The sequence below is a fragment of the Pantoea sp. BR_17 genome (assembly GCF_041955125.1).
GTDB lineage: Bacteria > Pseudomonadota > Gammaproteobacteria > Enterobacterales > Enterobacteriaceae > Pantoea > Pantoea stewartii.
In genome coordinates this window covers 56,639-114,309 of the sequence record NZ_JAVAXT010000012.1, presented here as the reverse complement: position 1 = coordinate 114,309, position 57,671 = coordinate 56,639, and the positions used below count along the sequence as shown (strand labels likewise).

General features: G+C 53.9%; 55 protein-coding genes (2 of these 55 running past the window's edge). 22 read left to right on the top strand and 33 right to left on the bottom strand.

Annotation, left to right across the window (positions count from 1 at the left end; all coding sequences use genetic code 11):
• Positions 1–527, bottom strand: the 5' portion of a protein-coding gene (locus RAC60_RS17790) for a transketolase family protein (protein ID WP_006119709.1). 418 nt of this gene lie to the left of the window's left edge; only the first 527 of its 945 coding nucleotides appear in the window; it begins with the start codon at positions 525–527; its stop codon lies off the left edge, out of view.
• The gene (locus RAC60_RS17785) at positions 520–1,350 is read right to left on the bottom strand and encodes a transketolase (protein ID WP_006119710.1); all 831 of its coding nucleotides are present in this window, start codon (positions 1,348–1,350) and stop codon (positions 520–522) included. Before RAC60_RS17785 ends, RAC60_RS17790 begins: the two co-directional genes overlap by 8 nt.
• Before the next feature lie 310 nt (positions 1,351–1,660).
• Between RAC60_RS17785 and RAC60_RS17780 the strand changes: the two genes are divergently transcribed.
• Positions 1,661–2,608: a sugar-binding transcriptional regulator gene (locus RAC60_RS17780; protein ID WP_324028564.1), complete on the top strand. Its 948-nt coding sequence runs from the start codon at positions 1,661–1,663 to the stop codon at positions 2,606–2,608.
• A gap of 45 nt (positions 2,609–2,653) precedes the next feature.
• Here the strand turns inward: RAC60_RS17780 and emtA are convergent, their stop codons facing one another.
• The gene (emtA, locus tag RAC60_RS17775) at positions 2,654–3,286 is read right to left on the bottom strand and encodes a membrane-bound lytic murein transglycosylase EmtA (protein WP_006119712.1); all 633 of its coding nucleotides are present in this window, start codon (positions 3,284–3,286) and stop codon (positions 2,654–2,656) included.
• Positions 3,287–3,441: 155 nt separating this feature from the next.
• Here emtA and ldcA point away from each other — a divergent pair, with 155 nt between their 5' ends.
• Positions 3,442–4,365 (top strand): muramoyltetrapeptide carboxypeptidase, encoded by a 924-nt coding sequence (gene ldcA, locus RAC60_RS17770; protein WP_006119713.1) that lies wholly within the window; start codon positions 3,442–3,444, stop codon positions 4,363–4,365.
• A gap of 22 nt (positions 4,366–4,387) precedes the next feature.
• Entirely contained in the window at positions 4,388–5,053 is a 666-nt protein-coding gene (locus RAC60_RS17765) for an MBL fold metallo-hydrolase (protein ID WP_033737520.1), read from the top strand.
• Here RAC60_RS17765 and RAC60_RS17760 read toward each other — a convergent pair.
• From RAC60_RS17760 to RAC60_RS17750, 3 genes are all read right to left on the bottom strand, one after another.
• Positions 5,045–5,461 carry a GNAT family N-acetyltransferase gene (locus RAC60_RS17760; protein WP_205956322.1) on the bottom strand — a complete coding sequence of 139 codons (417 nt, stop codon included), beginning with the start codon at positions 5,459–5,461 and terminating at the stop codon, positions 5,045–5,047. The genes RAC60_RS17765 and RAC60_RS17760 overlap by 9 nt on opposite strands.
• Positions 5,462–5,483: 22 nt before the next feature.
• Complete coding sequence (locus tag RAC60_RS17755) at positions 5,484–5,867, bottom strand: hypothetical protein (RefSeq protein WP_033737521.1); 384 nt, start codon at positions 5,865–5,867, stop codon at positions 5,484–5,486.
• A gap of 194 nt (positions 5,868–6,061) precedes the next feature.
• Entirely contained in the window at positions 6,062–6,241 is a 180-nt protein-coding gene (locus RAC60_RS17750; protein WP_006119718.1) for a hypothetical protein, read from the bottom strand.
• Between the two features lie 208 nt (positions 6,242–6,449).
• Between RAC60_RS17750 and RAC60_RS17745 the strand changes: the two genes are divergently transcribed.
• From RAC60_RS17745 to RAC60_RS17735, 3 genes are all read left to right on the top strand, one after another.
• Positions 6,450–6,779: a hypothetical protein gene (locus tag RAC60_RS17745; protein ID WP_033737760.1), complete on the top strand. Its 330-nt coding sequence runs from the start codon at positions 6,450–6,452 to the stop codon at positions 6,777–6,779.
• 65 nt (positions 6,780–6,844) lie between these two features.
• Complete coding sequence (locus RAC60_RS17740) at positions 6,845–7,411, top strand: hypothetical protein (protein WP_324028565.1); 567 nt, start codon at positions 6,845–6,847, stop codon at positions 7,409–7,411.
• Between the two features lie 228 nt (positions 7,412–7,639).
• The gene (locus RAC60_RS17735; RefSeq protein WP_006119721.1) at positions 7,640–7,888 is read left to right on the top strand and encodes a DUF883 family protein; all 249 of its coding nucleotides are present in this window, start codon (positions 7,640–7,642) and stop codon (positions 7,886–7,888) included.
• A 34-nt stretch (positions 7,889–7,922) separates the two neighbouring features.
• Here the strand turns inward: RAC60_RS17735 and RAC60_RS17730 are convergent, their stop codons facing one another.
• The 3 genes from RAC60_RS17730 to RAC60_RS17720 form a co-directional block, all read right to left on the bottom strand.
• Positions 7,923–9,203 (bottom strand): MFS transporter, encoded by a 1,281-nt coding sequence (locus RAC60_RS17730; protein ID WP_205950026.1) that lies wholly within the window; start codon positions 9,201–9,203, stop codon positions 7,923–7,925.
• Between the two features lie 546 nt (positions 9,204–9,749).
• Complete coding sequence (locus tag RAC60_RS17725; protein WP_162287051.1) at positions 9,750–10,949, bottom strand: FAD-dependent oxidoreductase; 1,200 nt, start codon at positions 10,947–10,949, stop codon at positions 9,750–9,752.
• Positions 10,950–11,063: 114 nt separating this feature from the next.
• The gene (locus tag RAC60_RS17720; RefSeq protein ID WP_033737525.1) at positions 11,064–11,330 is read right to left on the bottom strand and encodes a hypothetical protein; all 267 of its coding nucleotides are present in this window, start codon (positions 11,328–11,330) and stop codon (positions 11,064–11,066) included.
• Between the two features lie 908 nt (positions 11,331–12,238).
• Here RAC60_RS17720 and RAC60_RS17715 point away from each other — a divergent pair.
• From RAC60_RS17715 to RAC60_RS17690, 6 genes are read left to right on the top strand one after another with little or no spacing between them, the layout of a single operon-like run.
• Positions 12,239–12,715, top strand: coding sequence for a hypothetical protein (locus RAC60_RS17715; RefSeq protein WP_226374480.1), 477 nt, complete (start codon positions 12,239–12,241; stop codon positions 12,713–12,715).
• Positions 12,716–12,738: 23 nt separating this feature from the next.
• A complete protein-coding gene (locus RAC60_RS17710; RefSeq protein ID WP_039341028.1) occupies positions 12,739–13,278 on the top strand; it encodes a fimbrial protein in 540 nt (179 codons plus the stop codon).
• A 59-nt stretch (positions 13,279–13,337) separates the two neighbouring features.
• A complete protein-coding gene (locus RAC60_RS17705) occupies positions 13,338–14,096 on the top strand; it encodes a fimbria/pilus periplasmic chaperone (protein WP_205955406.1) in 759 nt (252 codons plus the stop codon).
• Positions 14,047–16,626 (top strand): fimbrial outer membrane usher protein, encoded by a 2,580-nt coding sequence (locus RAC60_RS17700; RefSeq protein ID WP_375094085.1) that lies wholly within the window; start codon positions 14,047–14,049, stop codon positions 16,624–16,626. The genes RAC60_RS17705 and RAC60_RS17700 overlap by 50 nt, the downstream gene beginning before the upstream one ends.
• 3 nt (positions 16,627–16,629) lie before the next feature.
• Positions 16,630–17,961: a fimbrial usher protein StbD gene (gene stbD / locus RAC60_RS17695; RefSeq protein ID WP_324028568.1), complete on the top strand. Its 1,332-nt coding sequence runs from the start codon at positions 16,630–16,632 to the stop codon at positions 17,959–17,961.
• Positions 17,927–18,655, top strand: a complete 729-nt coding sequence (locus RAC60_RS17690) for a fimbrial assembly chaperone (protein ID WP_324028569.1) — start codon at positions 17,927–17,929, stop codon at positions 18,653–18,655. The genes stbD and RAC60_RS17690 overlap by 35 nt, the downstream gene beginning before the upstream one ends.
• A 112-nt stretch (positions 18,656–18,767) precedes the next feature.
• On the opposite strand, the gene RAC60_RS17685 is transcribed toward RAC60_RS17690, so the two are convergent.
• The 3 genes from RAC60_RS17685 to icd form a co-directional block, all read right to left on the bottom strand.
• Complete coding sequence (locus RAC60_RS17685; RefSeq protein WP_172912352.1) at positions 18,768–19,271, bottom strand: hypothetical protein; 504 nt, start codon at positions 19,269–19,271, stop codon at positions 18,768–18,770.
• Between the two features lie 983 nt (positions 19,272–20,254).
• Positions 20,255–21,337 (bottom strand): glycosyltransferase family 9 protein, encoded by a 1,083-nt coding sequence (locus RAC60_RS17680; protein WP_324028570.1) that lies wholly within the window; start codon positions 21,335–21,337, stop codon positions 20,255–20,257.
• A 268-nt stretch (positions 21,338–21,605) separates the two neighbouring features.
• Positions 21,606–22,856 (bottom strand): NADP-dependent isocitrate dehydrogenase, encoded by a 1,251-nt coding sequence (icd, locus tag RAC60_RS17675; RefSeq protein ID WP_033737532.1) that lies wholly within the window; start codon positions 22,854–22,856, stop codon positions 21,606–21,608.
• A gap of 110 nt (positions 22,857–22,966) precedes the next feature.
• Here icd and rluE point away from each other — a divergent pair, with 110 nt between their 5' ends.
• From rluE to RAC60_RS17635, 8 genes are all read left to right on the top strand, one after another.
• Positions 22,967–23,626, top strand: a complete 660-nt coding sequence (gene rluE, locus RAC60_RS17670; protein ID WP_324028629.1) for a 23S rRNA pseudouridine(2457) synthase RluE — start codon at positions 22,967–22,969, stop codon at positions 23,624–23,626.
• A 48-nt stretch (positions 23,627–23,674) separates the two neighbouring features.
• The gene (locus RAC60_RS17665) at positions 23,675–24,148 is read left to right on the top strand and encodes an NUDIX domain-containing protein (protein WP_033737534.1); all 474 of its coding nucleotides are present in this window, start codon (positions 23,675–23,677) and stop codon (positions 24,146–24,148) included.
• A gap of 39 nt (positions 24,149–24,187) precedes the next feature.
• Complete coding sequence (gene mnmA / locus RAC60_RS17660; RefSeq protein WP_039341044.1) at positions 24,188–25,300, top strand: tRNA 2-thiouridine(34) synthase MnmA; 1,113 nt, start codon at positions 24,188–24,190, stop codon at positions 25,298–25,300.
• A 34-nt stretch (positions 25,301–25,334) separates the two neighbouring features.
• Positions 25,335–25,976 carry a high frequency lysogenization protein HflD gene (gene hflD / locus RAC60_RS17655; RefSeq protein WP_205956313.1) on the top strand — a complete coding sequence of 214 codons (642 nt, stop codon included), beginning with the start codon at positions 25,335–25,337 and terminating at the stop codon, positions 25,974–25,976.
• Between the two features lie 43 nt (positions 25,977–26,019).
• Positions 26,020–27,390 carry an adenylosuccinate lyase gene (purB, locus tag RAC60_RS17650; protein WP_324028630.1) on the top strand — a complete coding sequence of 457 codons (1,371 nt, stop codon included), beginning with the start codon at positions 26,020–26,022 and terminating at the stop codon, positions 27,388–27,390.
• 106 nt (positions 27,391–27,496) lie between these two features.
• On the top strand, positions 27,497–28,165 hold the full coding sequence (phoP, locus tag RAC60_RS17645) for a two-component system response regulator PhoP (RefSeq protein WP_033737538.1): 669 nt from the start codon (positions 27,497–27,499) through the stop codon (positions 28,163–28,165).
• Positions 28,166–28,167: 2 nt separating this feature from the next.
• A complete protein-coding gene (gene phoQ / locus RAC60_RS17640; protein WP_033737764.1) occupies positions 28,168–29,637 on the top strand; it encodes a two-component system sensor histidine kinase PhoQ in 1,470 nt (489 codons plus the stop codon).
• Between the two features lie 57 nt (positions 29,638–29,694).
• Positions 29,695–30,819 carry a cupin domain-containing protein gene (locus tag RAC60_RS17635; RefSeq protein WP_006118859.1) on the top strand — a complete coding sequence of 375 codons (1,125 nt, stop codon included), beginning with the start codon at positions 29,695–29,697 and terminating at the stop codon, positions 30,817–30,819.
• A 71-nt stretch (positions 30,820–30,890) separates the two neighbouring features.
• On the opposite strand, the gene pepT is transcribed toward RAC60_RS17635, so the two are convergent.
• From pepT to lolC, 5 genes are all read right to left on the bottom strand, one after another.
• Positions 30,891–32,120, bottom strand: a complete 1,230-nt coding sequence (pepT, locus tag RAC60_RS17630) for a peptidase T (RefSeq protein WP_039341051.1) — start codon at positions 32,118–32,120, stop codon at positions 30,891–30,893.
• 582 nt (positions 32,121–32,702) lie between these two features.
• Entirely contained in the window at positions 32,703–33,536 is an 834-nt protein-coding gene (gene cobB, locus RAC60_RS17625) for a Sir2 family NAD+-dependent deacetylase (protein ID WP_033737540.1), read from the bottom strand.
• Between the two features lie 121 nt (positions 33,537–33,657).
• The gene (gene lolE / locus RAC60_RS17620; protein ID WP_033737541.1) at positions 33,658–34,902 is read right to left on the bottom strand and encodes a lipoprotein-releasing ABC transporter permease subunit LolE; all 1,245 of its coding nucleotides are present in this window, start codon (positions 34,900–34,902) and stop codon (positions 33,658–33,660) included.
• Positions 34,902–35,606: a lipoprotein-releasing ABC transporter ATP-binding protein LolD gene (gene lolD / locus RAC60_RS17615; RefSeq protein ID WP_033737542.1), complete on the bottom strand. Its 705-nt coding sequence runs from the start codon at positions 35,604–35,606 to the stop codon at positions 34,902–34,904. The genes lolE and lolD overlap by 1 nt, the downstream gene beginning before the upstream one ends.
• Entirely contained in the window at positions 35,599–36,798 is a 1,200-nt protein-coding gene (gene lolC, locus RAC60_RS17610; RefSeq protein ID WP_033737765.1) for a lipoprotein-releasing ABC transporter permease subunit LolC, read from the bottom strand. The genes lolD and lolC overlap by 8 nt, the downstream gene beginning before the upstream one ends.
• A gap of 408 nt (positions 36,799–37,206) precedes the next feature.
• On the opposite strand from lolC, the gene mfd reads away from it, so the two are divergent.
• Positions 37,207–40,656: a transcription-repair coupling factor gene (mfd, locus tag RAC60_RS17605; RefSeq protein WP_058701382.1), complete on the top strand. Its 3,450-nt coding sequence runs from the start codon at positions 37,207–37,209 to the stop codon at positions 40,654–40,656.
• 139 nt (positions 40,657–40,795) lie between these two features.
• Here mfd and RAC60_RS17600 read toward each other — a convergent pair whose 3' ends face one another.
• From RAC60_RS17600 to hinT, 9 genes are all read right to left on the bottom strand, one after another.
• Positions 40,796–42,100 (bottom strand): MFS transporter, encoded by a 1,305-nt coding sequence (locus RAC60_RS17600; protein WP_058708492.1) that lies wholly within the window; start codon positions 42,098–42,100, stop codon positions 40,796–40,798.
• Positions 42,101–42,525: 425 nt separating this feature from the next.
• Positions 42,526–43,068: a glycine zipper 2TM domain-containing protein gene (locus RAC60_RS17595; protein ID WP_033737545.1), complete on the bottom strand. Its 543-nt coding sequence runs from the start codon at positions 43,066–43,068 to the stop codon at positions 42,526–42,528.
• A 276-nt stretch (positions 43,069–43,344) separates the two neighbouring features.
• Positions 43,345–44,649, bottom strand: coding sequence for an NAD(P)/FAD-dependent oxidoreductase (locus RAC60_RS17590; protein WP_072209544.1), 1,305 nt, complete (start codon positions 44,647–44,649; stop codon positions 43,345–43,347).
• A gap of 202 nt (positions 44,650–44,851) precedes the next feature.
• Positions 44,852–45,394 (bottom strand): alpha/beta hydrolase YcfP, encoded by a 543-nt coding sequence (gene ycfP, locus RAC60_RS17585; protein WP_006118847.1) that lies wholly within the window; start codon positions 45,392–45,394, stop codon positions 44,852–44,854.
• Positions 45,395–45,433: 39 nt separating this feature from the next.
• Positions 45,434–46,474 carry a beta-N-acetylhexosaminidase gene (gene nagZ / locus RAC60_RS17580; protein WP_039341068.1) on the bottom strand — a complete coding sequence of 347 codons (1,041 nt, stop codon included), beginning with the start codon at positions 46,472–46,474 and terminating at the stop codon, positions 45,434–45,436.
• A 39-nt stretch (positions 46,475–46,513) separates the two neighbouring features.
• Positions 46,514–47,326 (bottom strand): thiamine kinase, encoded by an 813-nt coding sequence (gene thiK, locus RAC60_RS17575; protein ID WP_324028635.1) that lies wholly within the window; start codon positions 47,324–47,326, stop codon positions 46,514–46,516.
• Positions 47,310–47,912 carry a penicillin-binding protein activator LpoB gene (lpoB, locus tag RAC60_RS17570; protein ID WP_324028636.1) on the bottom strand — a complete coding sequence of 201 codons (603 nt, stop codon included), beginning with the start codon at positions 47,910–47,912 and terminating at the stop codon, positions 47,310–47,312. Before lpoB ends, thiK begins: the two co-directional genes overlap by 17 nt.
• Positions 47,913–47,922: 10 nt before the next feature.
• Complete coding sequence (locus tag RAC60_RS17565; protein ID WP_033737550.1) at positions 47,923–48,291, bottom strand: YcfL family protein; 369 nt, start codon at positions 48,289–48,291, stop codon at positions 47,923–47,925.
• Between the two features lie 20 nt (positions 48,292–48,311).
• Positions 48,312–48,662, bottom strand: a complete 351-nt coding sequence (gene hinT, locus RAC60_RS17560) for a purine nucleoside phosphoramidase (RefSeq protein WP_006118842.1) — start codon at positions 48,660–48,662, stop codon at positions 48,312–48,314.
• Between the two features lie 616 nt (positions 48,663–49,278).
• On the opposite strand from hinT, the gene RAC60_RS17555 reads away from it, so the two are divergent.
• Positions 49,279–50,853, top strand: a complete 1,575-nt coding sequence (locus RAC60_RS17555) for a methyl-accepting chemotaxis protein (RefSeq protein ID WP_324028637.1) — start codon at positions 49,279–49,281, stop codon at positions 50,851–50,853.
• 114 nt (positions 50,854–50,967) lie between these two features.
• Here the strand turns inward: RAC60_RS17555 and ptsG are convergent, their stop codons facing one another.
• The 7 genes from ptsG to fabF form a co-directional block, all read right to left on the bottom strand.
• Complete coding sequence (gene ptsG / locus RAC60_RS17550; protein ID WP_006118840.1) at positions 50,968–52,404, bottom strand: PTS glucose transporter subunit IIBC; 1,437 nt, start codon at positions 52,402–52,404, stop codon at positions 50,968–50,970.
• A gap of 290 nt (positions 52,405–52,694) precedes the next feature.
• Complete coding sequence (locus RAC60_RS17545; RefSeq protein ID WP_039341084.1) at positions 52,695–53,486, bottom strand: metal-dependent hydrolase; 792 nt, start codon at positions 53,484–53,486, stop codon at positions 52,695–52,697.
• A gap of 11 nt (positions 53,487–53,497) precedes the next feature.
• On the bottom strand, positions 53,498–54,487 hold the full coding sequence (gene holB, locus RAC60_RS17540) for a DNA polymerase III subunit delta' (protein WP_324028638.1): 990 nt from the start codon (positions 54,485–54,487) through the stop codon (positions 53,498–53,500).
• Positions 54,484–55,119, bottom strand: a complete 636-nt coding sequence (tmk, locus tag RAC60_RS17535) for a dTMP kinase (RefSeq protein ID WP_039341090.1) — start codon at positions 55,117–55,119, stop codon at positions 54,484–54,486. Before tmk ends, holB begins: the two co-directional genes overlap by 4 nt.
• A complete protein-coding gene (yceG, locus tag RAC60_RS17530; protein ID WP_006118836.1) occupies positions 55,109–56,128 on the bottom strand; it encodes a cell division protein YceG in 1,020 nt (339 codons plus the stop codon). Before yceG ends, tmk begins: the two co-directional genes overlap by 11 nt.
• Positions 56,125–56,940 carry an aminodeoxychorismate lyase gene (gene pabC / locus RAC60_RS17525; protein WP_039341093.1) on the bottom strand — a complete coding sequence of 272 codons (816 nt, stop codon included), beginning with the start codon at positions 56,938–56,940 and terminating at the stop codon, positions 56,125–56,127. Before pabC ends, yceG begins: the two co-directional genes overlap by 4 nt.
• 121 nt (positions 56,941–57,061) lie before the next feature.
• Positions 57,062–57,671, bottom strand: partial view of a beta-ketoacyl-ACP synthase II gene (gene fabF, locus RAC60_RS17520; RefSeq protein ID WP_033737555.1) — the 3' portion only. 632 nt of this gene lie beyond the right edge of the window; 610 of the gene's 1,242 nt are visible here — the last part of the coding sequence; the start codon falls outside the window, past its right edge; the stop codon is at positions 57,062–57,064.

Below are 57,671 nucleotides of genomic sequence, written 5' to 3'. Positions count from 1 at the left end.
TAATTTTCGTCGTGCAATGACGGCAGCGCTTTGCCGTCCAGCCGGATATAAACCGGCCCCCTGTGGTCAAGCGCATAATCGATAATTTGGCGGCACTCGACTGGACAGGCGGGCGCATAAATTTCGATATTGCCGAATCCACGCATGACGGCGATGTCATCGATGCTGTGATGGGTGCTGGCAAGCGGACCATAGCTGGCTCCGGCATTCAGTCCAAACAGCTTTACGTTAGTATTGTTGTAGCAGACATCGATTTTGATCTGCTCATTGGCGCGCGAAATCAGAAAGGGCGCGGCGTTACAGGTCACAGCGATTTTGCCGCCCAGCGCCAGGCCAGCGGCTGTGCTGACCAGCGCCTGTTCTGCAATACCGACGTTAACCAGACGACCGGGAAAGGCGTCAATAAAGGGCGCAATCTTCGCGGTGGAGGTCGAATCCGCCACGACCGGCACCACATCGATGCCGCGATGTACGGCATCTGTTAACGCGTCGACCATGACGTTGGCCAGGTGTTGTGCATTACTCATCGTTTAATTCCTCCAGTGCCCGCGCAATCTCGTCCCCTTTCGGCACCCGATGGTGCCATTCGGCTTGTCCCTGAATAAACGAGATGCCAAAGCCCTTTTCGGTGTGCGCGATAATGACCTGTGGCTTACCGTTCACAGGCAGGTTTTCCAGCGTATTCACCACTGCGGCCATGTCATTGCCGTTGCATTCCCTGACCTCCAGACCAAAGGCGCGCCATTTTTCTGCCAGTGGATCGGTATTGAGAATGTCACGCGTTGCACCCGCCAGTTGCAGCTTGTTCTTGTCGTTTATGATGATGAGGTTATCCAGGCCATAGTGCGCGGCTACCAGCGCGGCTTCCCAGTTGCTGCCTTCTGCCAGCTCACCGTCGCCGGTCACCACAAACACACGGCGCGGGCTGTGGCTCTTTTTCGCCGCCAGCGCAATGCCCACCGCCACGGGCAATCCGTGACCCAGCGCACCGGTGTTGAGTTCAACGCCCGGAGTTTTCTGCCGTACCGGATGGCCCGGCAACGCAGAATCGGCATGTTGATAAGTAGGCAGCCAGTCCAGCGGGAAATAGCCGGCTTCCGCCAGCACGCAATAGTATCCTCCCACAGCATGACCTTTTGACTGGATATAGATATCACGTTGATCGTCTTCCGTTCGATCCGGTGCACAATTCAGAATGCGAAAATAGAGCGCGGTCAGAATCTCAACCTGTGACAGATCGGCACCGGTATGCCCGCCTGCCGGACTGCCCGCGTTAAGCTGGATGATGCGGCGGCGTACGGCCCGGGCCTTTTTTTCGAGCGCATCCACAGAAAGCGTAAATGGATTCATATTTCACCTTTGAATTTTAAGTCGAACTTGAATATATATTCAGAGAGAGTACAACTCTCCCTTCTTTCGCCGTGATGACAGCAATAACCTACCCTTTCATCGCCTGCTATTACGCGCAGAAACACAACAGCCTTAACAGCTATGAATATATATTCAATAATGATTTTATATTCACAAGTACTATGCGCCCGACGAACGACGGCGTCTATGCACGAAGTGATAAAAAGCGAAAACGATCACAAATTGCCCTGGATTGTGCTTTTCACGTCAGTGGTTAACAATGGCGGGCAGAACACGAGAGGAAAAACAGATGGCGAAGCAGGACGAACAGCGGCTCATGGTGAAAATTGCCACGCTCTACTATGTCGAAGGCAGGAAGCAATCCGATATTGCGCAGTTACTTAAGCTGTCCCAGTCGTTTGTTTCACGCATCCTGACCCGCAGTGTGAAAGAAGGCGTGGTGAAAATTAGCGTGGTTCCCCCCGCCAACGTTTTTCCTGAACTGGAAAAAGCGATCGAGCAAACCTATCAGTTACCTCAGGCCATCGTAGTGGATGTGGCAGAACAGGCTTCTGTCAGCGAAATTAAACAGGCGATTGGATCGGCGGCGGCTCACTATCTGGAGACGCGACTGCGCCCCGATGAGCTGATCGGCATCTCTTCCTGGAGCGGCACCATTCGCTGTATGGTCGATGCGTTGCATCCGCTGAATGCCTCATGCAAAGGGGTGATTCAGCTCCTGGGCGGCGTGGGGGCGAACGGCAACGTGCAGGCGACTATCCTGACGCAAAACCTGGCCGCGCTGCTGAACTGTCCGGCCTGGCTGCTGCCTTCGCAGTCGATTGAACATTCGGTGAGCGACCGTCAGCGGCTGGCGGCCAATCCGGAGGTGGCCGAGGTGCTGAATAAGTTCGGCGAAGTAGACCTGGCGATTGTCGGCATCGGCGACCTGGAGCCGTCCGCCCTGTTGCGCAACTCCGGTAACTATTACGATGCAACCATGTTGCGCACGCTGGCAGCGCGCGGCGCGGTCGGCGATATCTGTCTGCATTATTTTGACGAACAGGGCCAGCCCGTGCTGCAGGCCGACGAAGATCCGGTGATTGGTATGGAACTGGAACAGGTCAGACAGTGTCAGCAGGTGGTGGCGCTGGCGGGTGGCAAAGAGAAGGCCCAGGCGATTCGCGGAGCCCTGCGCGGCGGTTATGTCAATGTGCTGATCGTCGATTATCCGACGGCCCGGCTGCTGGTGGGTTAAGTGTTTTCTCCTCACCTTCTGTCAGGTGAGGAGAAAAAACGCGACTCAGCTGATAGCCCGGTAGGCCGTGGTGACTTTCCATAAGTAACGCGGTGCCTGAGCAGCCGGATGCTTGTTCTGCACGTGCTGGTAGAATTCGTCCGGCGTCATGGCGTTAATCATGGCAATCGCGCGGTCACGATCGCGCGAGAACGTGCGAAGCAATGCCCCGGCACCGTTAGCGTAAGAAACAATCGTGGCATAACGCAGCGTGAGTGGATCGCGGATGCCGGACAGCGCAGACTGCTGGAGGATTTTGATATAGGCGGTGCCGATCTCAATATTCCTGGCGGGATCGCGTAACTCAGCGGTGGTCGGTTGACCCCGGCGCCCCTGGGTACGGTACACTTCACGTCCGGCCGTTGCCGCTTTGATTTGCATCAACCCGACAGCATTCGAACGGCTGACCACGCCCGGATTTCCTCCGGATTCCACATTAATAATCGCGCTAATCAGTTTCTCATCCACCCCGTACTGGCTGGCCGCGCTTTCGGTAAAGAGTGACCATGTGCCCGAAATACGCGACGGCGGTGCCTGCGTCAGCGGTGTATTCTTCTCTTTAACATACGTATGCGGCGGTTCACTGGCACAGCCTGTCAGCAATAATGCTGAAATGACAAAGTAGCGAATTTTAAGCAATTTTTTATCTCGTCGCAGAAGTGGCGGAAGCTATCATACCTGGCAGGGTAAATTGCAAAATTACCGTTTATCCTAATTACAGTAGTCGGATGACTTATTGGCACTTTTTCGTCATTATCGTGACGTCTGTCACTGACTAATTTCAGGAATTTACTATGACGTCACGTTCAATCCGTCTTATCGCCCCTTCAGGTTATTGCCACAATCAGCCTGCAGCCCATCTGGGGGTTGAACGCCTGCGCGCAGCGGGGCACCAGGTTGAAAATACGGGGGCAATCGCACGGCGCTTTCAACGTTTTGCCGGTACGGATTCGGAACGCTTAGACGATATCAATGCGCTGGCCGATCTGGCGACCTTACCTGATATTGTGCTGGCAGTGCGCGGCGGCTACGGTGCCACGCGCCTGCTGCCCTCAATCAACTATGCCGCGTTACAGCGCCGCTTAGCGGACCAGCCGCTGGCACTATGTGGCCACAGCGACTTCACCGTGATTCAACTGGCCTTACTGCAACACGCCGGAATAATCAGCTTCAGTGGGCCGATGCTGGCGGGCAACTTTGGCGCTGCGGTTTTATCCGAATTTACCCTGCAGCACTTTTGGCAGGCGCTGACATCACCTACAGTCAGTGTGAACTGGAAAAGTGACACGCCCGATAACGGCACCTGGCACGGTACGTTATGGGGAGGAAACCTGGCGATGATCAGCTCGCTTATCGGTACGCCGTGGATGCCGGCCATCACAGACGGCATTCTGGTGATTGAGGATGTGAATGAGCATCCGTTCCGGATTGAACGTATGCTGCTGCAGCTCCACCAGTGTGGGATTCTGGCGCAGCAACGGGCGATTATCACCGGCAGTTTCACCAGCACCGCCTTGTCCGACTACGATAACGGGTTTGACTTCGCCACGGTCTGGCAGTACCTCCGCGATCTGAGCGGTCTGCCCGTTATCAGCGATCTGGATTTCGGTCACGGCCCTGACACCGTGACCCTGCCGTTGGGTGCCAGGGCGACCTTAGCGGTACATCAGGGACAGGTCAGTTTACAGGCAAGCGGGCATCCCGTATTGCGCACATAACTGGAGTTGCAGGAGATCGACATTGAAGCCGCTGTATGACGATTTGTGGATCTCTACGCCGGAGTTTCCGGAAGACGATGCCGTCGATATCATGATGCATGGGTTTTTACTGCGCCATCCGCGCGGTAATTTACTGATTGGCCGGGTGGAAAATCCGCTCGATCATGAAGTGCTGGCCGATGAGAACGGCGTGATTCGCCATTATCTGACTCACTGGCATGAGTCTGCACCGGGCGCAGCGGTAATCCAGAAGCGTTTTAGCAGCGCGCTGTACTGTCACAGCCGCTCGCTCGGGCAAATCAGCCGCTTTGTGGAGCCGGACGATACTTTTACCCAGCAGGAAACCCATTTCGGTGATTTTCATCTGTTGCCCACGCCCGGCCATACACCCGGCAGCTGCAGCTACCTCTACCATTCGCCGCAGGGGCCGACCTATTTATTTGTCGGGGATACGCTGACGCGTGATCATGACCGCTGGGTAACCGTGTTGGTACCCGACAGCAATCCTGCCGAACTGGCGGCGTCGCTGGAGCTTTACCGTAGCCTGCGTCCCGATGTGGTGCTGATGAGCACCACGCGTGGTCATCTGTCCTGGCAAAAGGTTACACTGCCCTGCTGGCTGGCCGCGATTGATGAGGCTGAGCAGCACCCGCTGGATTTGCGGCAGCAGGCGCTGCCCTCAGCATAGCGTTTTCGTCAGATAGTGACGCTGATGATGCATAATGTACTCGCCCAGCGTCAGCCGGACACGGTAACCCAGCTTTTCGTAAAACGGCTTTGCCTGAAAGCTGCCGGTATCCACCTGTGCAAAACGGCAGCCGCGCTGGCGGGCTTCCTGCTCAGCCGCCAGCACCAACTGGCGACCGGTGCCTTGCCCACGCAGCGCCTGTGCGACCCAGAGTAAATCAATGCGTAGCCAGTTGCCGGTGGTCGTGCCGGTCAATCCGGCCAGTTTCCTGCCCTGCGCATCGCAGATGAACAGCCCAAGGGGTTTAATCAGGTCAGCATCGTAAAACTGATTGTTCCAGGCATTCAGGCCCAGCCGGATTTCATCCAGATCCTTACTGCTCACCGTGTCAGTCAGGGTAATCTGCATTTATCTTCCTTATCGCTGCGGGTCAGGAGTCGTTGCGCTGGCGATCATCATAGCGCTCAAGGCTCAGCGCATCGACCTCACGCGTCGTGGTACGGCGGCACGGGATCAGATCGTCGCTGTCATGGTAGACAAAGAAGGTGTCGAGATTGCTTTTGTTCACAATCAACTGATCGCCGTTGCGAAAGCGTGTAATCGCGACCTTGTCGCCGTTATCCGTGCGGGTTTGCAGCTGGCCTGCGGCAATCTGGAAATGCTGTTTCGGCCAGTAGAGCGTGCTGAGCCCATATTGCGCCCGCGAGACGGTCATAACGGGACGTCCGGGACACTGGATCTGAAACTCACTTTCGCTCCATGCGGATGCGCTGAAACCGGCGATCAGGCACAGGGCAAGACGGGCTGCTTTCATCTGATTCCTCCACTGAAAATAAGGGCGGCCACATGTCAGGTGGCGCTAAGACGCTGTAAGCAGGGGTAAAGCATCGCGCGGTGAGCGCGACCGCGCAATAAAAAACGGCACATCAGGCCGTAAGAGACGCGTGACTGGCTGCCGCCAGCGGGATGACACTCGCGCATGCGGATACCAGGCGCGACGGATGAAACTTACTCTGCCGCAACCTCCGCCGCGACCAGCATCAAGGCCAGACCGGCAGGTTCGTTGTCGAAACTGCTCATGACATCGCGGATTTCTGCCGCACAGGCAATCACCTGCTGCCTTTTCTCTGCGTCCAGCGCATCGATGGCATGGCGAATAATCATTAGACTGGCTTCTTCTTCTTTCATCTTTTATCCCTGAATTTGCTTAAGCGACGCGCAAAGATGGCAAGAATAACGTTTATTTGCACCGAAAGTCATCTTTTACATTCCCACTGCTTAACGATTGAACAAACGGCAAATCAACCCGGCGCGCGTAAACGCTATGATCATGTTATTTGTCGCGTTTCAGGCTAAAATCGATCATTCATTCTATGGACCGGGGCAGGAGCAGGCTATGTTGCGACCAGGATTTTTCATTTTTATGGCACTGCTCTCAGGCTGTTCCTCTTCGCCGAAAGGTGTGGAGTGTCCAGGCGACGTCAGCACAATTTACGGTCAGTCACTGGGGCAAACGCAGGGAACGGTATTCGATCTGGTCACCGCGTTCAGCGTCAGTCGGGATGGCGTAAACGTGCAGAGCGGGCCGCTTCAGTCGCTGGATCGCTTTCAGTATGTCCCCTCTGCGGTGACGTCTGAAGGTTACTACGCGCAACGCCTGTCCGATAAACAGTTTCGTCTGATCAACCCTTATCAGGACACCATGATTACCTGGACCTGTCCGTAAAGCAGGCAATCCTGACACTGCGTGATATAGTGTCAGGAAACGTCAAGCGACAGGTCAGGCTCATCATGGAAAAACGGCTGGATAACAACGGTTATATTGATTTCCCGTTCCCTGCTACCCGCAATGCAGATGGCTCCGTTAATCCCTGCGGTATCGACCTGACCCTGGAGACAGAACGGCTGGACGAGATCGCCGTGATTCGTCACTCCCCTAACCTGCAACGTTTACTGGAAGAGGTGAATCTGCAGGAAGGCCTGTTTATGACCCTGGCCTGCGACTGGCAGCAGCAGGAAAACGCGGTGTGCGGATTCATTGATATCGCCTTTCGGCCCGAACTCCTTCACTGTTCTCACAAGGAGGCACTCCAGCTAGAAGCCGCCTTTTATGACTATCTGAAGGAACAAGAGCAGCAGCACACGCTGGCAGCCGACACGCTGGTGAACTTTGCCCGTTGTGTACTTGACTGGGGCTGGTCACCGCTACAGCAACGCCAGCGCCATTATGAAAAAATCACGATTCAGTATTACTGCCAGCAGGCCGGGGATGCCGAGTGGTGCTTTGACCATCTGCGGCATTTTCTGGTGAGCTGGTATCCCAACACGCGATCCCATCCACGTCATCCCGTCAGGTGAAACAGCTGGTAATAATTTTCCTCGCCCGGCCCTTCGCGTGGTGTCGTTAACGCACGCTGCCCGCTTCATGCCCGTCTCTCCGCGCCTTCCGCCAGTCCGATGGCCATCAGCAGGCGGAGTTTTCATCTGGTCAATTCCTCCCTGACAGACGATTAATGCGTCTAAACGCAGCACAGTGGCGAAGGTTTGCTACGCTTTAAATGACTGTGATAACCAAGGAGATGAAGCATGTCAGGAAAAATTGAAGATGCCGTAAAAGAAGTCGCCGGTGCCGCAGAGCAACAATGGGGTGAAGTCACCGATTCGCCGCGTCACCGCGCCCGTGGTGCAGCCCGCCGCTACACCAATCAGGCATCCTATGCCGCACGCGATGCCGCCGATTGCATCAAAGATCAGATGCAGTCTAACCCGTTTGCGGGTCTGGCGGTCGCGGCCGGTGTGGGCGTCGTACTGGGCTTCCTGCTCGGTCGTAAGTAAGTTCAAAACGGGGGCGTTTGCTCCCGTTTTTCCTTTATGTCAGCTCCCGCGTGTGGTCGTCTTTATTGAGTGTCATCAGGGCCGGGATGGAAACCAGTGCCGTTGCCATCATATACCATGCCGGAATATCCAGATTGCCCGTCTGCTTAATCAACCCTGTAATAATTAAACCCGCACTGCCGGAAAACACCGCATTGGATAACGCATAGGCGACGCCCAGCCCGGTATAACGTACCGTTGTTGGAAACATTTCCGCCAGCATCGCAGGCCCCGGCCCGGCGAGCAAACCAACCAGTCCCCCCGCTATCAGCACCACCAGCGCTTTTAGCAGCAAACTCACGCCATCCGCCTGCACTATTTTCAATAGCGGCATCGCCATAAGTAGCAGGAGTACGCTGGCGCTAACCATGACACGACGCCGACCAACGCGATCACTGACGATGCCCGCCGGGATAATTGTCAATGCGAAGCCCACATTAGCGATCACGGCAATCAGCAGCGCCTGATTCATACCGGTATGTAGCGCCGACTGCAAATAGCCGGGCATGATCACCAGACAGGTATAGCCTGCGGAGGACCACAGCATGACGCGCGCGATCGCCAGGAAAATAATTTTTATCGTCTGGCGCGGTGCAGCCCTGACGCGCTGCTGTTGCTGGCGTACAAAGTCCGGCGTTTCTGTGATTGCCAGACGCAACCATAGCGCAACCAGGCCCAGCGGTAACGCCAGCCCAAACGGAATGCGCCAGCCCCATGCCAGCATCGCCTGCGGGCTGAGCAGCCAGGACAGCAGCGCCACCAGCCCCACGCCGGCCAACAGGCCAAACGCCACGGTCAGCGACTGCCAGGCACCATAGCGTCCACGTTGACCGCGCGGCGCAAATTCGGTCATCAGCGCCACCGCCCCGCCATATTCACCGCCGGCAAATAGCCCTTGCAGGATACGCAGTGCCGTAAGCAGCACGGGCGCGAGAATGCCCGCCGTCGCATAGGTGGGAATTAACCCGATAGCGGTAGTCGCCAGCGTCATCAATATCAGGACGGTAATCAGGACAGGCTTGCGGCCCAGGCGGTCGCCCAGTCGGCCAAACACCAGGGCGCCAAGGGGGCGAAAAAAGAACGCAATGGCAAAGGACGCCCAGGTCAGGATCAGGCCACTCAGCGCTGACTCGCCCTGAAGCTGAAAAAAATTGTGCGCAATAATTGTGGCGAGGAAACCGTAGATGGCAAATTCATACCATTCGATAAAGTTGCCTACCGCACCCGCGATCAGTGCGCGTTTTGAGTGTTTTACGGGTGAAAGAGGCGTTTCCATTCAGGGTTCCTCCGGGATTTATGCAAAATCAGTACGGCGTTGACAGTGAGAGTATAGAATTTCAGCCGATACGATTTTGTCTCCCGGACGAAAATAATCACATCACACCCTGGCGCCCTGCCCTGCGCGCAGTGCCGACAGCAATATACCGCTGAACATTGTACGTAAAGAGCTGCTGCGTCATCAGGACATTCGGCCAGCCGGGCATGAAGTTTCTTACCCGTTGAATATTTTACGCATCACAGTACGTAAAGCGATGAATGCCTGACAGGACGGGAGCATTCGCGAGGCTGAGGCACGTACACTGGAATAGTCGCTAAACGCGCCGCAGGGCTTTACGCAGCAGGTCGTGTCAGGGGGGAAAACCGGATACCGCGTGGCAGCAAAACGCCGGATGCAAAAACCCACCAGACAGCAGACACAGCCTTGCTGTCTGTTATAGCCTGGGGCTATGGCTCGCGGGTATAACGTTGCGCATCTTCCGCCATGCTGCCCGACGGCTCAGCCTTTAGCGCCGACTGTTCACGTCAGGCAGACAGCGAGCTGTCAACGGCATTCCCTCGGCCTTTCCGTTCTGAATCCTAAACCAATAAGCCGGCCAAACACGAAGCGCAGAAACGGGAATTTACGCATCATGGCGGGCATCTTACTTTGCCCGCTGGCACGTGGCTTGTTGCTGCTCATTTTAATTTGCAGGAACTGGGTCGCCACGGTAGGAAACTGACGGCGTTTCTGGACCTTATGGAGATCGCTTAACTTCAGCGTTCCCCTGCGCAGTGGTCGCGTTAACAGGTTCGCCGCCGCCACCGCATCCTGAATCGCCAGGTTAACCCCAACCCCGCCGATCGGTGACATAGCATGCGCCGCATCGCCAATGCACAGCACGCCCGGTTTTGCCCATTGGTCCAGACGGTCTATCCGGATAGACAACAGTTTGAGTTTTTCCCAACTGTCGACCTCCGCCAGACGTGAAGCGGCAAAGGGCGAAACCGCCGCAATAGTGTCTTTAAGCGCATCCAGCCCCTGCGCCTGTAAGGCCTCAAACTGGCCTTTGGGAATGGTAAGACCACACTGCCAGTAATCCCCCCGATCAATGACGATAAAATTGTTGCGCGGGCCGGTATGGCCCATGCCGGTCAGCGGATCGTCGGGCTGTTTATTGAGGTGGAACCAGAGAACGTCGCGCGGCGCGCCGAAATGCTGGCTGCTGAGCCCGGCCTGGGCACGAATAACGGAATCCCGTCCGTCCGCTCCCACCACCAGACGGGCGCGAATTTCCATTGGCTGGCCTGCCTGCTCCGCCAGTACGCCGCACACCTGACCATTCTCGGTGATCAACTCACGACACACGGTCGATTTAAGCAGTGTAAAACCTGAAAACTGCGCGCTTTTCTCCGCCAGAAAATTCAGAAAGTCCCACTGCGGCATAAAGGCAATAAAGCGGCAACGCACCGGCAGGCGGGAGAAGTCGGCCATCGTGACCTCTTCACCGCCCATTTCTGCCTGCAGTTTTTCGACGCGCTGATGCGGCAGCGTGAGCAGCGCATCAAGTAAGCCCAGATGGTGCATGATTTGAAGGGTGGAGGGATGAATGGTATCGCCACGAAAGTCGCGCAGAAAATCAGCGTGCTTCTCCAGCACTACCACCTGCAACCCTGCGCGGGCCAGGAGATAAGCCAGCATTAACCCTGCCGGACCGCCGCCAATGATACAACAGTCGGCGCTGTCGTGTTTTGAAGATGACATAGTGACTCCCTCATACTGTATCTGGTGAGTCTAAGCCAGTATCGACGATATTCGTACCGAAGGAATGTGGGGCTATTCAGATCGCCGTCGGAAAAAGCTGCATACGCTGGCCGATCAGGTTTCAGGTTCTGACTGTTTTATCTCAACCAGCACCAGCGGGCATTTTTTGACCTGACAGGCATGATGGTAAGCCAGCGAACAAACCGCACAGTAATCGGCCGAGTCGGAAGAGTATTCGTACTCCTGAAAGTAACGGAATCCGCCTCTGTCATCATTGGCACGCGCACTATAGAACGCGTGGTCGGCAAGCTGCGCATCCAGTTGTCTGAATGTCAGCGCGTTAGGATTGTGGTAACCCACTTTAATACGATATGTCGTCATGCAGACATCATCATCGCCAGCGCACCTTCCCGCAAATTGTTATCGTTGTTGATTGTGATAGATGGAGGTTATCGAAACAGCGCCTGCAAACGATACGGTACTGCGGTGTTTACACCGCTTGCGTTTCACAAAACAGGGAGAACAGTTGCTCTCCCGATTAACGGACTGGATTGACAGGCAGCTATACACTAAATGCAACTTTCCATTCACATCCCACCCTTAACTTCATAATAAAAAAGTCAAGACATCATTACATTGTCAAGCTTAATAAATAAATGCCATCTGTCTGTAAGTAGACACAACATGACAAAAAAATCCTGACTAATTCGTGCATTATTGCGCAAATATTAAATACAACAACAAAAAGCTATCATTTTAAAAACAACAAACACAGAGCCTTATCATATCCATATTGCTTTTTTATAAAATTAAAATCACAGCAAACTACGTGTAGAGTGAGATAAAAGTCATACGCACCACATTTTTATCTTAAAGTGCGATAGTTTTTTTGATCGCGCCGGTGGAATTAACCGAAAATTCCTGGAGAAAACAAAATCGTCTTAACTTGCTACAAGTCACGTGCTTCTTTAGTTCAAAATAAATTGCACAACTGTGGGAGGAATCGCGTTTTTGTAGACACAGAAATGAAAGAGCCCATCTTCGGAATATTCCCTACATAAAACGCGAGTCATCTGGCCAACACATTGAATCAGAAGATTTAATGATGATATGGTTATCACACCTTCCTAAACGAGCAGCAGGACCGGCTTATGCGAAGGATTACGCGAGAAAGCATTTATTGCTTTAGTTGTCGATACCGATGTTAATTGGCCAGCGAGCTAACAGAAGAAATTAAACGTTGCCCGATCCAGAAAGTGTCCATTTGGCCCGCAAAGAATTACTTCTTAATGAATGGCGTTTTATCCCTGGTGGCGGGACGATATGAAAGTTTATTTATTAAAGGCTGCATGTTTGTTGATTTTTCATCACATAACATCCGTTTTTTCACCAACCATAACTGGCTGGACTATTTAAAATCACCGGGGTTAATCATCATCCTGGTTTGCGATCGCCGACTGGCGTCCCTCGCAGCCTTCTGGAAAAAACAGGACAAAAGCATCAATACGGTGATCTATCCGGGAACGGGGATTACCGAGATGAAAAAATCAATAAACGCATGTTATTACGGTTTAAAAGGAGGTGAAAAAAAAGGTGTTAATCCGTTAACCAGCGATGAGGTTAATTTTCTGGAACTGGTGAGTCATGGATTATCTCTGGGTGAAATTTCAGAAAAAATGCGCCTTGGCGTAAAAAAGATTTATTGCATAAAAGATTCAGTGCGCCGCAAGACGGGAACCAGCCTGAATCAGTTGTTCTCCAGTTAATAATGTAAAAGGAAAATACAATCATGTTAAATACTAAGGCTATGATCTTACCTCTGTTAATCAGCACGGCTCTGGTATCAGGACAGGCACTGGCAAATTCTGCTAACACTATTAACTTTCAGGGCGAAGTGAGCGATGAAACCTGTTCAGTAAGTGTGAATGGTAATGAAAGCGCCCCGCTTGTACTCATGCCAACCGTGGCCGTGAATGAATTAGATACGAGCGGAAAAGTTGCCGGTAAGACGGACTTCTCCGTGTCGATCAGCGGCTGTACCGGGTCCACAAATTCCACCCGTGTATCCACCGTGTTTGTGGGTAACAATGTGAGTGCTGCCGGTAACCTGAAAAACAGTGGTAATGCCGAAAACGTCGAAATCCAGTTGCTGGATCCGGCAGGTAAAGAAATTAATTTAACCAGCACCTATACCGGTGACGGTGATTTGACCCTGAGCTCAGGCGAAACCGAAAAATCAGCGACCTATTCTGCCCAGTATCTGGCTACTGATGTGGCCACTGCGGGTACCATCAGCGCTTCACTTCAGTATGCCGTGACTTATCAGTAATCCTTACCCGGTGCACTCCCATAAAGCGGAGTGCACAATAAATGATTGAGAACCTGTCTATGTTTATTCGCCAACACTTATTTGCTTTAAAAGTTTCGCTGGCATTAGTTCCGGCATTATTACTTCCCATTTGTGCTAATGCCAGCGTGACGATTATGGGCAGTAGGATTATTTATCCTGAACAGGCGCGCTCAGTAGATGTGCAGTTTAAAAATAATGATGCTATTCCTTATGTTATTCAGAGCTGGTTTGATAACGGCAATAAAGATTCTCAGCCGGATGGCCAGGTAAACACGCCTTTTATCATAACGCCGCCGGTATTTCGCATTCAGCCTAAAGCCGGACAAATTGCCAAGATAATATTAAAAAATGCCGTCTCACAAGCCCAGGATCGTGAATCCGTTTACTGGTTCAATACACTTCAGATTCCGCCTTCTAATATCGCCAAAGATAACGCGCAAAATGCAATGTTGGTGGTATTACGTAACCGCATGAAGGTGTTTTATCGCCCTAAAAGCATTGGCGCGCCTAAAAATATCCTTAAAGGTATAAAGGTCACATCCTTCTATCAGGCGAATAAGGGTATGGGTATTGAAATTGATAACCCCCAACCCTGGCACGCTTCATTAGTAGACGTTGTATTAAAAGTGGGTAATCAGTCTTTAAAGCGAGATGCGGATATGGTTTCGCCCTTTTCCCGGCAAACTTACTGGTTCAATAACAGTAAACGCCTTAAGGGCTCAGGGGTGATTACAGTCTCGGCAGTTAATGATCAGGGAGCTAAAATCAGTGAAAACTTTACGGTTGAAGTTAATTAGTCCGAAACTCATAGCTTTTACCGTGTCGGCCTGTTTCTCTTACGGTGTATGCAGCGAAGAATATTATTTTGACTCCTCGCTTTTTCAAGGGGCGACATTTGGGAAAAACCTCGAACAATTCAATCAAAATGAAATTGCGCAGGGAAATTACCTGGTTGATATTTACCTCAATAGTAAAATGATTAAATCTGGGGTAAAAATAAACTTCAGGAAATTTAACGACCAGGGCGGAGTAGAACCTTGTCTGTCTGAAGAAATCGTAACGCTATTGCAAATAAAAACCCTGCGCACCGGACAACCGACAGCATCTTGTCGGCCTTTATCCGGCTGGACAGAAGCGGGCAGCTGGCGTTTCGATCAGGCATCGCTTCGTTTGCACTTTACATTACCTATGGCAAGCCTGAACCGGACTCCGCGTGGCTACATCCCCGTATCGGAATGGGATGAGGGCGTTACGGCATTATTTTTGCGCCACAACACCAATTTCACCTGGTCAGAAAATCGCTCGTCAAATTACCGATATGAATATTTGTGGAGCGGAATAACGGCAGGCACCAATCTGGAAAAATGGCAGTTCCGTCATCAGGGCAATATGCGCTATTTGCGTAACAGCAGAACCGGAAGCCGTTACCAGTACAACCAGGTCAGAAGCTGGGTCCAGCGGCCTTTAGAGGGGATAAACAGTCAGCTTGCTTTAGGTGATAACTACACCAGTAACTCCCTCTTCGGTAGCCTTGCATTCAACGGTATCAAACTCGCCTCTGATGAACGCATGTGGCCACAGGGCAAACGGGGTTATGCACCAGAAGTTCAGGGTGTTGCCACTTCCGATGCCCGCGTTATCGTGCGTCAGCTTAATAACGTGATCTATGAGACAAGCGTTCCCCCCGGCCCTTTTGTCATCGACGACCTGTATAACACCAGCGGTCAGGGAGACCTTGAGGTTGAGGTCATCGAAGCTAACGGTAAGCGTTCCACCTTTACGGTGCCCTACTCTTCTGTACCGGATTCTGTTCGTCCAGGAAACTGGACATACGGTCTGGCGCTGGGACGTGTACGTCAGTATTACAGCGTAGAAAACACGTTTTTTGAAGGGGTTTTACAGCGCGGCATCAGTAACCGCTTCACGGCGGCGGCCGGTTCACGCCTCGCAAAAGATTATCAGGCATGGCTGGCAGGCGGTGTATGGGGTTCACCGGTCGGTGCTGTAGGTATGAACACCATTTTTTCACAAGCACGCGTTGAGCAAAACAAAAAAACGACCGGCTGGCGTGCCGAACTGAGCTACAGCAAAACCTTTGAAACCGGGACAAATCTGGTTTTAGCCGCTTACCGTTATTCCACCAGCGGTTTTCGCGATCTGCAGGACGTTTTGGGCGTCAGAAGGCAGAATGACACAGGTATCAGCTACTACTCCGATTCGATGAACCAGCGTAACCGGTTATCCGCAACCCTGGGGCAGTCATTTGATGACGTCGGTATGTTTACCCTGAGCGCCAGCACAGCCGATTACTACAACAATAAATCCCGCATCACTCAGTTGCAGCTTGGCTATAACAACAACTGGAAAAAGATCAGTTACGGCTTCAACGTCGCACGTCAGCGCACGACCTGGAATACAACGCGATCCGATCTGGATCTCTTCAATCGCCAGGACGACACTCGCGCGCAACGTTATACCGAAAACACCTTTTCCTTTAATATCTCAATGCCTCTTGCCTGGAACAACACCTCTTCTGTTTCCTATTACTATAACCAGTCAAAACAAACACGTAGCTCATCGCTGTCCCTGTCAGGATCGGCGGGTGACAACAATGATATTTCTTATTCTGTCTATGGCGGCAGTGAACATTATCGCAATGGCAATAGTGGACAGGCACTGAACTTCGGCGGAAACGTTCAGCAAAATACGCGTCTGGGCGCTGTTCGCGCCAACTATGGTCAGGGCGAAAACTATCGTCAGGCTGGGCTGGGGGCATCCGGCACCGTGGTGCTTCACCGGGGCGGCATTACACTTGGCCCATACAGCAGTGAGACATTCGCCCTGGTTCAGGCCGATGGCGCACAGGGCGCGCTGGTACGAAATGGTCAGGGAGCTGTCATCGATCGCTTTGGCTATGCCATTTTGCCCTCACTCAGTGCCTATCGCGAAAATAACATCAGTCTGGACACGCTGGACATGAATGCCGATGCCGAACTGAGCGGCGGTAGTCAACGTGTGGTCCCCTATGCGGGGGCTGTTGTACGGATAAATTTCGCCACCATCAAAGGCAAAGCTGTCTTGATCTCGCTCACCAGTAATGCGGGGGAAACGCCCCCTATGGGCGCTGAAGTTCGTGATGCCAACAACACGGTTATTGGTGTCGTCGGTCAGGGTGGTCAGCTTTATGCACGTGTCCCCCACGACTCCGGCACACTTAAAGTCAGTTGGGATAACGATGGTCAACAAACCTGCCTGGTGAATTATCAAATTACCGGAAAGCAAGACGATCACCTGATCCAGCTTACCGGCTTATGTAATAAGGAGTAGCGCGTGTTCACAAGAATCCTGCTTTTGTTAATCACTACCCTACTGGTACCGCTTCCACTTCTGGCGAATTGCACAAAGGTCACGAGTCAGGGCCAGCTTTCCCAGGCCGCTAAAGATGCCGGCTATACCGCAAAGGGATGGGAAGGTGCCTGTGATGAGTGCACAGGGCGGCTGGCATTGCCTGCAATCATCAATATCAATTCGGGCAAGCTGTTTCAGCCCTCGGGGACGTTGCTGGCCAGTGCGGTCGGCCATCCGCTCAACAACCCGATGAGGGATGCGTTTACGCCGAATCAGATTCTGTACCGCTGCGACATGGGTGATGCGGATAAACTCTTTGAAATGTATTCCACGAATGGCGACAGAGAAGAAGCCGGTAAATATGCCACCAGCGAGGTTGAAGGCGCTTATTTTGATAAGTTCAAAAATGTGGCGGTCAGACTGACCAACCTTACCACGGGTGAATATTACAGCCGCTACTGGAAAGCACGGCAGCTTAGTGCCAGCGACTGGTATACCGATGGGCAAAAAATATACATCCCGGCCAGTATATTTAGCAGTGTGCTCTACGAAATATTTAAAATCGATGAAGGTAAACATTACGTCAATAGTGACAACTATTATTTTGAGACAAACAATCAACCCCGCGGATATATTGCATTTAAAGGTCCTGGACTGGAAAGTAATAATCTTTATCCCGGTGCGGATCATTCCACGGTGTGGAATGGCTGGCACTATGACTGGCCTGTTGGCTGGAGTTCGTGGAAGACAGTCACCTATGTTCGCGGCGCAGCCTGCGAGGTGTACGATTACCCCGCGGTCGTCTCTCTGCCATTAACCAGCGTGGGTGTTTTAGCCGCTGGAGGCAACAGCCAGGCGCCTTTTTCCATTACCCTCCGCTGCGAGACCGGGGCAACGTCCGGGATCAAGAATTCCACTGTGACATCAGCCAACGTCGCAATGGGTTTTCTGGTAAATCAGCCTCAGGCTGTGGCCATGGCTCAGACGCTGGGTCTCACCACCAGTAGCGGTGGATTAACCTGGCTGCTTGACACAAATTATGGGGAAAGCAACGGCAGTTCAGCCTCTGGCGTAGGGATAAAAATCTACAATAGTGCCGGTACTCCTCTCAACCTGTTGCCCGATATAAGCAGTACCGGCACAGGCAATACGCGTGGATGGTATGCCTATAAAGATTTAACCACACTTACGTCATCAGACAACGGTGAGATCTACAGCGGCGATTTTACTGCCTCCCTTGAGGCTATTCCCGGACAAGTTATCACTTCAGGAACCGTTAATGCACAGTTACAAGTGGTGGTCAGTTTTCAGTAGCAGCCTGTATTTACTCACGGCGTTATTGTCAACGCAGGCAGTTGCCGTTGTAAACATTGATAAAACCCGCATTATTTTCAACGCCAACGAGATTGCGCAATCCGTCAATCTGGTCAACAGTGAAAACAGCCCTGCCGTTTTACAAATCTGGACAGATGACGGCGATCTCTATGCCCCGCCAGAGAAGAGCAAAACACCAGTCATGGCTATGCCGCCGGTCTTGAAAATGCAGCCCGGCGAATTACGCTCTATAAAGCTGATGCTCACCTCACGCGCTGGTTTGCCCCCCGGGAAAGAAACCCTGTACTGGCTGAATATCTACCAGATACCGGCGCTCAAAAAATCTGACAACCAGCGCGATAAAAAAGTCGTTCTGCCGCTGCGTCTTCGCCTGAAGGTTTTTGTACGTCCGACAGGGCTGGGTGCACCCCGGCCGGAAGATGCACAAAAACTACGCTTTACCCGACAAAACCAGCAAATCATGATTTCTAACCCTACGCCCTGGTATATGAGCCTGAACGCGAAAGTGGAAAAAGCGGTATTGAGAAATATTATGGTCGCACCGCTGTCTGATATTGTGGTTCCCGTCACCACTTCCGTTAATCCCGGCGCAAACGTCGAATATGAAGTGATTGATCAGAACGGTAACGTTGAGAAACATCGCAGCACGCTTCGCGCGACAGTTGGGAAGTAGCTGAATTACCTATTTTTGGCACAAAGAGAGATGATATGGAACGCTGATGAGGCACTGAAACGCAGTGCCTCTGACAAGGTTCTTTCTTCAATGAAGCGCAGTTTTTATCTTTTTAATTTTTCGTAAGCGGGCAAAACACGGCATTCAACTGGAAACTTCCATATTCGATATTATCTCTCTCATCTTCTTCGTTTTCATACACCATAATTTCCATAATTGCCTCGGTAAACAGATAGCCATTAATGGGCAAAATAAACATGTTTTCATTAATTATACCGTCCTCGACAAGATTATGGTAAATTTTAACATTCTCCTTTTGATACTCCAGGAAGTCGCCGACAGTGTCGAACCTGTCAGCCGTAGTTCCATAAGGAAAAATATTTCGCGTACCGTTGTAGTTAATGAATACGTATCCAGGGCTGACAAATGGACCACCGGACCAGTGTATTATGCCGGTATCGCATCCGACCCGATAAAGGCGCATCGCTACCTTGTATTTTTTTTGCGCCTCCGTAACGTCCGGATTGATTTCTACTGCCCCCATAGAAAGAACATCTCCGGGCTGATGACCGTTCAGACTCCATGGGATCATTTTTGCATTTCTGAAAAACCACATATATCGCTCCTTTATGTTATTTTAAATTCACTCTGAAAAATTTAACGGCCATAACTGTGAATGTCTTTTGATTTGCTAATCATGATTAAAATCAGACAGCGCACAAGCAATACTCCACGGTCAAACCGTTGAGTTATCAATTCTTGATTTAAAAGTGGCACCTGCTGTGACATATCAGCCATTCACTTTGAATGCCATTAATCCATGTATATCATCGCTGATTAAGTTTCTCTGTCGTTGAATAAGTTTGGGAAAGGGGTAAAAACTTCACCCAATCAATCTACATCATCATCTTATGCGTTTATTGTTCAAAATCAGTAAAACTGTCGGCCAGTCGAAATTAAACCTTAATATTTCAATGAAAAACCCATGAAGCAAAACCATTATAAGTCAGTTACCCATCTAAGCATTTATTTAGAAAATGGCTTTACTAAAAATAGCAAAATAGCCATATCGGATAGCTTACAGCCCATGCATGAAGTGCAGTTTTATTTAAATATATATCCGTTTAAATTTCCGAAAAAAAATAACAGCGACCTATTTAAACTGAGGATGAACTGACATTACAGCAGCCTTGAAATGCAATACAAGGTCAATATGAAAGAGGTAAAGATGACAGAGAAGAGATGAGGATTTTATGCCTGCCCGATTACAGTATGACCGGCGCATCACGTTATTGCCCTCGAGGGGACTATTTCGTAAAAAATGGATGAAAAAATTAATCGCCACGCGTCATTAGTTGCAATCGCTAAATGGATAGATGAGACGGAGCGTCGAAATAGGCGATGAAGATCTAATGGTCGTATCGCGAGCGTTCATGTCTGTTTCATTCCCGTTATTTCTTCCGGCGATACGCTGCGTAGAACGCGATTCATATCTACGGTAATGCGGACGCGATAGAGACTCACACAGCGTTGTAACACTGTGTGGTCCGGCTACGGCGATAAACGTACAGACCGTGCCGGGCCCCCGAGACAGGATGACTACGCTGAAAGATTACGTTCAACAGCGGCTAAAACGTCATCACAACGAATCGCACGTAGCCCCGCATGTGATTCTGCAGGGCGCAATACCTGATGCATTGTGCTGTCCTGAACAGGCGCAGCGCCATCAATCGCATTCTGATCACTGAACAACGCCACGGTCGGCGTTTGCACGGCTACAGCCAGATGTAAGGGGCCGGTATCGCCCACCACCAGCGTTTTAAAGCCGCTGATCTTTTCCGCCAGTTGAATGAGGTTTGTGGTGCCCGCCACATTTTTGACCCGCTCACTGGGCACTTTCATGCCGTCAATGATGCGTTTGTTCAGGGCCTTTTCGCCCGGAGCACCTACAAGTTCAATGGTCAGATCATCATGTCGGGAAATTAAGGTATCGATGAGCTGTGAATAATAGTTGTCAGGCCAGCATCGCTCCATACTGGATGCGCCAGCATGAATACCAATGACCGGCGCGTGATTAACCTGACGCTTGAAAGGCGCCGGAATAAACATGGCTTCTGAGGGCATCGGAATACCGACAGCACTCAACAGGTCTTTTTTCTGACGGATAAGATGAATATTGCCGTGCTTTCGGTTGTCATGAAACGCGGACAAACAATTTTCCAGAATAAATTTTTCTTTGCCCTGGTAGTCCGCGTAATAAACGTCTTTCAGTATGTAGTCAGACCCGGCCAGCGAGGCGGCAACAATGTCATAGGGTGCGCGCGAATGCAGGATAAAGGTCGCTTCAACCTGCTCTTTACGCAGCGATTTGACCAGTTGCATCATACCGCCGATTTTTCCGTCCCAGTATAATATCTTGTCAATCAGGGGGCTTCCTTCCACCAGCGCAAGATTACGTGGCTGAATCACCATGATGATTTTGGCATCGGGCCAGCGATCTTTTATCGCGCCAATAGCGGGCGTGTTAAACATGAAATCGCCAAGTGCCGTGTTCGAAATAATTGCGATGCTTTTGAGATCATGGTGCTCAGAAAAGCGGTCAATTTTTTTGACGCGATAACCCGTCAACCTCCATAGCGACAGGAACAATCTGGCGGCTTTTTGCTTTGCGATTTTACTCATAAGTGGTCCTGACTGACGCCTCATTATCCTTACTGTGCCCCCGGCCCCTTTTCCGTGTGGTCAAGGCAAGAAGCGCATGTTTCTTAGTCACGCAGACTGGCGGAAAACTGCGGGCGCAGTATATAGCATAAAACGTGAAGGGCGAAGCCAGCGTTCCCCTCGGACGGCGTTTTATCGGCAACGCCACATGCAGCCGTTCATCCAACCTCGCTTTCAATAAAAAACGGGAACCAACCGGCTCCCGTTCTCGTTTAACCCAAATTCTGGATTACATATTCGCGATAATCGCGTCACCAAACTCTGAACATTTCAGCAGTTTAGCGCCATCCATCAGACGTTCGAAGTCATAGGTCACGGTCTTGGCAGCGATTGCGCCTTCCATGCCTTTAACAATCAGGTCTGCGGCTTCGAACCATTCCATATGACGCAACATCATTTCAGCGGACAGAATCACGGAACCTGGGTTCACTTTATCCTGACCTGCGTACTTCGGTGCCGTACCGTGGGTGGCTTCGAACAGCGCACATTCGTCACCGATGTTTGCGCCTGGTGCAATACCGATACCGCCCACCTGCGCCGCCAGGGCGTCAGAGATGTAGTCACCGTTCAGGTTCATACAGGCGATAACGTCATATTCTGCCGGACGCAGCAGGATTTGCTGCAGGAAGGCATCGGCGATCACGTCTTTTACGATGATCTCTTTACCGGTGTTTGGATTTTTGAATTTCATCCATGGGCCGCCATCGATCAGCTCACCGCCGAACTCGTCTTTCACTAACTGGTAACCCCAGTCTTTGAAGGAGCCTTCGGTGAACTTCATGATGTTGCCTTTGTGTACCAGCGTCAGTGAATCACGATCGTTAGTGATGGTGTATTCCACTGCTGCACGGACCAGGCGCTTGGTGCCCTCTTCCGAACACGGTTTAACACCGATACCGCAGTTTTCTGGGAAGCGAATTTTCTTCACGCCCATTTCTTCACGCAGGAATTTGATGACTTTATCCGCTTCTGGCGTGCCCGCTTTCCATTCGATACCGGCATAGATATCTTCGGAGTTTTCGCGGAAGATCACCATATCCGTGTCTTCAGGGCGTTTTACCGGGCTTGGTGTACCGGTGTAGTAGCGCACCGGACGCAGGCAAACGTACAGATCCAGTTCCTGACGCAGCGCAACGTTCAGAGAACGGATGCCACCGCCAACTGGCGTGGTCAGTGGGCCTTTGATCGCTACGCGGTATTCTTTGATTAAATCGAGGGTTTCTTGCGGCAGCCAGACATCCTGACCGTAGAGTTCAACCGATTTTTCACCGGTATAAATCTCCATCCAGGAGATTTTACGCTCGCCGTTGTAGGCTTTTTTCACAGCGGCATCAACCACTTTCAGCATCACTGGTGACACATCAACGCCGATACCATCCCCTTCGATGTAAGGGATAACCGGGTTATTTGGGACAACCAGTTTACCTTGATTCAGGGTGATTTTCTGACCTTCCGCCGGAACAACTACTTTGCTTTCCATTAACCTCTCCTTCGAGCGATTTTTTGTTAATGATTTGTAAGATGCGCGTCAATACTACTTGAATATTCACGCCACGCCAATCACCGCAATTTCGCGTTATAATGCGCTGAATGTTCCAGACTGCAAAGCGTATGCGAAAAACTAATCAGACTTCTCATCCAAATAAACGATTCAGCCGACAAACACGTCCTGTGCATCGCAAGGCGTCATCGCCGCCTGCCGTCCGCCGCGTGCTTCTGTTCAACAAACCCTTTGATGTTCTGCCGCAATTTACCGATGAAGCTGGCCGCCGCACCCTCAAAGATTTTATCGACGTGAGTGACGTTTACGCGGCGGGCCGACTCGATCGCGACAGCGAAGGACTGATGGTCCTGACTAACGATGGCCCGCTACAGGCGGCGCTGACGCAGCCCGGCAAGCGCACCGGCAAGATTTACTATGTGCAGGTGGAAGGCGCGCCTGAGGAAAGCGATCTACAACCTTTGCGCGATGGCGTTAATCTGAAAGATGGCCCGACGTTACCGGCTGGCGTCGAAAAAGTGGCTGAGCCCGACTGGTTGTGGCCGCGCCAGCCGCCGATTCGCGAGCGCAAAGCCATTCCAACACAGTGGCTGAAAATAACGCTTTTTGAAGGTCGTAACCGTCAGGTCAGACGTATGACGGCCCATATTGGCTTTCCAACCCTGCGTCTGGTGCGCTATGCCATGGGCGAGTTTACTCTGGGCAATTTGGCTCCGGGTGCCTGGCGCGATATCAGCGCACAAGACTGACTGCCATTATCATTTCCATAACTTTAAGTTAACAATTCAGGAGGATCGATGTTTAAACCGCATGTCACCGTCGCGTGCCTGGTTCAGGCTCGGGGTGCATTACTGGTCGTTGAAGAACGCGTCAACGGCATCGCCACCTGGAATCAGCCTGCCGGTCATCTTGAAGCCGATGAAACGCTGCATGAAGCCGCATCACGGGAATTGTTTGAAGAGACCGGCATTCGGGCCGAAATGCAGTATTTTATCGGCATAAACCAGTGGATCGCCCCGGATAATACGCCTTTTGTGCGGTTTCTGTTTGGCGTGGATCTGGACGATATCCAGCCAACGGCTCCGCAGGACAGCGACATTGATTGCTGCTGGTGGGTCGCGCCAGAGCAGATTCTGTCGGCCTCTAACCTGCGTTCGCCCCTGGTTGCCGAAAGCGTACGCCGCTGGCAACAGGGCGTACGCTATCCGCTCGACCTGATCAGCCCGTTCAACTGGCCGTTTCATGAAGGTGCGCACCCGCGTTCAGCGTGATAGAATGCGCCGCCTGTTTTACTGTTTTGCGAGCTTGTGATGTCTGATAACTGCCAGAAAAAAGTGATCGTCGGAATGTCCGGCGGCGTCGATTCTTCCGTTTCCGCCTGGTTACTGCAACAGCAGGGCTATCAGGTTGAAGGCCTGTTCATGAAGAACTGGGAGGAAGACGATGGCGAGGAATACTGTACCGCCGCTGACGATCTGGCGGATGCGCAAGCCGTGTGCGACAAGTTAGGTATTAAACTGCACAAAGTGAACTTTGCGGCAGAGTACTGGGACAATGTCTTTGAACACTTCCTGGAAGAGTACAAAGCGGGCCGCACTCCCAATCCCGATATCCTGTGTAATAAAGAAATCAAATTCAAGGCGTTTCTGGAGTTTGCCGCAGAGGATCTGGGTGCAGACTTCATCGCCACCGGGCACTATGTCCGCCGTCAGGATATCGATGGCCGCAGCCACCTGCTGCGCGGTCTGGATGGTAACAAAGACCAGAGTTATTTCCTTTACACACTCAGCCACCAGCAAATCGCGCAGAGCCTGTTCCCGGTCGGCGAGCTGGAAAAGCCTGAAGTGCGTCGCATCGCTGAACAACTTGAGCTGGTGACGGCGAAGAAAAAAGACTCCACCGGCATTTGCTTCATCGGTGAACGCAAGTTTACCGAATTCCTCGCGCGCTACCTCCCTGCCCAGCCGGGTGAAATTGAAACCGTCGACGGACAGGTTGTGGGTGAGCACCAGGGCCTGATGTATCACACGCTCGGCCAGCGTAAAGGGCTGGGCATTGGCGGTCTTAAAGAAAGCAAAGACGATCCCTGGTACGTCGTTGATAAAGATGTGGCGCGCAACCGCCTGATCGTGGCGCAGGGCGGCGACCATCCCCGACTGATGTCAGTGGGTCTGATTGCCCAGCAGTTACACTGGGTTGATCGTCAGCCGCTAACCGCACCGCTGCGTTGTACGGTGAAAACCCGCTACCGTCAGACCGATATCCCCTGCGAAATTATCCCGCACGGCGAGGATAAAATTGAAGTCCGGTTTGATGAGCCCGTTGCTGCGGTCACGCCGGGTCAGTCTGCGGTGTTCTACCTTGATGAAGTCTGCCTGGGTGGCGGTATCATCGAAGAACGTTTGCCTTGGGTTGCCGCATAATACCGGTGGGAATAACGCGTAAACAGGAGTAACCGTGGCAAAAAACTATCAGGACATTACCTTTGCACTGGCGGGCATTTGCCAGGCGGCCCATCTGGTGCAGCAGTTAGCCAATCAGGGACATTGTCAGCCGGAGGCGCTGGCGGTGTCACTGCGCAGCGTACTGGACCTGAATCCTCCCTCGACCCTGGCGGTATTTGGTAACAACGAAGCCAACCTGCGCCTGGGGCTGGAAACCCTGATGGCCGTGCTGAACAGCACGCAACGTCAGGGCGCTGGTGCCGAACTGACCCGTTACACGTTGAGCCTGATGGTACTGGAGCGCAAGCTCAATGCGAACAAGCAGGCTATGAACACCCTGGCCCAGCGTATCAGCCAGCTCGATCGTCAGCTGGCGCATTACACGTTGGAATCCGACACTATTCTGAGCGCCATGGCGGGCATTTATGTCGATGTGATTAGCCCGCTCGGCCCACGTATTCAGGTAACCGGATCGCCGGCAGTGCTACAGAATTCCCTGCTACAGAGTAAAGTTCGCGCCACGCTGCTGGCCGGCATTCGTGCCGCCGTGTTGTGGCAACAGGTTGGCGGAGGCCGACTGCAGCTGATGTTTTCGCGCCAGCGTTTACTGCGCGAAGCCAAATCGATTTTATCCCGCCTGCCACTGACTTACTGAGTCAGTGAGGCAAACACCGTTAAATGAATCAGGAGTTGCACTGATGGAATTATCCTCTCTGACCGCCGTCTCACCTGTCGATGGTCGTTACGGCGATAAAGTCAGCCCGCTGCGCGCAATTTTCAGCGAATTTGGTTTGCTGAAGTTCCGCGTTGAGGTTGAAGTTCGCTGGTTACAAAAACTGGCTGCGACCGCAGAGATCAAGGAAGTTCCTGCATTTGATGCTGACGCAAACGCTTTCCTTGACGAGATCGTCGCCCGTTTCAGCGAAGCAGACGCCGCACGCATCAAAACCATTGAGCGCACCACCAACCATGACGTGAAAGCGGTTGAGTATTTCCTGAAAGAAAAAGTGGCGGATGTGCCCGCCCTGCATGCAGTGTCGGAATTTATTCATTTTGCCTGCACCTCTGAAGACATTAATAACCTGTCCCATGCGTTGATGCTGGAAACAGCACGCCGCGATGTCATTCTGCCTTACTGGCAGCAGCTGATCGCCGCCATAAAAGGCCTGGCGCAGGAATACCGTGATATTCCCCTGCTGTCTCGCACGCACGGCCAGCCCGCTACGCCATCGACTATGGGTAAAGAGATGGCCAACGTCGCCTACCGCATGGAACGTCAACTGCTTCAGCTGTCGCAGATTGAAGTGCTGGGCAAAATCAACGGCGCCGTGGGCAACTACAACGCGCACATTGCGGCGTACCCGGAAGCCGACTGGCACCAGCTGAGTGAAGAGTTTGTTACCTCGCTGGGCATCACCTGGAATCCCTATACGACGCAAATCGAGCCGCACGACTACATTGCCGAGCTGTTTGACTGTATCGCCCGCTTTAACACCATCCTGATCGACTTTGATCGCGATATCTGGGGCTATGTGGCACTCAACCACTTCAAACAGAAAACCGTTGCGGGCGAAATCGGCTCGTCGACCATGCCGCATAAAGTAAACCCTATCGATTTTGAAAACTCGGAAGGCAATCTGGGCCTGGCCAACGCGGTCATGCAGCATCTGGCCAGCAAACTGCCGGTTTCCCGCTGGCAGCGTGATCTGACCGATTCTACCGTGCTGCGTAACCTGGGTGTCGGCGTAGGCTATGCGCTGATCGCCTATCAGGCCACCTTAAAAGGTATTTCAAAACTGGAAGTGAACCGCGAGCGCCTGCTGGATGAACTGGATCACAACTGGGAAGTGCTGGCCGAGCCGATTCAGACCGTGATGCGCCGTTACGGCATCGAAAAACCGTACGAGAAGCTGAAAGAGCTAACCCGCGGTAAACGTGTTGACGCCGCAGGTATGCAGGCCTTTATCGACAGCCTGGCGCTGCCTGAAGAAGAAAAAACCCGTTTAAAACAGATGACCCCGGCAAATTATCTTGGCCGTGCGATTCAAATGGTTGATGATCTGAAATAATATCCCTTCTGCAGACCGGTTCCCGCCGGTCTGCGTTAACCTGCTGTTTAATTCATTTCGCTTATACTTATTTAAATTCGTTTCGATCTGATGCTAAGGAAATCCTATGCGTGTTCTGGTTGTGGAAGATAATGCCCTGCTGCGCCACCATCTTTCAGTACAACTGCGAGAAATGGGTCATCAGGTTGATGCTGCTGAAGATGCCAAAGAAGCCGATTATTTTCTCCAGGAACATTTACCTGATATCGCGTTGGTCGATCTGGGCTTACCCGGTGAAGACGGCATGTCGTTAATTCGTCGCTGGCGCAATGATGCCGTGCGTCAGCCTATTCTGGTGCTGACCGCCCGTGAAGGCTGGCAGGCGAAAGTCGAAGCGCTGGAAGCCGGTGCGGATGATTACGTCACAAAACCGTTTCATATTGAAGAAGTTGCCGCACGCCTCCAGGCATTAATGCGCCGCAACAGTGGTCATGCGTCGCAAATTATTGCCATGCCGCCGTTTCAGGTCGATTTATCGCGTCGCGAACTGACGGTGAATGAAAGCCCGGTTAAGCTGACCGCCTTTGAATATACCATCGTGGAAACCTTAATTCGTAATGCGGGCAAAGTGGTGAGTAAAGATTCATTAATGTTGCAGCTGTATCCCGATGCCGAATTGCGTGAAAGCCACACGATCGATGTATTAATGGGCCGCCTGCGCAAAAAAATCCTCGCGCTGCATTCTGACGAAGTTATCGCTACCGTTCGCGGCCAGGGTTACCGCTTTGATCTCTGATGATGTCCTGGCTTAAACGTTATCGCCCTATTTCGCTGCGGACACGCTTTTTACTGGCCTCCGCAGCCATCGTTCTCATTCTCTCGCTTTCTTATGGCATGGTCGCCGTGATTGGCTATGTGGTGAGTTTTGATAAAAACACCTATCGTGTGATGCGAGGCGAGAGCAATTTATTTTTTACCCTGGCACAGTGGAAAGATAATAAGCTGACAATTGCGCAGCCCGAGCGCACCATGCTTAATTTCCCCACCCTGGTATTTATTTATGATGAACACGGCAAGCTGCTCTGGCAGCAGCGTGATGTGCCGGAAATTCGTGAGAAGATTCAACCCGAATGGCTGTTAAAACCTGATTTCTACGAGATTGATACCAACAACAGCACCAGCCGGGCCGCCATGGGCGACAATCTGACGGCACAGCAGCAGCTTCATGCGTGGGATGATAACGACGATGACGATCAGGATACGTTTACCCATTCGGTTGCCGTCAACCGCTACGATGCCACCACCAACCTGCCCGCCCTGACCATTGTGGTGGTCGATACCATTCCACAAGAGCTACAGCATTCCGATGTGGTCTGGTCATGGTTCAGCTATGTTCTGGCCGCTAACCTGATTTTAATTGTCCCGCTGCTCTGGCTGGCGGCGCACTGGAGTTTACGGCCGATTGGGCATCTGACGCTTCAGGTACGCGAACTGGAAACCGGACAGCGTGAAAATCTGGACGATAAGCCCCCGCAGGAGCTGCGTTCGCTGGTGCGTAACCTCAATCTGTTGCTGACCAACGAGCGTCAACGTTACACGCGTTACCGCACGACGCTGGCCGACCTGACCCACAGCCTGAAAACACCGCTGGCGGTCCTGCAAAGTACCCTGCGTTCGCTGCGCGGCGGAAAAGAGTTAACCATCGAACAGGCCGAGCCGGTGATGCTGGAGCAGATCAGCCGCATTTCTCAGCAGGTCGGTTATTACCTGCACCGTGCCAGCATGCAGGCCGATCATAATCCCCTGCAGCGTGATCTGCATTCGGTATCGGGTTTACTGGACAGCCTGTGCTCGGCACTGAATAAAGTGTATCAGCGTAAAGGGGTGGAAATTACCCTGGATATTTCCCCGGAAATCACCTTCTTTGGCGATCAGAACGACTTTATGGAAGTGATGGGCAATGTGCTGGATAACGCCTGCAAATACTGTCTGGAATTTATTGAGGTCAGTGCTCATCAGACCGAAGATGCGCTGCACATCTATATTGATGATGACGGTCCGGGCATTCCGGAAAGTAAGCGCGACCTGATTTTCGTGCGGGGACAGCGCGTCGACACCATGCGACCAGGCCAGGGGCTCGGGCTGGCCGTGGTGCGAGATATCCTTGAGCAGTACGCCGGTAATGTCATCGCCTCCAGCAGCCCGTTAGGCGGTGCGCGCATGGAAGTCGTATTTCAGCGTCAGGAAATGGAACATCGCCGCGAGTAGTTCAGGCTGCGGGCTGTTATACTTGCAGGTATTTTCAGCCCTTAGCGGACTTTCTTTATGGATTATCAGCTCGATCTCAACTGGCCCGATTTTATTCAGCGTTACTGGCAAAAGCGCCCGGTAGTGCTGAAGCGTGGCTTTAAAAATTTTATCGATCCCATTTCGCCGGATGAACTGGCGGGCTTAGCCATGGAAAATGAGGTCGACAGTCGGCTGGTCAGCCAGCCAAACGGAAAGTGGCAGGTCAGCCATGGTCCATTTGAAAGCTACGATCACCTGGGCGAAAACAACTGGTCACTGCTGGTTCAGGCGGTCAATCACTGGCATGAGCCCTCTGCCGCACTGATGCGCCCTTTCCGCTTTCTGCCGGACTGGCGCATTGACGATCTGATGATCTCGTTCTCCGTGCCCGGCGGCGGCGTGGGTCCGCATTTCGATCAGTACGATGTGTTTATTATTCAGGGCACCGGCCGCCGCCGCTGGCGCGTCGGCGAAAAAGTGCCGATGAAACAGCACTGCCCGCATCCTGACCTGCTGCAGGTCGAGCCGTTTGACGCCATTATCGATGAAGAAATGGAACCGGGCGATATTCTCTATATTCCGCCGGGTTTCCCGCATGAAGGCTACTCCCTCGAAAATGCGCTGAACTACTCTGTAGGGTTCCGCGCGCCCAGCGGACGTGAACTCATCAGCGGCTTCGCCGATTATGCGCTGGCCAACGAGCTGGGCAGCCTGCGTTATACCGATCCCGATGTGCCTTCGCGCGACTGCCCGTCGCTGATTTTGCCTGAAGAAGTGGAAGGCTTACGCAAGGTGATGCTGGATGTGGTGAATCAGCCTGCGCATTTTGAGCAGTGGCTGGGCGAATTTATTTCACAATCACGCCACGAACTTGACGTTGCGCCACCGGAACCGCCTTATCAGCCCGATGAAATCTATGATGCGCTGCAACAGGGCGATGTATTGTCCCGTCTGGGTGGATTACGCGTCCTGACGCTGGGCGATGCGATTTATATCAACGGCGAGCGCGTCGAATGCGCCGATCCGCGCGTGATGTCAGTGCTGGCACATCGCGATGAAATTACCCTGGATGATCTGGGGGAGGCTCTTGACGATCCGGCCGTGCTGGCGCAGATTGCCGGGCTGATTAACGCGGGTTACTGGTATTTCGGCGCTGAATAAACCGCTGGAGAAGTGGTGTTCCCATCCGTTTACGCCGTCTCCTCGCCCTGCCCGGACGAGGAGACGTTGTTTTAACCTTTCTTCTGACCGGCCAGTTCTGCCAGGCGAACGATGACGTCGACAGACTGCGCCATGATGTTCAGCGAGGCAAACTCGTGCTTGCCGTGGTAGTTATAGCCCCCGGTAAACAGGTTTGGACAGGGCAATCCTTTCCATGACAGGGACGAACCGTCCGTACCGCCGCGAATCGGTTTCACCACCGGCTCGATGCCGCAGTCGCGCATCGCCTGCAAGGCCAGATCGATAATGTGCGGGAAAGGTTCGACTTTTTCGCGCATATTGCGGTAGCTGTTGCTGATCTCTACCGTAATACCACAGCCGGGATGCAGGTCTTTATTGATCTCATCCGCAATTTGCTGCAGTGTGCGTTTGCGTTGTTCAAACGCCTCGGTATCAAAATCACGAATGATGTAGTGCAGCTCAGCGTGCTCAACCGTGCCTTTCATCTGGTGCAGATGAAAGAAGCCCTCATAACCGTCTGTCCATTCCGGCTTCTCTTTCGCAGGCAACGCTGCACTGAAACGCGTCGCCAGCTCCAGCGCATTGACCATGACATTTTTCGCAGACCCGGGATGAACATTGTTGCCCACGACTTTCACCAGCGCCGAGGCCGCATTGAAGTTTTCGTATTCAAATTCGCCCAGATCGCTGCCGTCGACGGTATAGGCCCAGTCAGCCGCAAAGCCTTCAACATCGAAATGCGACGTGCCCCGCCCAATCTCTTCGTCTGGGGTAAAGGCAACGCGAATGGCACCGTGCGGAATATCGCCTTCCGCCAGTCTGGCCATGGCCGTCATGATCTCGGCAATGCCCGCTTTATCATCCGCGCCCAGCAGGGTTTTGCCATCGGTGGTGATCAGGGTGTGACCGATAAGCTTATGCAACACGGGGAACATGACCGGTGACAGCACTTCATCACCATTGCCCAACGCGATATCGCCGCCCCGGTAGTTTTCGATGATTTGCGGATTAACATGTTTCGCGGTGAAATCCGGTGAGGTATCCATATGCGAAATAAAGCCCACCACCGGCGTTGGCCAGTCCACATTGGCCGGTAGTGTGCCCATCACACAACAGTGATCGCTCAGGCTGACATCCACAAAACCCAGGGCCAGCAGTTCTTCCTGCAACTGGCGGGCCAGTACCCACTGACCTTCGCTGCTGGGCACCTGACGTGCCTGCGGTTTTGCCTGCGTCTCTACTGCCACATAACGCAAAAAGCGTTCTAATAGTTGCTTCATATGCCATCCTTAAAATTTACCGCCGGTCATTATTGATAAACCGGCAAGACATCGTGTTGCGTCAAATCATTATCGTTCAGGTTAAGGCTGCCGGGGCATATTCCGCACGCCAGACAGCATAAAAAAACGGGCAATCGCTGGTTTTTGCGGCGGTTAACGCAACCCTGCCCTGCATCAGCCAGATTCAGAGTCAAAACCGGGGCGCGTTTTTTTCCGCTATCGCGGCCCTTTTCTTTGCTGACAGGCTCTTGTGTCAGCAGACAGAAATATTAATAAGGCAAACACGCACAGCCGTTTCGGGCACCTGTAACCTTTGTGATGCCGATGTGATGCGCCCCAGGAAGCATCCGGCTGCGCTTAATCATACGGCGGCGGAGTTTAACGCGACTGAGGATGAGAGGAGGCAGGCAACAGCCGCATGCCGTTCGGAAACCGCACGCAGGCCGTTAACCCGTGCATCAACAGGCGGCCTGACTCCCTGCCGCCGCTGGGCTGCCGTAAACCCTGAGGCCGGCGTGTGGCGCGACCGTCTTACTGCTGAAAGTGTTTTCTTTCAGGTGTGCGGTGGCATCACACACAAGATTATTTGTGCAGCCCGTGCAACAGCTTATGTACGAAGGCGGGAACCACTTCACTTGCGAGCCCGTAGTGACTTTCGGCAAACTCATTGCCCACCTGGCTGGGCTCCAGATTCAGTTCCACCGTATGCGCGCCTTGCAGCTTTGCCTCATGAACAAAGCCCGCCGCGGGATACACGTGGCCTGAGGTGCCGATGGCGATAAACAGATCGGCCTGTTCCAGCGCCTGGTAGATGTCTTCCATACCCAGCGGCATTTCGCCAAACCAGACGACATGGGGGCGCAGGACAGAGGGAAACTGACAGCAGGTACACCGGTCGTTCTCCGTGACGTCTTCCTGCCAGTCGATCACCTGTCCGCTACTGGCACAGCGCACTTTTAACAATTCGCCGTGCATATGCAGCACACGGCTGTTGCCCGCGCGCTCGTGCAAGTTATCGATATTTTGCGTGACAAGGAAAAAGTTGTCGCCCAGCACCTGTTCCAGTTCTGCCAGCGCCAGATGCGCGGCATTGGGCTGGATCTCGGGCTGCTGAAGCTGCTGACGCCGCGCGTTATAAAAGCGCTGCACCAGCGCCGGATCGCGTCGGAAACCTTCTGGCGTGGCGACATCTTCAACCCGATGCTCTTCCCATAATCCGTCCGCGGCACGAAAGGTCCTGATACCGGATTCGGCGGATATCCCTGCCCCCGTTAACACGACGATGCGCGGCAACGGGTGCGCCGCCAGTTCGGCCTGACGATCGCGTTCGAAAATACGCTGGCGAAAGCGCTGATGCACTTTCCTGCGTGTTTTCTTCAGGCGGGCAAGTCGTATACGGCGACGAGGTGTACGCATAAAGTCTCCTGGTGCGGTGAGTAAAACGTCCGCAGGTCAATCAACAAAGTTTGGGCCAGTTGGCCCGACAATCTAAAGAACAGGGCCGACAGCGCAGCATGAACGGCGCTGTCTGGTACGACTACTGTCCACTCAGGACACGCGCCGGATCGATGCGGCTGGCGCGCCGTGCGGGATACCAACTTGCCAGCAGGCTTAGCACAATAGCGGTAATCAGTACTGAAAACACGTCCAGCCAGTGCAATTCAGACGGCAGGAAGTCGATGAAGTAGATATCGCCGGCTAACAAATGGTGACCGGTCAGCGTTTCAAGACCTTTCATCAGCGATGTCAGATTCAGCGCCACCAGTACACCGACCACCACGCCGCTCACGCTGCCCAGCAGGCCTGCCAGCAGGCCGTACCAGATAAAAATTGCCCGAATCAGGCCATCTTTTGCGCCCAGCGTCCGCAGAACGGCGATATCACTGCTCTTGTCTTTAACGGCCATCACCAGTGTCGACACAATGTTGAAACAGGCGACGCCGATCACCAGCACCATGGCCAGGTACATGATGGCGCGAATCATCTGGATATCACGGTACATATAACCGTAGGTGCCAATCCAGCTTTTGATATACACGTAAGCGTGCGTTACTTCACCCGCCGCGCGCACCAGTTTGGCCGCCTGGAAGGGATCGTTCATCTTCAGCGCGATGCCGGTCACGCTGTCACCCATATCCAGATACTGCTGCGCGTCCGCCAGCGGCACCAGAGCCAGGCTGTGATCCAGCATTCCGCTCAGCTGCAAAATACCGCTCACCTGCAGGCGAATACGTTTGGGTTGCAGGAGCTTATTCTCACCGTCGTTGTTCGGGATCATGATGGTGATCCAGTCGCCCTGCTTCACGTTGAGCGCCTTTGCGATACCACCACCGAGGATGATTTGTTGTTTCCCTGCCGCAAAGGATGACCAGGCATTGTCGGTGACAAAAGAAGGTAAGGCACTCAGCCGTGGCTCCTGTGCCGGATCCACGCCTTTCACCTGCAACGCTTCCATCTTCGCGCCACTTTCAATCAGGCCGGTAAAGTTGACATAGGGCGCGGCAGCCGCGATGCCAGGCACCTGCTCAATCGGCGCGATCAATGACTGCCAGCGCTGAAAAGGCTGATTAACGGCTTCGATTTCACCGTGCGGGACCACGGCAAGAATGCGTTTATTCAGCTCACGCTCGAAGCCGTTCATGGCGCTCAGGCCAATGATCAGCACCGCAACGCCGAGTGCAATGCCCACGGTGGAAATCACCGAGATCAGCGACACCATGCCGCCGCGACGACGGCCACGGCTAAAACGCAGCCCCAGTAACAGTGATAGCGACGATCCCATCAGACCGCTCCCGCCAGGATAATCTGATCGCTGAGCTGGCCGTCGCGCATTTCCATCTGACGCGTCATGCGTTTTGCCAGATGCAGATCGTGGGTGACCACCAGAAACGCCGTGCCCTGACGCACATTCAGCTCCCCCAGCAGTTCAAAAATGGCATCCGCATTGCGGGCATCCAGGTTACCGGTGGGCTCATCAGCCATGACCAGGCGGGGACGATTCACCAGCGCACGGGCAATCGCCACGCGCTGACGCTCACCACCAGACAGTTCAGACGGACGATGGGCGGCGCGGTGTTCCAGCCCGACGGCGGCCAGCATTTCCCGCGCGCGTGCCTGGGCTTCGCCTTTAGCGGTTTTGCCAATCAGCAGCGGCATCGCGACGTTTTCCAGCGCGCTAAAGTCGGGCAGCAGGTGGTGAAACTGGTAGATAAAGCCCAGTTCGCGGTTACGCAGTTCGGCCTTATCAGAAGAAGACATGCTGTTCAGCGAACGCCCGTCAAACACCACATCGCCCGCAGTGGGCGTATCCAGGCCGCCCAGCAGGTGCAGCAGGGTACTTTTTCCTGACCCTGAACTGCCGACAATCGCCATCAGTTCACCAGGTTGCACATCAAAATTCACGTTGCGCAGTACGTCGGTCTGTACGCTGCCTTCCTGATAGCGTTTGCACAGGTCGCGGCACTGCAACAAAGGAGAGTTACTCATAGCGTAAAGCCTCAGCGGGTTGTACGGCGGCAGCGCGCCATGAAGGGTAAAGCGTAGAAAGCAGCGCAATCACCATTGCGCTGAAGGCGATAGTCACCACCTGCCACAGATTAATATCCACAGGCAGCGCGGCACCGTCCAAAAACAGGCCAATGACCGGCATCAGATTATTAAGCTGGCTGGCTAACAGGACGCCAAGCAGCGCCCCGAGCAACGTGCCAATAATCCCGGCACTGGCACCCTGCACCATAAAAACGGCGACAATCTGACGACGGGTTAATCCCTGGGTTTGCAGAATGGCCACTTCACCCTGCTTCTCCATGATCAGCAGGCCCAGCGAGGTGATGATATTGAAGGCCGCAACGGCAATGATCAGGCTCAGCAGCAGCCCCATCATGTTTTTCTCCATACGCACGGCCTGGAATAAATCCCCTTTGCGTTCGCGCCAGTCTTTCCAGACCATGCCCGCGGGCAGAGCCTGTTGGCTCACGCTGTCAACCTCAAGCGGCTTATCCAGCCACAGACGCCAGCCGGTAATATTGCCCGCGGGATAGCGCATAATGCGCGACGCATCCTGCTGGTTAACCAGAATCTGATAGCCATCAACTTCGCTGTTAGCCGCATACGTGCCCGCCACGGTAAACAGGCGCTGGCTCGGCACGCGCCCCATGGGCGTGAACTGGCTGACGGACGGCACCATCAGGCGGATCTGATCACCCCGTTTCACGCCCAGCTGCGAGGCCAGTTGTTCGCCCAGGATGACGTTATACTGACCGGGCTGTAACACGCTTTGCGGCGTGTTAACGAGAAAAGGCGTCAGGGGATCCTTTTCGTCCGGCTGGATCCCCAGCATCACCCCGACTGAGACGTTGTGTGCACTTTGCAGCACCACATTACCGGTGGTCAGCGGCGCGATGCGGTCAACGCCATTGAGCTTGAGTGCAGAGGCAGGGAATTGCTGCGGATTGATGCTGCCCGTGTTGCTGGTGATCAGCGCCTGTGGCATCAGGCCCAGGATGTTGCCCTCAAGCTCGCGCTCGAAACCGTTCATCACAGACAGCACAGTAATCATGGCCAGCACGCCAAGCGTGATACCAATGGTGGAGAGCCAGGAGACAAAGCGACCGAAACGATCCGCTGCTCTTCCGCGCATGTAGCGCAGACCGATAAATAGCGCGACAGGTTGATACATGGTATCCAATGTGCAGTTGCTGGAAAATAAGTAGAGAGGATGATAAAGGAGCTGTGCACTTTATGAAACCTCTAACCCTCTGAGTCTGCTGCAAAGTTGTATCAGAATAGGTTAGCAGACGGTTTGATGCACAGGATTAAGCCACAAAGATGATGTTTATCGTACGATCATCCACGCCCCACATCGGTATACTTATTCGGGTAAAGCGGTGACGGCTATGACCGTGACTCTGATGTACCCGATTCACTTTCCTGCGAGCCCTGTTCGCAAAAAAGATTTACACACAGCAACCCTTCTGCATCGCCTGCTTCAGGCGAAGCGGCAGAAAAAATCTGCCGCAGAGGTGATCCCCATGGCGTATTATGGAATGATGACGCCCTGGTAAAAATGGAGCAACCTCGAGATCACATGTCCGAACCGACTCGCTATACCCTGCCCGTGAAATCAGGCGACCAACGCCTGCTCGGTCAGCTGACTGGCGCTGCGCACGCGGTTGAGTGTGCCAGCATCACTGAGCGCCATGCAGGTCCGGTGTTAATGATTACACCCGATACGCAAACCGCTCTGCGTCTGCTGGACGAGATTCGTCAGTTTACCGATTTACCTGTTACCCACCTTGCGGACTGGGAAACGCTGCCTTATGACAGCTTCTCACCCCACCAGGATATTATCTCGGCACGTCTGTCCACCCTGTATCAGTTACCCACGCTGCAACGCGGCATGCTGATTATGCCGGTCAACACGCTGATGCAGCGCGTTTGCCCTCACAGCTACCTGCACGGTCATGCGCTGGTGATGCAGCAGGGCCAGAAACTGTCACGCGACCGCCTGCGCGACCAGCTTGAACAGGCCGGCTATCGCCATGTCGATCAGGTAATGGAGCACGGCGAGTACGCCACACGCGGCGCCCTGCTCGATCTGTTCCCGATGGGCAGTGATCAGCCCTACCGTATCGATTTTTTTGATGACGAGATTGACAGCCTGCGCCTGTTTGATGTCGACAGCCAGCGAACGCTGGAAGCCGTTCCCGCCATTAATTTGCTGCCGGCCCATGAATTTCCCAGCGATAAAACAGCCATTGAACTGTTCCGTAGCCGCTGGCGTGAAAACTTTGATGTGCGCCGTGAGGCAGAGCATATTTATCAGCAGGTGAGCAAAGGCACCCTGCCGGCCGGTATTGAATACTGGCAACCGCTGTTCTTCGACCAGCCGTTACCGTCGCTGTTTAGCTATCTGCCTGACAACACGTTGATCGTGAACTGTGGCGATCTGGAAGGCAGTGCCGAGCGCTTCTGGCAGGATGCGAATGCGCGTTACGAAAACCGCCGTGTCGATCCCATGCGCCCGCTGCTGGAGCCGACCACGCTGTGGCTGCGCCCGGATGCCTTAATGGGGGAACTCAAAGCCTGGCCGCGTATCCGTATGACCCATGAGGTGCTGCCGGCCAGGGCCGCCAATACCAACCTGGGCTATGAATCCCTGCCCGATCTGTCCGTTCAGGCGCAGGCGAAAGCGCCGCTGGATCATTTACGTCAGTTCCTGGAACAGTTTACCGGCGACGTGGTGTTTTCTGTGGAAAGCGAAGGCCGCCGTGAAAGCCTGCAGGAGTTGCTGGCGCGCATTAAAGTACGGCCGAAACCCATTCGTCATCTGCGCGAGGCCCGTGAGGCACAGTATGGTCTGATGATCGGTGCCAGCGAGCGTGGCTTTGTGGATACGCAGGGGAAGCTGGCTTTCATCTGTGAAAGCGATTTGCTGGGCGAACGCATCAGCCGCCGCCGCCAGGATACGCGCCGCACCATTAATCCGGACATCCTGATTCGCAACCTGGCGGAACTGCATCCAGGCCAGCCTGTGGTGCACCTTGAACACGGCGTCGGACGCTACATCGGCCTGACCACGCTGGAAGCCGGCGGCATTCAGGCAGAGTATTTGATGCTCTCCTATGCCAATGACGCCAAGTTGTACGTCCCGGTTTCCTCCCTGCATCTTATCAGTCGTTATGCCGGCGGTGCCGACGAAAATGCACCGCTGCATAAACTGGGCAGCGATGCCTGGTCGCGCGCGCGGCAGAAAGCGGCGGAGAAAGTGCGCGACGTGGCCGCTGAACTGCTGGATATCTATGCTCAGCGTGCCGCCAAGGCCGGGTTTGCCTTCAAACATGACCGTGAGCAGTATCAACTGTTCTGCGAAAGTTTTCCGTTTGAAACCACACCCGATCAAACCCAGGCCATCAATGCCGTGTTAAGTGACATGTGCCAGCCGCTGGCCATGGATCGTCTGGTGTGCGGTGATGTGGGCTTTGGTAAAACCGAAGTTGCCATGCGCGCGGCCTTCCTGGCGGTGGAGAACAACAAGCAGGTGGCGGTGCTGGTTCCCACCACCCTGCTGGCTCAGCAGCATTACGATAATTTCCGTGACCGCTTCGCTAACTGGCCGGTGCGCATCGAAATGCTGTCACGCTTCCGTAGCGCCAAAGAGCAGAATCAGATTTTGCAGGAGGCCAGCGAAGGCAAAATTGATGTGCTGATTGGCACTCACAAGCTGTTGATGAGCGACATTAAGTGGCACGATCTGGGCTTACTGATCGTCGATGAAGAACACCGCTTTGGCGTGCGTCATAAAGAGCGCATTAAGGCGATGCGCGCCGATGTGGATATCCTTACGCTGACCGCCACGCCGATTCCCCGTACGCTGAATATGGCCATGAGCGGGATGCGCGACCTGTCCATCATCGCCACGCCACCCGCGCGTCGTCTGGCGGTAAAAACCTTTGTACGGGAATACGACGACTTAGTGATTCGCGAAGCCATTTTGCGTGAAATTTTGCGCGGTGGTCAGGTCTATTACCTGTATAACGATGTCGAAAATATCGAGAAAGCCTCGCAGCGGCTGGCGGAACTGGTGCCGGAAGCGCGCATTGCCATTGGTCACGGACAGATGCGCGAACGCGATCTGGAACGGGTGATGAATGACTTCCATCATCAGCGTTTCAATGTTCTGGTATGTACCACCATCATCGAAACCGGCATTGATATTCCGACGGCGAATACCATCATTATTGAACGGGCCGATCACTTCGGGCTGGCACAGCTACATCAGTTGCGTGGTCGCGTGGGCCGGTCGCACCATCAGGCTTATGCCTGGCTGCTGACCCCACATCCCAAAGCCATGACGACCGACGCGCAAAAACGTCTGGAAGCCATCGCCTCCCTGGAAGATCTGGGGGCAGGCTTTGCGCTGGCTACGCACGATCTCGAAATTCGGGGTGCCGGTGAACTGCTGGGTGAAGAGCAAAGTGGTCAGATGGAAACCCTGGGCTTCTCGCTGTACATGGAACTGCTGGAAAATGCGGTCGATGCATTGAAAGCCGGTCGCGAGCCTTCGCTGGAAGATCTCACCAGTAATCAGACCGAAGTAGAACTGCGCATGCCTGCCCTGCTGCCGGAAGACTTTATTCCGGACGTGAATACCCGTTTATCGCTGTATAAACGCGTAGCCAGTGCCGAAACGGAAGAGGAGTTGCAGGAGCTGAAGGTGGAAATGATCGATCGCTTCGGTCTGTTACCCGATCCGGCGCGTAATCTGCTGGACATCGCCGTGCTGCGCATGAAAGCGCGAGCGGTGGGCGTGCGCAAAATTGAAGCCAGCGACAAAGGCGGTTATTTTGATTTTGCTCCGCAGAACAGTGTCGATCCGGCCTGGCTGATTGGTCTGCTGCAGAAAGATGCAAAGCAGTGGAAACTGGAAGGTCCGACACGGTTACGCTTTACCCGTGAGCTGACGGAACGAAAGGTGCGCATGGACTGGGTGCAGTCATTTATGAACCAGTTACTGGAAAATCAGGTCGCGTCTTAAACTCGCTCATCGTTTTGCATTCATGCAGCTGACAAGCCGCCTTACGGCGGCTTTTTTTATGGTTGGCTGAGAAGTGCGTATCATGCGCCTGTTTCCGCCGCCACGCTTTTCATCAGGAGCGTGTATTCATGCCGTGGTGTCAGACAGGCTTTTTATGCGGATCACGCGGTGACTGACGTCGGCCAATCAACAGCGCGCCAAGGCAGGCACAGGACGTGACCAGCATCAGGGGCGTCAGCGCGTAGGTAAAACTCCCCGTGCTGGTGCGAATTAAGCCAATTAGCCAGGTACCCACAAACACGCCCAGATTATTAAGGGCATTGATTTGCCCGATGACCACAGCCGCCGCGCTGGCGGGAATCATCTCGGTTGCCATCGCCCAGAACGGGCCCTTAATCATCGACGCTGCGGTAATGGTCAGGCAAAGCACCATCAGCATCGGCCAGAGATGGGTAACATACATGCTGGCCGCAAGACCGGTCGCTCCCAGCAATAACGGAAAAGCGGTGTGCAGACGACGCTCGCCTGTCTGGTCAGAGTGACGTCCCCACAGATACATCGCCAGGCTCGCCACCGCGAACGGAATGGCATTGACTAAGCCAATCTGAATAACGCTCAGGTTAAAGGTTTTAATGATTTGAGGTTGCCATAATGCCAGACCATTGGTAACGGCGGTTCCGCCCAGATAAATAAGCGTCAGCAGCAGCACGCGCGGACTGAACAACGTGGCGAACAGGCTGACGCGCGGGGTTGTCGGGGCGGTACTTTTCTGCTCTTCCGCCATCGTATGACGTAACCAGCTGCTTTCCTGCGGGCTCAGCCATTTAGCCTCCAGAGGCTGCCTCGGCAACATCAGAAAAGTCAGGAAGCCCAGCGCGACAGCCGGCGCACCTTCAAGGATAAATAACCAATGCCAGCCACGCAGGTTCATCAGGCCATCGAAATTAAGCAGTGCGGCGGACAGTGGTGAACCCAGCACGCTGGACACCGGAAGTGCCATCATCAGGATGGCCACCATTTGTCCGCGATAACGTTTGGGAAAACAAAGCGTAAAGTAATAAATGACGCCCGGGAAAAAGCCGGCTTCCGCGATCCCCAGTAAAAACCGGAGAAGATAAAAAGATACCGGGCCCTGCGCCATTGACATGCCCGCCGCCAGCAATCCCCATGCAATCATGACGGCAGACAGCCAGCGGGTTGCGCCCACTTTTGTCATTACCATATTGCAGGGCACGGCGAAAAGGCAGTAGGCAAAGAAAAACAGCCCTGCACCCAGGCCGTATGCGGCAGCGGATAAGCCGATGTCGCCATTCATTTGTAATGCCGCAAAGCCGACGTTGACGCGGTCCAGGGACGCCAGAAAATAGCCTACCGTAAACAGCGGCATCAGCCGCCATGCCATCTTGCGCACCGTGCTGTGCTCGACTGAGGTGTTATCACGCATTGAACTGTTCCCTTTTACTTTTGCACCGAAGCAAACCGGTTTTGTTATCAACGGTTAGCCTGCTTTCTCAATGCATTTGATAAGAAAGAGTAATTAAGCGTAATGCTCTTTCCCTGACTGTGCACTTTGTTCTAAATATGTAAAAATCCAGCAAGTAATGTGTTACAAAAACTGTCCTGACGTGACTGTCTGTGAATCGCGTGAATGAAAATGTCAGCCTGACGCCGCCGCTTTAACGCAGCCATATTTACCGGGCAGCGGGGATCTGATGCATAAGGTCAGCCACGCACGGCGAGCAGCCTGGAAGAGGCTATCGTTCGGTTGCGCACTTTAGCGTTCGGATAAGCAAAAAAAAGCGCATCCGGAGATGCGCTTATCATTTTTGTTATGTGTGCTGTGTGACCGCAATGCGGCAAGCTTTGCCCTTAAGCCTTGTCGCCGTTCAGGATCAATTGTCCGTTACGGTCAACCGGAATACGCGTACCCGGATCGTTTTCCATACGGATTTTACCCTGCTGGTCGCCGATCTTGTAGGTTACGTCATAACCCAGCATCTTTTCTTGTTTGTCGTATACGGTTCTGCAACGCTGTTCAGACGTCGTGTAGGTATCACGATCCTGCAGGCCGCCCTGAACCTGGTTACCGGCATAACCACCTGCCAGCGCACCGGCTACCGTTGCGACATCGCGTCCGCGACCGCCGCCAAACTGATGACCCAGCACACCGCCCGCTACCGCACCCAGTACTGAACCGGCGATACGGTTTTCATCCTGAACCGGACGACGATGCGTCAGCGTCACGTTACGACATTCCTGACGCGGTTGTTTGATAGATTCTTTTATTGGTGTTGCTGACAGCACCTGTGCGTATTGAGGACCGCGGTCAAACACGTTAATGCTTGCTACGGCGGCAACACCCAGTGCCGCTGCCACGCCAATACCGATACCCGCTAACATTGATTTATTCACAGGAAGTTCCTCCTGAAAGTGTTACCGCGCATTCCTGCCGCTGGATATCCCTCACAGCACTGGCAGAACCGGCGTGCGCGACTCGCCGTTTGGTTGAGATAAGTTTTACAGATGTAAAGCTTTTGCAATATCGGAATTTGGGAAGAAAATCGCGCCAACAGTGGTACTACCACGTTTTCGGAGAGTTCTGAACAGGAATGACAGCGTAAAATCGTGCGCGGGTTTCGCCACCGGAACAGCACCGGTGGCGAAGTCAGGCGAATCCGCCCCGTACTCTTAGTGCAGTTTCAGCCGGGGGCGAATCACCCGGTTCAGGCTCCCCACCACCATCATCAGGCCAGTTTTGATATAGCCATGCAGAGCGACCTGATGCATGCGGTACAGGGAGATATAGACAACACGGGCGATGCGCCCTTCAATCATCATAGAGCCACGCATCAGGTTGCCCATCAGGCTTCCTACCGTACTAAAGCGCGACAGCGACACCAGCGAGCCGTGGTCTTTATAGACGTAGGCTTTCAACGGTTTGCCCCGGTACTGCAGCAGGATGTTATCCAGCGCACAGGACGCCATCTGATGAGCTGACTGCGCACGCGGTGGCACGAATCCGCCACCCGGCAAGGCACAGGAGGCGCAGTCGCCGATAGCGTAGATATTCTCATCCAGCGTGGTTTGCAGCGTGTCTTTGACCACCAGTTGATTAATGCGATTCGTTTCCAGTCCACCGATGCCTTTCATAAAATCAGGCGCTTTGATGCCCGCTGCCCAGACCATTAAATCGGCTTCGATAAATTCGCCGCTCTTCGTGTGCAGGCCCTGCTTATCTGCGCTGGTGACCATCGTTTGTGTCAGCACGCGAACACCCAGCTTTGACAGTTCCTGATGGGCCGCCGCCGAAATACGCGGTGGTAAGGCTGGCAGGATACGTTCGCCCGCTTCCACCAGCGTTACGTTCAGCGCTTCACTGTCGAGCGCCTTATAGCCATAGCTGTGCAGTTGCTTCACGGCATTATGCAGCTCCGCCGACAGCTCAACGCCTGTTGCTCCGCCCCCGACGATGGCGATATTGACCTTCTCCAGCGCCCCTTCACTGGCCGAGAATTTCAGAAACAGGTTGAGCATTTCGTTATGGAAACGGCGAGCCTGGTGCGGGTTATCAAGAAAAATGCAGTGATCTTTGACGCCCGGCGTCCCAAAGTCGTTTGAGGTACTGCCCAGCGCCATCACCAGCGTGTCGTAGGCCAGTTCGCGCTCGGGCACTAATACGTCCCCCTGCGCATTGACCACTTCGGCCAGCTGAATCACTTTCTTTTCGCGGTTGATGTTAGTGAGCGAACCCAGCTGGAACTGGAAACCGTGATTACGGGCATGCGCCAGATAACTCAGCGCATCAATCCCTTCATCCATCGATCCGGTAGCGACTTCATGCAGCAGCGGCTTCCACAAGTGACTGTGGTTGCGATCGACCAAAATGATCTCGGCTTTCTTTTTACGCCCCAGCTTGTGGCCCAGTTGCGTGGCCATTTCCAGCCCGCCGGCACCGCCGCCAACAATAACAATTTTCTTAACAGATGCAGTCAACAAGGACCCCCTCAAATTGTGAACCAAAAGTTAATCAATGGTTAAATTAAACCTTAATAAACATAGGGTTGGCGACATAACATCGCTATCTGAAGGCAGAATACCATGACGGCCCCGGATGGGCCTCAGAAAATTGATGTACATCAAATTTAGCAGACTGTTCCTGGCATAAAGCCCGGCATCGTGCGGTTGCCGCGTTGTGTTACACGGTGGTTTTGAAGGCGTTGATTCGCTGGAGATGGGGCGAGAGATTCCGGAACTTATGGCTTTCGCTTTCGTCCCAGATAAGGGGGTAATAAGGCTGGAGCAGCGTCGCGGTGCGCTGGCTGTCAAGCGCCTCATCATGACGCGCTAAAATGGTCAGGCAGCGGTCACGATTACGCTCGCGAAAATCGCTGACGCACTTGGTGGCTATATCCAGGTACTCTTCAGGACGATCAATCCTGCCTTCCATGGTCTCGAAGGGAAAGAGGTTGGGATTAAACAGGACCTGACGGATACCGCATAAAAAACCAATACGCTCGGACCAGTAGCCTCCTAAGCCGACTCCGCAGATCAGCGGACGGGGATCATCACTGAGGCCCAGCATCTTATCCGTTTCTTTCAGCAGAAATTGCATGTCATGTTTAGGATGACGGGTGCTGTAACTGATGAGTCTGACATCAGGATCGATAAACTGCAGTTGCAACACTTTTTCGTGGTTGCCCGGGCTCGTCGCGTCAAAACCGTGCAGATAAATAATCATGTTTATCCTCTATGGCTGTCGCGCCGGGCAACCTGATGGCTATAACGCGGCTTTATGTGCCAGCCAGCGCGCCTGTAGCGCACTGAGCTGCTGCGCATTGTCTTTCCAGCGGCGACTCGCTTTCAGGCTCTCCCGGCTCAGGGTTCCACGATGATACAACTGCATGACTGGCTCCGCTTCGATCAGGGTCAAATTATCTATGACACTGACGGCGCCCTTGCGATCGTTACAAACCAGAACCATGTCACAACCGGCAGACAGTGACTGCTGCGCACGCTCCGCATAGCTGCCCATAACGGCGGCACCTTCCATGGAGAGATCGTCAGAGAAAATCACGCCCTTAAAGCCCAGTTCCTGGCGTAACACCGTTTTCAGCCAGTAGGGTGATCCGCTGGCAGGAAGCGGGTCCGCTTCGCTGTAGATCACATGGGCAGGCATAATGGCATCCAGCGCCTGTTCATGAATCAGCGTACGAAAAATGGCCATATCGTGCTCACGCACCTCGGCTTCACGGCGATTGTCGCGCGGGGTTTCTTTATGGGAATCTGCGCTGACCGCACCATGACCGGGGAAATGCTTACCGGTCGTCTTCATTCCCGCCTCATGCATACCGGCAATAAAGCGGCGCGCTATCGCGAGGGCGATCTGCGGATCCGCGTGAAATGAGCGGTCGCCAATGGCCGCACTGATGTGGCCGATATCCAGCACCGGCGCAAAGCTGATGTCGATATCCATCGCTATCATTTCGGCGGCCATCTGCCAGCCTGCCTGCTGGGCCAACTCCCCTGCCGTGCTCATATCGTGGAGCGCAGCAAATGACTGCATCGCCGGTAGTGTGGTGAAGCCGTCACGAAAACGCTGTACCCGCCCACCTTCCTGATCGACGGCCACAACCAGACGAGTGTGCGACGCGGCGCGGATCTGACGGACCAGCTCGGCCAGTTGCGCCGGATCGTGGTAATTGCGGGCAAAAAGAATCACGCCACCTACCAGCGGATGGCGCAGTATGTCGCGCTCTTCGGCATCCAGCTCGAAACGCTCAACGTCCAGCATGAGTGGGCCGGGAAAACGTGTTGTCATAACCTGTATCCTGTCTCTCTGCGCCTCTGCGCAAAGCCGTTAAATCTGTGACCAGCTCTGTTGAGCCAGCTGTTGTAATTGGGCATCGCCACTCTGTTCTGCGCGCAGTTGATACCAGCTGGCCACTAGCAGGTGCAGCCATGGTTGCCAGCGACGAACCTGACGCTGAAGTGAAGCCAGCGGTAACTGCATCCGCTCAGCATAGTCGGTTAGCCAACCCGTTTGCTGATCCGGCACGGCTAAACAGACGGCGGCCAGCTCCAGCGCCACATCCCCGTCCGCGGCATATTCCCAGTCGATAAGATGCAGCCCCTGCGATGACTGGATCAGGTTGGCAGGATGAACATCCATATGCAGCGGGGCAAGGCGCAACGGACGCGGCTCACCCTGCTCTGTCAGCCGTTTTAGCTGGCGCAGCCAGCAATACTGACGCTGCTGGCACTGCTGCCAGTATTGCCACAGCAGGGGTAACAGCACGACACGATAACCGGTCAGCGGCTGGTGATGAAGCCGCTGGAGGAGCGTAATCACCTCGTACCGCTGTGCACGAAAACCCGCCTCATCCAGCACCTCACCTTCCTGCCAGGGCAGGATAAGGCCATGGCGGTTACCCGCCAGCGGCGCGTTCACCAGCCCGCTGGGCTGCAACTTGCGCAACACACGGTGCTCGCGCTGGCGATTAACGAACGGTATCGCGGGATGCGGTGCCGGGCGGAGAAGATAGCGTCCCTGTGCGGTCAGGATGCGACAACTCTGCCCGGTTAAGCCCGCGAGTGAGGTCAGGTTGACCGGCTGCTCACCCGTTGTAGCCTGAATCAGCTGTAAAAAAGCGGTATTAATTCTGGGCGACACCGTTGCCCGACCAGATAATTTCGCCCGTCTGCACCAGCATGAGCTGCATCTGGATGGTCGGCGTTTTGACGTCACCCTTCGCCGTGCTGTAAAGCACATACTGGGCGTTAACGTTACGCGCCAGGCCAATCGCTTTACTGCGTGAGTTAAGACTGTCGTCCGGCGAAAGCCCCAGCGCCTGTTTGGCCTGCGCCAGCTGCTCCGGCGACACCAGGCTGAACTTACCATTGTTGTTCAGCGCCGTCTGAATGGCACTGGTTGCCTTCTCCGACTGGAGTGAACCGTTGGTGTTGTTTTTGATACGATCTACCAACAGCACGCTGCCCGGCTGCACAGTTGCGGCACGCACCATTTGGGCGACCAGCGGCTGTACGGTGGCATCCCAGTTAATTGTCACCAGCTTTGGCGGCTGCGGAACGGGTTGAGGCTGAGGAACCGGCTGCGGCTCAGGCTGAGGAACGGGCTGAGTCTGTTCCTCGGGCTGAGTTTGCTGTTCCACGGGGGCAGGCTGCTGCTGTTTCAACACACAGCCCGAAAGAATAAGCGCCATCATCAGTGCGCCAATACGATTAACACTGCGAATCACGTAACAGTCCTCAGAGATAGATATAGAGACGAACCTTGCTGGCCGTCAGGTTACCCAGTTGCGACACCGCAGCGACGCTGCCGTCAGGCGGCACCGTGACAATCTGCGCGGGTTCACGCGGCGTTATTTCCAGCCCTTTATCGTCGTACCAGTAATAACGATAGTGCACCACAACCGGCGTTTCACGCTGATTGTAGAGTATGCTGCTGGCACGTTTCTGACCGTCGTGGTCATCCAGCGTGGGCTCATCGGTAATAATGCCCGCTGAAAGCACGGATGATTCCATCACCAGCGACTGAGACGTATTGATCATCGGTTTATCACTACTGCAACCGGTCAGACTCAGCAAAACGGCCAGTCCTGTCAGCCATGAACGCATAGCAAAGTCCCCTTCAGGGATCAATGTGACAGCATCGGACCAAGCGGTTTACCGCCTACCAGATGCATATGAATATGGTAAACTTCCTGACCACCGTGCTGATTGCAGTTGACGATCAGGCGATAACCCTCTTTATCAATCCCTTCTTCACGCGCAATCTTCGCCGCCGCCGTGAACATCCGGCCAAGCGCCTGCTCATGTGCCGCCTCAACATCGTTGGCGGTCGGGATAAGAATGTTAGGGACAATCAGGATGTGCGTGGGGGCTTTAGGCGAGATATCGCGAAACGCCGTGACCAGTTCATCCTGATAAACCACGTCGGCGGGAATTTCGCGACGGATGATTTTACTGAAAATCGTTTCTTCAGCCATAGAGAGCAGTTCCTTTAGCCTGGGTAGATAATCTCTCAGTATGCGGGAGAAATTCGTTTTCTTTCAACCTCGCGCCGCTCTTTCTTACATTAAGTGGCGGTGTTTAACGCATTTCCGCCCTTGTAAGGGCACGAAACGGGCCTTTCCATTTTTATCACCCCACAGTCAGTATCGTCTCCTTTCCTGCGACCTGCCGGGTAATGAAACGATCACGTATCTCTGGTTTTCACGCGCAGCAGCCCTGCAAACGTTGGGTCGTTGCCACAGTCTCCGCTCCCCTGCTGTCCTGGCCGGGTTGACGGATATCACCCGCTGTCTTTCCGTGCAACAACAGCCCTTTCTGCTCTACGCACTGTTGACCCCAACAGTCGGCTCATCCACAGCGTGACGGGCGTTGCTTAAGTCCCTGCATTACTGAGCGGGGGTAACAGCAAAAGGTTGCAACATTTGATCATTAAAGCCCTATCATTTCTTGCCGAAACTATAAATAACGTGTCGGATTAGTTTGATCCCGAGCACGTCGCGTTTTACACCGCTTCAGGCCGTTAAATCTTGATGCGCAATAACGTGCCTGAATGAAAACGATTACAATTAACCGTTAAACAGGATGTTAATTATGCGATTCTTACAACGCGTTAAACTGTCACACCGACTGATTTTTCTCACCGCTTTTTTCCTCATCGCCATGGTCATTATTGCCGTTATCTGTCTTCATTCTCTCAGAACACTGGCGGCGTCAGAACAGCAGTTATACACATCGCGGCTTGAACCGGTTCAGATGATGAACGTGGCGGCCCGCGAAATGGCGACCCACTTTCGTCGGGGCTATGCGTATGTTTTTCCGGGTGGCAACGTCACCGCGGCCGAATCCCGTCAAAATACGGTAAAATTTAACCAAAAATCACAGCAGTCGGTCCAGACCGCAGTGGATTTTCTGAAACAGTCCCAGGATCCCGCATTGGTCGCGATTACGCAAAAAGTGTTGCAGGCCTGGCCGGACTATCTGGCCTCTATGCAGCGGGTTTATGCGCTGGCGAACAATAACGACATTCCGGGCGCCCTGAAGGAAATTGCCACGCACACCGACCGTCTGCACGTCGCTGTCAGAGATCCGCTGCTGGAGGCCGTGAAGATTTACAACGCCTCTGTGCATCAGGTCATTGATGACAATGTTTCCCACATAGACAGTACCTCGTTCACGCTCATTCTGTTAATCGGTCTGACCTTCCTCGCCGGCGGCGTACTCGGTACGCTGATTTTTATCTCCGTCATGAAGCAACTGGGGGCGGAACCGGAAGTGGCGGTCCACATGGCGGGACTGATTGCGCGTGGTGACCTTCACGGGCACAACGAAACAAAACCCGGTGATACCTCCAGCCTGATTTTTCAGTTGTCTGTGATGCGTCAGCACATCCGCGATCTGATCAGTGAAGTTCAGGACGCCGCTGAGCAGGTGGCAAAATCCTCCGCAGAAATCGCCAACGGCACGCAGGATTTGTCACGCCGTACCGAGTCTCAGGCATCTGCACTGGAAGAAACCAGCGCCTCAATGGAACAGCTCTCTTCGGCAGTACAGAGCAATGCAGATAATGCGCGGGTGGCCAATGATGTCGTCAAACACGCGTTTCAGATTGTGGCCAGCGGCGGCCAGTCCGTCTCGGATGTAGAAGAGACCATGCACGCTATCCAGGACAGCAGCAGCCGGATAGGGGAAATCATTAGCGTGATTGACGGCATTGCTTTTCAGACCAATATCCTGGCGCTTAACGCGGCGGTCGAAGCGGCCCGGGCGGGCGATCAGGGACGGGGTTTTGCTGTGGTAGCCGGTGAGGTTCGCAGTCTGGCACAACGCAGTGCCGTGGCGGCTCAGGAAATCAAAGCGTTGATTACGGAGAGCCACTCGCGGGTAGCAACCGGGGTGAATAATGTCAGCGTGGCGGGCGAGACCATGAAGGCGGTGGTGAAAGAGATTCATCGCGTTAACGATCTGGTTGCCGAAATCAGCACCGGAAGCCATGAGCAGAGCACCGGCGTGAAACAGGTCGGCATTGCCGTGGCGCAGATGGACAGCGATACGCAGCAGAATGCGGCACTGGTTGAAGAAACGGCGGCGGCCACAGCTCAGTTGCAACGGTTGTCCGATCTGCTGTTGCAGACGACCTCTAAATTTGTGACGCGTCAGGCCAGCTAAAGCCAGCCCAAAACAGGTTATCGCCGTCATGCCGTTATGTCATGCCATAAAAAAACAGCGTTGAGTCGGAACTCAACGCTGTTTATGAAAGGCAAAAACGTACGCTACGGCCTGTTACATTTTACGGATATAGTCATCCATATCGGTTTTCAGGTTATCAGATTTGGTGCCGAAAATGGCCTGAACCCCTGAACCTGCCACGACCACACCGCGTGCACCCAGGTTTTTCAGTTCTGTTTGATCGACCTTGCTGACATCCGCCACGCTGACGCGCAGACGGGTAATACAGGCATCCAGGTTGGTAATGTTATCTTTACCGCCAAACGCCGTAACCAGTTTGCCCGCCATTTCGGTGCCGGTTGCTGATGACGACTGCTCGCTGGCGCTGTCTTCACGGCCTGGCGTTTTCAGATCCAGCTTAACGATCAGCACACGGAACACGGTGTAGTAAACCGCCGCATAAATCATCCCGATGATCGGGAACAGCCAGATTTTGCTGCTGTTACCACTCAGAACGATAAAGTCGATCAGTCCGTGAGAGAAGCTGGTGCCATCACGCATGCCGAGCAGAATACAAATCGGGAACGCCAGACCGGCCAGGATCGCATGGATGACATACAGGACAGGCGCAACGAACATGAACGAGAATTCGATCGGCTCGGTAATCCCGGTCAGGAACGAGGTCAGTGCAGCCGAAATCATGATGCCGCCCACTTTCGCCCGGTTTTCTGGTTTTGCCGAATGCCAAATCGCAATGGCGGCCGCAGGTAAGCCATACATCTTAAACAGGAAGCCCCCCGACAGTTTACCTGCGGTTGGGTCACCCGCCATATAGCGCGGAATATCGCCGTGGAAGACCTGACCTGCCGCATTGGTATATTCACCAATCTGCATCTGGAAAGGGACGTTCCAGATGTGGTGCAGACCAAATGGCACCAGCGCACGTTCAACCACGCCGTAAATACCAAAAGCGACCACAGGGTTCTGATAGGCTGCCCACTGTGAGAAATCCTGAATCGCTGAACCGACCGGCGGCCAGATAAATGACAGTACCAGGCCCATCGCGATAGCCGCCAGACCGGAAATAATCGGCACAAAGCGCTTGCCCGCAAAAAAGCCCAGATACTCAGGCAGCTTGATGCGATAGAAGCGGTTGAACATGTAAGCCGCGATGGAGCCGGCAATAATACCGCCCAGCACACCGGTGTCCGCCAGGTGTTTGGCCTCAATTTCTGCCGCAGGCAGATGCAGCACTAACGGTGCCACCACGGCCATGGTTTTCACCATGATGCCATAAGCCACTACCGCCGCCAGGGCCGAAACGCCATCGTTATTGGTGAAGCCCAGCGCAACACCGATGGCAAAAATCAACGGCATATTCGCAAAGACCGAGCCGCCCGCTTCCGCCATAACATGTGAGACGACCACAGGTAACCAGCTGAAATTGGCGGAACCTACTCCTAATAAAATACCGGCGATAGGCAGAACCGACACCGGCAGCATGAGCGATTTACCAACTTTTTGTAAGTTGGCAAAAGCGTTTTTGAACATAACGTGAAACTCCTGAATATGAGTGCGTTTTTCGCGCAGTGCGCGTGGTAAAGAGGGAGGTTCTTTACCGGTTGACGTTATCCGCCATTTTGATTTATTACGAAGGGTAAAATAAATTACGCCTCGTTACTTTGACGGCTATCACGTTTCGCAAACCAGAGCGCTCAGACGGGTAAACATACGTGCATAACCGCCTATTTTTTCAGCGAAATCCTCTGACTCTGTTGGACAAAAACAGAGTCAGCAGCGGATATTTCGTATTTATTACAAAGCCTGAAATAAACTAACTGTCAGGCGCCGAGGCGGCTCATGGGGATATGGAAAAGCGTGGAGAAATTCTGCGTGGTGGTTGCCGCCAGCGTCTCGATATCCACGCCTTTCAGTACCGCCAGATAGTCCGCTACATCGCGTGTATAGGCCGGTTGATTCTCCTTGCCGCGATAAGGTACAGGTGCCAGATAGGGCGAATCGGTTTCAACCAGAATACGATCAAGGGGAACATAGCGTGCCGCCTCGCGTATCTGCTCAGCATTGCGGAACGTCACGATCCCTGAGAAAGAAATGTAGAACCCCATATCCAGCAGCTTCGCCGCTGTCGCCTGATCTTCCGTAAAACAGTGTAGTACACCGCCGCAGCGTTCAACCTGTTCTTCACGCAGAATCGCCAGAGTATCTTCACGCGCATCACGCGTGTGCACGATGATCGGCTTGTTCAGCGCGATCCCGGTACGGATATGCTCGCGAAACGAGTGCTGCTGCTGCGCTTTGGTTTCCTGCTGGTAATAATAATCCAGTCCGGTTTCACCCAAGGCCACCACCTGTGGATCGGCGGCCAGCCGACGGAATTCGTCGACATCGTAAGGTTCCTCCTGGTTCAGCGGATGTACACCGCAGGAGAGTGCGATATTTTCGCGACCGCCTACCAGCGCCTTTAACGTGCTAAAGCCAGGTAACGTTGTGGCAATCGCCAGCATAAACCTGACGTCGCGCGCTGCCGCTTTGGCGATCACGTCATCAAGATCCTGATGGTTTTTTTCATAGTCAAGGCCATCAAGATGGCAGTGGGAATCAACAATAAACATAGTTTTCTCAGTCAGCCGGGTACTGCGGGCTTCAGGTTGTCCGCCCAGCTCAGTAGCCTGTCAGTTAACAAAAGTTCACGATTCACTGCCGCAACCTCTGACAGCGTTTCGCGGCAGCGCATCCAGTCCTGAGCGCTGTTGTTCAGCGCCGTTTGCGAGAAATGCTGCGCCAGCATCGCCACTACATCCTGACGATCCACATTGATCAGCCACTGTGTCGCACCCTGCTGCCACTTGATGGCATCCAGTATCAACGCCAGCAGCCAGCCTATGCGCGTGCCTGGGTTATCAGTATTCAGTACTGGAAGCAGTTGCAGGATGTCCTGTTGCAGGGCGCTGGCAAGGGCATCACAGAGTGCCTGCCTTGCCTGCCATGCTCGCTCATCCAGCAGCGCCAGGGCGGCACCGGGCGCGCCCGCACTCAGGCGCAGCGCAGCCAGTAAGTGTGACTCGTCATACGCTCCCTGCTTTCTGAGCCATGCCAGACTGTGGGCTTCGTCTGGCGGTGCCAGCGTTAACACCATACAGCGGCTGCGCAGCGTCGCCAGCAAACGCGAAGGTTCACGACTGCTCAGAAAGAACCAGCTGTTTGCCGGCGGTTCTTCAAGGGTTTTCAGCAAGGCGTTCGCTGCCGCATCACTGAGCTGCGACGCATCGGGCAGCCAGACGACTTTAGCCCCGCCCTGCTGTGCATGGTGGTACATTTTTTCCGTCACCTGGCGCACGGCATCAATGCCGAGCGTGGCTTTGCCTTTTTCGGCTTCCAGCCGGTACCAGTCAGGATGCGTGTTTGCCTGCATCAGTTGACAGCCATGACAGTGACCGCAGCTTTTCAGTCCGTCGCGGCACTGACACATCAGCCAGCGGCTCATTCCCCACACCAGGGCATCATCGCCCATGCCTTCCATGGCATTCACCAGCAGCGCGTGATGCGCGCGATCCGCCTGGTGCTGTGCAATCACCTGCCGGTAAGGCTGGTTTAGCCAGGGATACCAGTTCATGCCCGCTGTTCCGCCAGCCAGGCAGACAATGTGGATTGCAGCGCGGTGGTCACCTGTTCCAGAGGCTGCGTCGCATCGATTGTCCGAATCGTCGCATCTTCCGCCGCCAGGGCCAGGTAGCGGTCACGCGTGCGTTCGAAAAAGCGCAGTGACTCCTGCTCGATGCGATCCAGCGCACCACGAGCGCGGGCACGTTGTAATCCTGTTTCCGGTGTGACATCCAGATACAACGTCAGGTCAGGACGAAAATCCCCCAGCACCGTATCACGCAATGTACGCATCAGTCCGGCATCAACCCCACGGCCGCCGCCCTGGTAAGCCTGAGAGGAGAGATCATGCCGATCGCCCACCACCCAGGCGCCGCGCGCAAGGGCCGGTTTAATCACGGTTTCGACCAGCTGGACACGGGCGGCGTACAGCATTAACAGTTCCGCTTTATCGGTCACCTGCTCGCCCTCAATGCCCTGCTTCACCAGAATACGGAGCTGTTCAGCCAGCGGCGTACCGCCGGGTTCACGGGTAAAGACGATGTCTTCAATCCCGTGTGCCTGTAACGTTGCCACAATGGCCTCACGGGCCGTGGTTTTTCCCGCGCCTTCCAGGCCCTCAATCACAATAAACTTACTGTCCATTTTTTTCCTTTAACGCAAGCCGGTAAGCCTGGACGGCCTTGTTGTGGCTGGCAAGATTGGTCGTGAACGTATGTCCACCTTTGCCATCCGCCACAAAATAGAGGTAGTTGGTTTTTTCCGGATGGGCGGCGGCAATCAATGAAGCCTTACTCGGCATCGCAATCGGGCCTGGCGGCAAACCACTGATGATATAGGTATTGTACGGCGTCGCTGTTTCCAGATCTTTGCGTGTCAGCGTGCCATTGTAGGCTGCGCCCATACCGTAAATCACGGTCGGATCGGTCTGCAGGCGCATGCCCGTCCGCAGTCGGTTAATAAACACAGAGGCCACTTTCGCCCGCTCTTCACTGACGCCCGTCTCTTTTTCAATGATCGACGCCATCGTCACCATCTCCTGCTCATTCTTGTAGGGCAGGTTGTCCATGCGGCCTTGCCAGACTTCATCAACCATCTTTTGCATTCGCTGATGCGCACGCGTCAGCAACGCAATATCCGTTGTATTGGCGGTATACAGATAGGTATCCGGGCAGAAGCTCCCTTCCAGCTGATTTTCATCCAGCCTGAGCGCCTTTGCCACGGTGGCATACTTATCATCAGGCAACGTATGTTTTACATAAGGTGCCTGGCGTAATTCACTCAGCCACTCCTGCAGGCGTTGTCCTTCTACAAAGCGCAGCGGGAACTGGGCCTCTTTGCCGCTGGCCAGCAACGCCAGTAGCTCGCGCACCGTCATTGACGGTTCCAGACGATAGGTCCCGGCTTTGAATTTTGCCAGTTCAGGCTCAAACTTCAGCAACGCGCCAAACCAGATGCTGTGGGGAATAATATGCTGACTTTCCAGCTGGGCTTCTAACGCCACACGGCCCGTCCCGGCGGGCAGCGTGTAAATCGTTTCCTGGGAAAGGGTCAGACGGCTGGCAGCAAGTTGCTTCACCTGCCAGTAGCTGACGCCTGCGGCCGCCAGCAGCACTGCCAGCACACCCGCAATAATTTTTTTGCTTCGACTCATTCTGCTTCCATTATCGTTTTACAGCTTGCCTGTAGCTGGTTAAACAATGTGCGTTGATGAAAGGTCACCGCATCAAGTTGTCGAACGGGCAAGACGGGCATGAGCGTATTACAGATGACAATTTCGTCTGCGGCTAACAGCGCCGCCAGCGTCGCCTGCACCACCTGACAACTCTGTCCTGCTGCACGTATTTGCGCTATCAGATTCTGCCGCATAATGCCGTCAACGCCAGCCTGATCCAGCCGGGGCGTAAAGATCGTGTTGCCGCTCCGCCAGAATAAATTGGCCGCACAGCATTCCACCACCCAACCTTCGGTGTCAAGCACCAGGGCTTCATCCGCGTCTGTCTGCTCAAGATGGGCACGAATCATCACCTGTTCAAGCCGGTTGAGATGTTTTAGCCCGGCAAACTGGGGGTTGCGTGCCAGCCGGACCGGACTGACCACCAGCCTGACACCGGTATTTTCTAACGCAGCATAGTGCCCGGGCCAGTCAGAGACCGAGACAATACGCGTCGGCCCGCTGCAGCCCGCACGGCTGTAACCGCGTCCCCCACTGCCTGCGCTGATAATGACTTTGAGCACCGCGCTGTCATGGCCCGAGGCCGCCTGCAACATTTCCCCCGCCAGAGCCTGCCAGTCAACATTCTGTAACCACAGGCGTTCGCAGCTTTGCTGTAGCCGCTGAATATGCCAGTCAAACAGCGCGATATTGCCCTTGATGATAGCGGCCGTGGTAAAGCAGCCATCGCCAAATTGTACGGCGCGATCGCGGGCCGTGAGATGAGATTGTTCGATGCCGTTAATCCACATTACCGCGTCTCCCGTATCGATATCGTGGTTGTCATGACGGTGATTTTATCGGTTTCTCTTCGTCGCTGGACAGAAAAAAGGCCCGCATAGCGGGCCTTTTAAGCAATCATAAACGCCAGGTTTAGATTTTACGGAAAATCAGTGAACCGTTAGTGCCACCGAAACCGAAAGAGTTACACAGCGTATATTCCAGTCCAGACACCTGACGTGCAGTGTGAGGAACGAAATCAAGATCGCAACCTTCGTCCGGGTTATCCAGGTTCAGGGTCGGTGGAACCGCCTGATCGCGCAGCGCCAGAATCGAATAGATCGATTCAACCGCGCCTGCCGCACCCAGTAAATGGCCGGTCATTGATTTAGTTGAGCTGACCATAACCTTGCTGGCAGCCTCACCAAACACTGATTTCACCGCCTGCGCTTCGGCTTTATCGCCTGCTGGCGTTGACGTGCCATGCGCGTTGACGTAACCGATCCTGTCAGGCGTCATCTGTGCATCACGCAGCGCATTGATCATCGCTGCGGCTGCGCCAGAGCCGTCTTCCGGTGGCGAGGTCATGTGGTAGGCATCGCTGCTCATCCCAAAGCCCACGATTTCCGCGTAGATTTTAGCGCCACGCTTCTTAGCATGCTCGTACTCTTCCAGTACGATAATGCCCGCGCCGTCGCCCAGTACAAAACCATCACGGTCTTTATCCCATGGACGGCTTGCCGCCTGTGGGTTGTCGTTACGT

Excerpts from the sequence above, each read along its gene's own strand:
- RAC60_RS17785 (WP_006119710.1), bottom strand. The coding sequence starts at position 1,350 with ATGAATCCATTTACGCTTTCTGTGGATGCGCTCGAAAAAAAGGCCCGG.
- RAC60_RS17780 (WP_324028564.1), top strand. The coding sequence starts at position 1,661 with ATGGCGAAGCAGGACGAACAGCGGCTCATGGTGAAAATTGCCACGCTC.
- ldcA (WP_006119713.1), top strand. The coding sequence starts at position 3,442 with ATGACGTCACGTTCAATCCGTCTTATCGCCCCTTCAGGTTATTGCCAC.
- RAC60_RS17760 (WP_205956322.1), bottom strand. The coding sequence starts at position 5,461 with ATGCAGATTACCCTGACTGACACGGTGAGCAGTAAGGATCTGGATGAA.
- RAC60_RS17755 (WP_033737521.1), bottom strand. The coding sequence starts at position 5,867 with ATGAAAGCAGCCCGTCTTGCCCTGTGCCTGATCGCCGGTTTCAGCGCA.
- RAC60_RS17750 (WP_006119718.1), bottom strand. The coding sequence starts at position 6,241 with ATGAAAGAAGAAGAAGCCAGTCTAATGATTATTCGCCATGCCATCGAT.
- RAC60_RS17745 (WP_033737760.1), top strand. The coding sequence starts at position 6,450 with ATGTTGCGACCAGGATTTTTCATTTTTATGGCACTGCTCTCAGGCTGT.
- RAC60_RS17740 (WP_324028565.1), top strand. The coding sequence starts at position 6,845 with ATGGAAAAACGGCTGGATAACAACGGTTATATTGATTTCCCGTTCCCT.
- RAC60_RS17735 (WP_006119721.1), top strand. The coding sequence starts at position 7,640 with ATGTCAGGAAAAATTGAAGATGCCGTAAAAGAAGTCGCCGGTGCCGCA.
- RAC60_RS17730 (WP_205950026.1), bottom strand. The coding sequence starts at position 9,203 with ATGGAAACGCCTCTTTCACCCGTAAAACACTCAAAACGCGCACTGATC.
- RAC60_RS17725 (WP_162287051.1), bottom strand. The coding sequence starts at position 10,949 with ATGTCATCTTCAAAACACGACAGCGCCGACTGTTGTATCATTGGCGGC.
- RAC60_RS17720 (WP_033737525.1), bottom strand. The coding sequence starts at position 11,330 with ATGACGACATATCGTATTAAAGTGGGTTACCACAATCCTAACGCGCTG.
- RAC60_RS17715 (WP_226374480.1), top strand. The coding sequence starts at position 12,239 with ATGAATGGCGTTTTATCCCTGGTGGCGGGACGATATGAAAGTTTATTT.
- RAC60_RS17710 (WP_039341028.1), top strand. The coding sequence starts at position 12,739 with ATGTTAAATACTAAGGCTATGATCTTACCTCTGTTAATCAGCACGGCT.
- RAC60_RS17705 (WP_205955406.1), top strand. The coding sequence starts at position 13,338 with ATGTTTATTCGCCAACACTTATTTGCTTTAAAAGTTTCGCTGGCATTA.
- RAC60_RS17700 (WP_375094085.1), top strand. The coding sequence starts at position 14,047 with ATGATCAGGGAGCTAAAATCAGTGAAAACTTTACGGTTGAAGTTAATT.
- RAC60_RS17690 (WP_324028569.1), top strand. The coding sequence starts at position 17,927 with ATGCACAGTTACAAGTGGTGGTCAGTTTTCAGTAGCAGCCTGTATTTA.
- RAC60_RS17685 (WP_172912352.1), bottom strand. The coding sequence starts at position 19,271 with ATGTGGTTTTTCAGAAATGCAAAAATGATCCCATGGAGTCTGAACGGT.
- RAC60_RS17680 (WP_324028570.1), bottom strand. The coding sequence starts at position 21,337 with ATGAGTAAAATCGCAAAGCAAAAAGCCGCCAGATTGTTCCTGTCGCTA.
- icd (WP_033737532.1), bottom strand. The coding sequence starts at position 22,856 with ATGGAAAGCAAAGTAGTTGTTCCGGCGGAAGGTCAGAAAATCACCCTG.
- rluE (WP_324028629.1), top strand. The coding sequence starts at position 22,967 with ATGTTCCAGACTGCAAAGCGTATGCGAAAAACTAATCAGACTTCTCAT.
- RAC60_RS17665 (WP_033737534.1), top strand. The coding sequence starts at position 23,675 with ATGTTTAAACCGCATGTCACCGTCGCGTGCCTGGTTCAGGCTCGGGGT.
- mnmA (WP_039341044.1), top strand. The coding sequence starts at position 24,188 with ATGTCTGATAACTGCCAGAAAAAAGTGATCGTCGGAATGTCCGGCGGC.
- purB (WP_324028630.1), top strand. The coding sequence starts at position 26,020 with ATGGAATTATCCTCTCTGACCGCCGTCTCACCTGTCGATGGTCGTTAC.
- phoP (WP_033737538.1), top strand. The coding sequence starts at position 27,497 with ATGCGTGTTCTGGTTGTGGAAGATAATGCCCTGCTGCGCCACCATCTT.
- phoQ (WP_033737764.1), top strand. The coding sequence starts at position 28,168 with ATGTCCTGGCTTAAACGTTATCGCCCTATTTCGCTGCGGACACGCTTT.
- RAC60_RS17635 (WP_006118859.1), top strand. The coding sequence starts at position 29,695 with ATGGATTATCAGCTCGATCTCAACTGGCCCGATTTTATTCAGCGTTAC.
- pepT (WP_039341051.1), bottom strand. The coding sequence starts at position 32,120 with ATGAAGCAACTATTAGAACGCTTTTTGCGTTATGTGGCAGTAGAGACG.
- cobB (WP_033737540.1), bottom strand. The coding sequence starts at position 33,536 with ATGCGTACACCTCGTCGCCGTATACGACTTGCCCGCCTGAAGAAAACA.
- lolE (WP_033737541.1), bottom strand. The coding sequence starts at position 34,902 with ATGGGATCGTCGCTATCACTGTTACTGGGGCTGCGTTTTAGCCGTGGC.
- lolD (WP_033737542.1), bottom strand. The coding sequence starts at position 35,606 with ATGAGTAACTCTCCTTTGTTGCAGTGCCGCGACCTGTGCAAACGCTAT.
- lolC (WP_033737765.1), bottom strand. The coding sequence starts at position 36,798 with ATGTATCAACCTGTCGCGCTATTTATCGGTCTGCGCTACATGCGCGGA.
- mfd (WP_058701382.1), top strand. The coding sequence starts at position 37,207 with ATGTCCGAACCGACTCGCTATACCCTGCCCGTGAAATCAGGCGACCAA.
- RAC60_RS17600 (WP_058708492.1), bottom strand. The coding sequence starts at position 42,100 with ATGCGTGATAACACCTCAGTCGAGCACAGCACGGTGCGCAAGATGGCA.
- ycfP (WP_006118847.1), bottom strand. The coding sequence starts at position 45,394 with ATGATTATTTATCTGCACGGTTTTGACGCGACGAGCCCGGGCAACCAC.
- nagZ (WP_039341068.1), bottom strand. The coding sequence starts at position 46,474 with ATGACAACACGTTTTCCCGGCCCACTCATGCTGGACGTTGAGCGTTTC.
- RAC60_RS17565 (WP_033737550.1), bottom strand. The coding sequence starts at position 48,291 with ATGCGTTCATGGCTGACAGGACTGGCCGTTTTGCTGAGTCTGACCGGT.
- hinT (WP_006118842.1), bottom strand. The coding sequence starts at position 48,662 with ATGGCTGAAGAAACGATTTTCAGTAAAATCATCCGTCGCGAAATTCCC.
- RAC60_RS17555 (WP_324028637.1), top strand. The coding sequence starts at position 49,279 with ATGCGATTCTTACAACGCGTTAAACTGTCACACCGACTGATTTTTCTC.
- ptsG (WP_006118840.1), bottom strand. The coding sequence starts at position 52,404 with ATGTTCAAAAACGCTTTTGCCAACTTACAAAAAGTTGGTAAATCGCTC.
- RAC60_RS17545 (WP_039341084.1), bottom strand. The coding sequence starts at position 53,486 with ATGTTTATTGTTGATTCCCACTGCCATCTTGATGGCCTTGACTATGAA.
- holB (WP_324028638.1), bottom strand. The coding sequence starts at position 54,487 with ATGAACTGGTATCCCTGGCTAAACCAGCCTTACCGGCAGGTGATTGCA.
- tmk (WP_039341090.1), bottom strand. The coding sequence starts at position 55,119 with ATGGACAGTAAGTTTATTGTGATTGAGGGCCTGGAAGGCGCGGGAAAA.
- yceG (WP_006118836.1), bottom strand. The coding sequence starts at position 56,128 with ATGAGTCGAAGCAAAAAAATTATTGCGGGTGTGCTGGCAGTGCTGCTG.
- pabC (WP_039341093.1), bottom strand. The coding sequence starts at position 56,940 with ATGTGGATTAACGGCATCGAACAATCTCATCTCACGGCCCGCGATCGC.